This window comes from Arcicella rosea (genome assembly GCF_040543805.1).
GTDB classification, from domain to species: domain Bacteria; phylum Bacteroidota; class Bacteroidia; order Cytophagales; family Spirosomataceae; genus Arcicella; species Arcicella rosea.
Window position 1 is genome coordinate 1 of record NZ_JBEUMS010000008.1, and the last position, 57,671, is coordinate 57,671.

Sequence of the window (57,671 nt, forward strand, 5' to 3'; positions counted from 1 at the left end):
CGAAGAAACTAAAGTTGTATTAAAAGAAGATTCGCTCGATAAAGACATTGTGCTAAAGGTTAGCTAATACTGTCAAGCTTTTTTAGGATGAGACAGATTAAGGAAACGAGTAGTGTGATTTAGAAATCTTGCTTTGTAAGTTTGAGAATTGCTTTTGTAAGAGAGAGATTTAGGCGTTGATTTAAGGAATAAAATCTTTGTCGAGAATGATTCTGGTAGAATTTTAAAAAGATTAGCGATAAATCTAAGTAAGAATCTGCCCTTTATTCTTTAAAACCAGTAGAGTATTGGTATATTTGTCGCTCATAAAATTAATACATAAAAAACCTGCTGTTGTAAAGCAGTCGGAGTGAATAAGACAGAGATTTTCTCAAGTCTAAGTTCACTCAATCACTTAAATCATTATGAAAGTTTTAAAATTTGGAGGAACTTCTTGCGGTACTACTGAAAGTATCCAAGCAGTATTAGGGATTATCAAAGGCAAGCAAGCTAAAGGTGAGAAAATTGCAGCCGTGTTTTCTGCAATGGGTGGTGTAACCAACCAATTGTTAAAAGCGGGAGATTTAGCTTCTACGGGTGATACTACTTACTTCGACATTGTTAAGGGAATTGAAGACCGTCATTTCACAGTTGTACGTGCATTAATTGACGTTAAAGCCCAGTCGAAAGTATTTGCCAACATTCGTACCATCATTAATGAATTAGAAGATTTACTGAAAGGAGTTTCTTTGATTCGTGAAATCTCAGCTCGAACATCCGACTTAATTGTAAGTTTTGGAGAACGACTTTCAACGACATTAATTCATGAAATCCTACATGCACAAGGCGTAGATTGTCAGTTTTTAGATGCTAGAAAAGTAATCAGAACTGATGCTAACTTTGGGATGGCAGCCGTGAATTTTGAAGTGACCAATCGCCAGATTCAAGAGCATTTTGCTAAAACAAAATCGCTTCAGTTGATTACAGGCTTTATTGGTTCAACAGAAAAAGGAGAAACAACAACATTGGGTCGTGGAGGTTCTGATTATACAGGTTCGATTTTCGGAGCAGCATTGGATGCCGAAGAAATTGAAATCTGGACAGATGTAGATGGCATGATGACAGCCGACCCACGCAAAGTGAAAAATGCCTTTACCATTCCGACGATTACTTATGCGGAGGCGATGGAATTGACACACTTTGGGGCTAAAGTAATTTATCCGCCATCATTACAACCAGCTTTTACAAAAAATATCCCGATTAGGGTTCTCAATACATTTAATACAGATTTTGTAGGAACAGTCGTAAACCGCACTGCCGAAACATCTGAATACATTATCACAGGTATCAGTTCTATTGATAATTTGGCTTTGGTCAATTTACAGGGTTCGGGTATGATTGGTGTAGCTGGCGTTTCAGCGAAGTTATTTACGGTTTTAGCAAAACATAAAATTTCGGTGATTTTGATTTCTCAAGCATCATCCGAACACTCTATTTGTTTCGCAATTGAACCATCAGCTTCAGCATCTGTAAAAGCATTATTGGAAGAAGAATTCAAAGCTGAAATTGCCGATGGCGATGTAGAAGGCATTGATATTCAAGAAAACCTTTCGGTAATTGCCGTTGTGGGTGAAGGAATGCGCCATCATACAGGTGTAAGTGGTAAATTATTTTCTGTTTTAGGGAAAAACGGTATCAATATCGTTGCGACAGCCCAAGGTTCGTCTGAGTTGAATATTTCTGTAGTCATTGAAAAGAAAGATATTTCAAAAGCACTGAATGTTATTCATGATTCTTTCTTCTTCTCGCAAGCAAAAACCTTGAACCTTTTCTTAGTAGGAACAGGTTTGATAGGAAAAGCTCTTTTAGAACAATTACAAGGACAAGAAAATTATCTTTCAAAGTACAAAGCCTTGAAGATTAATTTGGTAGGAGTAATGAATTCTAAAAAAATGCTGATTGATGCGCAAGGAATTCCGATGGAAAATTGGGAAGAAGAGCGTGATGGAAAAGGAAAACCTGCTGAAATATGGGCATTTGTAGAAGAAGCTAAACGTTTAAATTTACCAAATTCTGTTTTTGCAGATTGTACAGCGAATAAAGAAATTCATAATTATTACTTAGGACTTTTTGAAGCGAATATTTCGGTAGTTACGCCAAATAAAGTAGCCAATTCAGGTCGGTACGAAGACTATGCTTTGTTACACAGAACAGCTTTGAAAAAAGGAGTGAAGTTCTTGTACGAAACCAACGTTGGTGCAGGTTTACCAGTCATTAATACTTTACAAGGCTTGATTTCATCGGGAGATAGATTTGAGAAAATTGAAGGAGTACTTTCAGGTACTTTATCTTATATCTTCAATAATTTCAAAGCAGGTGTAAAGTTTGCCGACATCGTTCGTGAAGCCAAAGTAAAAGGCTATACAGAACCAGATCCACGAGAAGATTTAAGTGGAATGGACGTAGCCAGAAAGATTTTGATTTTAGGACGTGAAATTGGTTTACGTCTTGAACCAGAAGATGTAGAAATCTTGAAATTATTGCCAGAAAATTGCGAGAAAGCACCAACCGTAGAAGATTTCTTCAAAGAATTAGAAGTATCAAATAGCTATTTTGAAGCGATGGTCAACGAAGCCGAAGCAAAAGGGGAAGTATTAAGATTTATTGCAACTTTAGAAAACAATAAAATTACGATTGGTGTAAGAAGTATCGGAAAAACGCATCCATTCTATATGATGGACGGAGCCGACAATGTAATTTCATTCACCACAAAACGTTATCACGACCGTCCATTGGTCATCAAAGGCCCAGGAGCAGGAGCAGAAGTAACGGCATCAGGTGTATTTGCAGATATTGTGGCGATGGGGAGTTATTTAGCTTAGTTACAGTTAAAACCTTACGATTATGAACCTTATTTTAGAAAATGTTCAGCCCAAACACATTTCGTTGATTCAAGAATTAGCGAAGACTTTGCACTTTCAAGTAAAGGAAGACAACAGTATTAAGAAGAGTAAAAAGAAACTTAGTACTCAGCAAAAAGAGTTTGTTGAAGACTTAAAAGAGGCATTGGCTCAAGTAGATTTGCATCAACAAGGAAAGATTGAGTTGCAGACTTTTGATGAGATGATGAATGAGCTTTAACATTATTCCTACTTCAAATTTCTTTAGAAAAGCCAAAAAGCTTTCTAAGAAATATGTTTCTTTCAAATCAGACTTAATGAATTTGAAAGAACAACTTTTGGAGAATCCTTTAGTGGGTACTTCGATTGGAAAGGATTGCTACAAAGTTAGAATGTCAATTGCAGCTAAAGGGAAAGGTAAATCAGGTGGTGCAAGAGTAATTACTTGCGTGAAAATTGTAAATGAAACTATCTATCTCTTGACAATTTATGATAAAAGCGAACAAGAGAAAATTAACGATAATGAATTGGATCAGCTTTTGAAACAAGCAGGTCTTTGATTATATGACAAATTCAATAAAAGTATTTGCCCCAGCTACGGTGGCTAATGTTGCTTGTGGTTTTGATATTTTCGGTTTTGCAGTTGATAATCCGGGCGACGAAATCATATTAAGAAAATCTGATACAAAAGGTGTCAAAATTTTGAAAATTGAAGGTGACGAAGGTCGTTTGCCTTTAGCAGCTGAAAAAAATACGGCTGGTATTGCTATCATCAAATTTTTAGAAGCTATTGGCGAAACTGGACAAGGTTTTGAGATGGAGCTTAAAAAACTAATGCCACTTGGCTCTGGTTTAGGTTCATCGGCAGCTTCGGCGGTGGCAGGTGTTTTTGCGGCGAATGAATTATTAGGAAAGCCTTTAGCTCAAAAAGATTTACTACCTTTTGCGATGGAAGGCGAGTTTATCGCTTGTGGTTCGGCTCATGCTGATAATGTTGGGCCAAGTTTGATGGGTGGTTTTGTGGTAATTCGTTCTTATGACCCGCTGGATATTATTCAGTTGCGTACTCCTAAAGAATTATATGCAACCATCGTTCATCCACATATTGAAGTAAATACCAAAGACGCTCGTAATATTTTAAAAAGAGAAATCTCTTTGAAAAATACGATTACTCAAATGGGAAATGTAGCGGGTTTAGTAGCAGGTTTTATGTTGCCCGACTATGATTTAATTTCAAGAAGCTTGGTTGATGTTATCATCGAACCAATTCGTTCGATTTTGATTCCTCAGTTTGATGATGTAAAAAATGCAGCTTTAGAAAACGGTGCTTTAGGCTGTTCTATCTCTGGTTCAGGACCTTCTATGTTTGCTTTGTCGAAAGATTTATTTACTGCCAATAGAGTTGGAAAAGCGATGCAAGATGGTTTTGCTAAAGTAGGAATCGGCTCAGAATGTTATGTTTCTGGTATTAATCAAGCAGGGCCAGTTGTATTAGGTTAGGCTTGTTATTTTCAGCATAAATCATTAATTTAGTTTATGAGTTTAAAGGTTAGAGTGTTTTATCTCGTTAACCTTATACTCATAAACTTTTTTGTTTTCAATCCATTTTATTTTCAACCTACGATGAGCGATTTAGTAGAAGTTTCAGCACGAATATATAGCGTTGAGGAGTATTTCGAAATCGAAAATCACTCAGAAATCCGTCATGAATTTGAAGACGGGATATTAATTCCTATGCCTGGAGAAACTTTAGATGCTAATGAAATTGCACAAAATTTCATTTCAACGCTTCAAAAAATCCTTAGGAAAAAAGGATTCAGAATGTTTGGACATGATGTTCGTACTATTGTTCGAGAAAGGAGAATTTACCGTTATCCAGATGTTGTAGTTTCTGCTTCTGATACGATTAAAGATATTCGTCATGTAACAGAACCTGTATTAATTGTTGAAGTACTTTCTGAAAGTACAGAGGAGGTTGATAGAAATAAGAAATTCCGGCAATATACTGCTCTTCCATCGCTTCAATACTATTTAATGGTTCATCAGGACACAGCTTTGGTAGAATTTTATCGACGAAAAGAAGCTACTTCAACTTTTGAATTTAATTTTATCGACGAACACAATGATAAAATTGAATTTCCTTTATTTGATACTTTTATTACTTTAGAAGATATTTATGAAGGTATTCAGTTTAATTCAGTCGAAGAAGAAGTAAAGGAGTAAATGATAAATTGAAATATAAAAAAGCCCTTTTCAGTCATTGAAAAGGGCTTTTCTGTTTATAAATTACAATTATTTACCAGTCATAAAGGTTACTTCTTTGAATGATTGATTACCCAAGTAATCCGTACCGGTAATTTTTACATGGTACTTTGTATTGGCTTTGAATCCATTAATTGTATTCAGATAGATTTTTGGAGCTTGTCCATTAATACTATAAGTAATTGATTTTAACCCCGCCATCACATCTGTTCCAGCTAAAGTAAAGCCTACACTTGATGGATAGATTTCTACGCCTTGTTTGGTTGTATTGATACTTCCCACAGTAAAGAAGTTGAAAAGTTCAGGTCCTTCAATATCACTTACGAATACAAACGAAGCAATATTTCTATTATTTACATTGTCATAACCAAAGTATTCAAATTTATGAATACCTTTTTCTGTCATTTTGATTGGTTTGGAATAATCATTTTCAATTAATTTTCCATCAAAACTATAAGTGATTTTTTGTAAACCAGATTCTGGGTCGGTTGCTTTTAATTGGATAAAGTTATTTGGTCCAAGTAACATTGTATCTCTTCTTGTTACGATATCACCAATGATTTCATGTTGAAGATTTGGACCCGTTAAGTCAACATAAACTTTACTTACATTATGTTTAAATTCTTCATAACCAACACCTGCTAAACTGGTAGTTTGGTTGTTTAAGTTATCAATAGAGTAATATCTGATGTTATGATTTCCCGAAATACTTGGTAAGTAAAAAGGATTAGTATAACTCACAAAAGGTTGATTGTCAATAGAGTATTTTACTTCTTTTACACCAACTTTATTGTCGATAGCCGTTAATTTAAGTTTTGTTTTTCCAGAAAAATAAATCGTATTATTAGCGATATATCTATCTCCAAGAATATCAGTTGCCATTAAAGGAGAACTTTTATCTAGGAAGAAATCAAATCTTTTTTCTTTTTCCTGATTATTTACATTATCTGTAGAATAGTAAAACAAAGTATGTTTTCCTTCTGGAAGAAATACAAAAGGAATACTTTTACCATCATAAGGTTGTAAAGTGCCGTCATCAAATTTATAAAAAGTGCCTTTTAATCCCGAAATGCTATCTTCTGTATTGAAATACAATTTACTAGTATAAGAAATTGCTTTATCGTCAGTAATTCCATTCACATTCAAATTGGTGAAAGGAGGCGTATTGTCAACAGTAAAGCTTTCTTGTTGCATCTGACTAGCGTTGCCTACATTATCGGTAGCATAATATTTCAACACATAGTCGCCTTGAGTTGACAATCTTTTTTCAGATTTATATACTTCAAAAGGACTGTTATTGATTGTGTAAAAAACAGTTTCAACACCACTGGTTTTATCGCTCGCCAACAAATTGAAATTTACAAAAGGGCCAAAGAATACTTTTCCTGAAGCATTCACATATTTTTTTGAACCATTGAATAAAGTAACACCTGTTTCGGGAGCAATGCCATCGGCATAAATCTCTAGTTTTACTTCTTGCGGAGGTTCAACCATTGCTTTAGTTTCAGGGTCAACGGCGTTTTTTGAACGAATGTAATTCACCCCTTCTGTATCTAAATAAAATGGCACAGAATACTTTTGGTTGGGTGATTTATTCAATAATTCCTCTGCATGGTCAGGGGTAGTAGAAACCCAAATATAAACTGGCAATTTTTTGTTCCAATACAATTTACCAGAAGTAGTGTCGGTATAATGTTTAGGTTTGCTGGTTTGTGCTGTGGTAGCGAAAGCCAAAACAGCCAAAATCATTGTTGTAAAAACGTTTTTAAGCATCATTTTTTTTATTCAAGGTTACGGTAATAGTGGTTCCTATATTTAATTCACTGGTTACTTTAAGTTTTCCTCCGCATATTCTGATGAAATCGTTGCAAAGTACTAAACCTAATCCTGTGCCTTTTTCATTGTTCGTTCCATAAGTTGATTTATTACTTTTTAAGTTAAATAAAGTATTTACTTTTTCTTCGCTCATGCCTACGCCACTGTCTATTACAACTACTTCTACTTTTTTATCATCTTCATTTGGATTGATTTGCACTTTAATAATTCCCTTTTTCTTGGTGAATTTAATGGCATTTTGTATCAGGTTTCTGAAAACAATTTTAGTCATTTCAAGGTCAGACGATACCGTTAAATCTGTAGGTATTTCATTCACAAGTATGATTTCTTTACCTTCTGCCAAACGCTGTAGCAACTTAATGTTTTCATCGACCAAATCAAAAATATTTACTTCCTGAATCTTAGGTGTTAACTCAGACATTTGTGTTTTTGCCCAGTTCAGTAAATTGTCCAAAATCGTTGAGATTTGGGCATTTCCGTTTTTAAGCTGACTCATAATATCTCTTAAATCTTCTGGAATGTCTTCGTAGTAATCTTCTTCAATAATTTCAAAAAAGCTTTGTAAGGAAGCAATTGGTCCACGTAAATCATGCGCAATGATTGAGAAAATTTTATTTTTCACATCATTTGAAACCGATAATTGTTCTTTTTGAGCAGCAATTGCAAGGTTTTGTTGATGTAGCTGTTGATTTTGAGCTTTAATTTTTCGGCTATTCAAATACACAATTGCCGCCACCATTAATACAAAAAAAGTAATGATTCCTGCAATGATATAAACGTAGTTTTTCTCTTTCTCTAATACTAAATTTTTAGCTTCAGCTACTTCTGCATTGGCTTTTTCGATGATTAAATCACGTTTTTGTAAGCCAACAATCATTTCAGCGTTGGTTAAATCCTGATAAAGATTGATGTTTTTTTGTTTTGCATTTTGAAGTTGTTGACCACTTTCTTTTAGCTTGATTTCGTTTTTTTCAAGCTCCAATTCTTTGGTTTTAGCGACAGATTCTGCCAATTGTTTTTTCAAACTTTCGGCTTCTAAATCACTGGCGAGTTTGTTTACCTCCTTTTTCTGTAACTGGTCATGAAAGGATTTATACAAACTAAAGTACTTCAAAGATTCGTCAACATTACCAGCTTTTTCATAGGTTTCACTCAGCATGGCATAAGTACTTGCCATTTGTTTGATATCGTTCAACTCACGAGCTAAATTCAAAGCTTCCTGTAAATCATTGATTGATAGGTTATATTTTTTGATATTGTTATAAACTACAGAACGATTGATTAAAGAAGAAATAATACTGAATGGTTCTTTTTGAGCTCTGCGAGCAGCTAAAGTTTGTGTAAAATGACTGAGCGCTTTATCATATTCTTCGGCATCAGCGTAGAGCATACCCAAATTATTATGAATCATGGCAATGCCATTACTGTTTTCGATATTTCCATTCAATTTCAAACTCTTTTCATAAAATGAAATGGCCCTTTTATATTGATTATAGTTCCAATATATATAACCAATTTCATTCATCATTCTTGATGCTTCCGTGAAATTGTTGGCATTCAGGTAATTTTCGTATTGTGATTGATATTGTAATACTCTACCCGAATCTGAGCGACTTAAAGGCAATACTTGTGCCTTCGATTGAAAGACAATAGAAAGGAGTATAAAAATGAAATATTTAAACTTTTTATTAAAGCGCATTTAGATAATAATCAATACTTGAAAACAAAACAAAAGTAAGATGTTCATTTTAATTGAAAACTTAATTAATGAAATTTACCATTTGTTAATTGTTTTGACGGTAATGGAGAGAATGTAACGAAAGATACTATTAATTGTGTAAATGTAATTTATTGAAAATCAACAAAATTCAATCACAATTTTATTTTAATTATAAATTCTTGATGAAAGAATCAGTTGTAATTTTACAAAGATAAGCGAAAAAAAGTCAAAACGGATAGATGTTTTGAATGTGTTTTAGCCTGATTTTTCCTGAAAGTATTTAAGCTAAATGAATGCAGAAAAGAGGAGAAAGGGGAGGAGAATGATAAATAAATACTTCTCTGAATTTATAGCATTTAAACACAGAGAAGTACTAAGAAAGATTATTTATTTTTCGAAAATTTCTAAAACAAGTGGATTGTTGGGAGCGATAGTAAGGTTACCATTTACTTCAAAAGTTTGATTGCTGATAATGTCTTTTGCGCTGAATTTTGCTTTTAAAATCTCTTTAAATTTGCCCATTTCTAAAGTTTTTGGTTCTTTGTTTTTATTCAGAATAACCATGATTTTTTGTTTGTCATTATATCTGAATTGTACGTAAAATCCATTTTCTGGTGCAAAATGTTTCAATTTTCCTGAATGAATTGCAGAAGTGTTTTTTCTCCATTTCAATAAAGTACTTACAAAGTTTTTGGCTTCCATTTCAGCCGAAGTCATATTTGTTTCGGTGAAAACATTTTTATTGTCGCCAATCCATCCGCCGGGCATGTCACTTCTGATTTCTCCGTGAGCATCACTTTTAGGGTTTGTCATTAAGATTTCTGTACCATAATAAATTTGTGGAATTCCTCTGGTTGTTAACAAAAACGCCATGCCATTTTTGAATTTTCCATAATCTTCATGAAGTTGGGTGAAGAAACGACTCATATCATGATTATCAGGAAAAATCATTAAATCGTTTGGATTTGCATAGATAAAATCGTTTGCAACGGTTTGATACAATTTTGTAAAACCTTGATTCCACACTTTTTCATCGGTGTTCAAGGCTTCAACCAAAGCTGCATTTACTGGGAAATCCATCAATGTTCTTAAATACGAAACATAGCCATTTTTGTTTACTTTCCCTTTTTGCCAAGCAGAAACAATACTTGGATTTAACGACCATTCTTCGCCTACAATATTAAAATTTGGATACTCTTGTTCCATTCTTTTACTCCAAACACTCATGAAATTCTTGTCTGGATAAGGCCAAGTATCCATTCTGATTCCGCCTAAATCGGCATATTCAACCCACCAAATAGAATTCTGAATGAGATAATTTGCCATGAATGGATTTCTCTGATTCAAATCTGGCATGGTAGAATCGAACCAGCCGTCGCTGTGCGAAGTAATATCATATTCAGCAGCGTAAGGGTCGTGAAGGCTTTCTCGACGGTGAGTAGAGTAAATCGTTTTTGGACTGTCCTGAAAATTTACCCAATCTTTTGCTGGGAAATCTTTCATCCACCAATGTTCTGAACCACAATGGTTCAGAACCATGTCCATCACTAATTTGATTCCGTGCTTTTTTGCCTCTTTCGATAATCTAAGATAGTCTTCATTCGTCCCAAATCTGGCATCTATTTTACTGAAATTGGTAATGGCATAACCATGATACGAAGTTTTGGGCTGATTGTTTTCCACCAAAGGATTTATCCAAAGAGCCGTCATTCCCAGATTTTGGATATAGTCTAAATGTTGAATAATTCCCTCAATATCACCTCCATGTCTGCCCGTTAAATCTTTACGATTGAGCGTATCTTTGAAAGAAGACACATTGTCATTTTGAGGATTTCCGTTGGCAAAACGGTCGGGAGTAACCATATACAACACATCGCTGCTGTTAAAACCGATTCTTTCAGCAGATTTATTTTGTCTTTTTAGTAAAGCATAATTGTAAGTAAATGTTTCTTTTTTACTGTTTTCAAAGATGATTTTCACTTCTCCAGCTTGTGTTTCTGGAGCAATCAAAATATCAATGAATAAGTAATTTGGATTTTCTACTTTATTTACTTTTTTGATTGAAACGCCTTTGTAATTGATTTTGGGAGTAAACGATGCAATGTTTTTTCCATGAACCAATAATTGTAATGTGGGTTTTTTCATGCCTACCCACCAATTTAAAGGTTCGATATGTTGAATTTTTTCTTGTGCAAAAACAGAAATTTGCATCAAGAAAAGACAGCTTAAAAGTTGAAATGTCTTTTTCATAGTATTTGTCTATTCAATAGTTAAAAAAAATCTGCATGAGCAAAGCTATGCAGATTTAAGAAATAAATTTATTATGAATTATTTTACTTTGGTTGCTTTATAAGTTGGGTTTGCAGCATCCTTTAAATTAAGTTCGAAATCATAAGTACCAGCCGTAGCGATAAAGTTTTCACCCCCTAATTTTAATGCGCCACTTGTACCAATTGCTTGTGCAGCGGCGGCTGTAGTGCCATAATTTGTTCCCCAATCATCATTCAAACGGAATTTGAATTGGTCTGCTTTAAGCACTACACCTTTTAAAACCCATGTTTCTGTACTTAAATCATACGTGAATTTTTGGTCTGGCTTGTCGCCCCAACCTGTCGCAGTAGCCGCACCAACAATTCCCCAAGGTGCATATTTTGTGATGGTATAAGTCAGCTTTTTGAAATCTACTGTGATAAGATACTTACCTTTTTTCACCGCAATGTTGTCGCCACCATCTTTCAAAATTCCACCAGAACCACCGTAATTTGTACCCCAATCGTTGTCTTTACGGATTTTAATTTCGCCATCAATTAAATCAACAACACCTGTCCAAAGGTCAACTGTTGGGTCATAACTTAAAGGTAAATCTGGTGTTGCACCCCAATTATTAGCCGCACTTCCCACAATTCCCCAAGCATATTTTTCGATTTTATAAGTCAAAGCAACAGGATTGAAAGTGATTTTGTAAGTACCTGCTTTTACGGCAATATTGTTTCCACCGCTACTTAAAGTACCATCACTTCCACCAAGATTTACTGTCCAATCGTTATTTTGGCGGAATTTAATTTCTCCGTCAATCAAAGTAACATAAGCTACCAAAACATTTACGACATCTGTTTTATAGAAAGGTAAATCTGGTGTTGCACCCCAGTTATTGGCTGCGCTTCCTACTACGCCCCAAGTAGTACTTAGGTCTAATTTTGCAGAATATGGCGTCGCTTTCAGAGTAGTCATTGTAGAACTTAAAACCGTTGAAGCTCCTAAAGAAGACTGTACTTTAATATCTAAATCATTTGCAGTTCCGGGCAAAAAGCCGAAACCTAATAAAATGGCATTTAATTCAGATGCTTTGAATACTTTTTTGAGTTCTGTTCCAGTAACTACATTCACCGCTTTTGTAAAATCTCCGCCTTTTTTATCAATTAAAATGGTGTAAGAAGGAGCCGCTGCGAAACCATAATTTGGTTTTTCCCAAGATACAGTAAGTACTTCTGTATTTGCTTTTTCTTTATCCAAGACAAGGTTGCTTGATGATAAAGTAACAACAGGAACAGCGTTGCCGTCTAGCATAGCTATTTCTTCGTCTTTTTTGCATCCCAAAGCCAGTACGAAAATAAGGCTTAATAGGAATATTTTTTGTATTGTTTTCATCGTTAGATTAATGTTATTTGTTAACGGTTATTCGTTATCCGTCAAACCGTTATTTTAGAAAAACTTAATAAGCTTTGCCGTTATCTACAATTGATTACTGATAACAATTAACAGATAACGGTTTCCTAAAAACTGACTAATATCCAGTATTTTGCTTTAAAGTTGGGTTAGCGATGATGTCGCCAGATGCCAATGGGAATAAAGTACGGAAAGCTTCTACATCTTTTCCTTCTTTTACGCCACCTTTCCAAGCCCAATTATAACTAGAAGTAAATTTGCCAAAACGGATTAAATCTGTACGACGATGTCCTTCCCAGAATAATTCACGACCTCTTTCATTCAATAAATCATTCAAAGTAAGGTTTGATAAATTTCCTGCACCAGCACGAGTACGAAGCTGATTAACCAAGTTTAAAGCCAAAGTATTATCGCCCGAACCACCACGAGTAACGGCTTCTGCATAAGTTAAATAAGCATCAGCCAAACGATATAATGGGAAATCTGTATCGGCAAATTGTGCATTTTTACCTTTTACGCCAGCACTTGTTAAGTTAGAAAACTTCGTTACGGCATAACCGTTTTCGAAAGTACTGAACTCATCAATTTCGATTTGCTGTCCATTTGTATAGAATAATGCTCTTTTATCGGCTTTGTCATCGAAAAGATTTACCAATTGTTTGGTTGTACGGAAACCTGCCCATTTTTGTTCAGTTCCGTAATCAGCAGGATTCATTGCTCCGCCAATTGAGCCATTAATTGCCAAGGTAGTTACTCCATAAGTTTGTGTTTCATTTCCATCGAAATTTATACTGAAAATGATTTCTTTAGAAGTATTATTATCTGCCAAGAAATTAGTTTTGTAATTGCTTGCCAATGTATAACCTGCATCAATTACTTTTTTGGCAGTTGCGGCTGCTTCTGTATATTTCTTTTGTCCGATATATACTTCTGCATTCAAATAAAGTTTCGCTAAAGTCATCCAAGCTACAGCTTTGTCTGCTCTGCCGTATTCGTTAGTTTTTGGTGCAGGCAATTCGCTATCTAAAGCCAATAATTCAGATTCTACGTAAGCAAATAGTTCTGCACGAGTAGCCTGTTTTGGCAAAGTAGCACCTACTTGTTCGTTTTCGGTAATTAATGGTACATTTCCGTATAAATCAATCGCATGTGCATAAGCTAATGCACGAAGAAAACGAGCTTCTGCACGATAATTTTTAATATCCTGAGAATTCGTAACTCCACGACTGCTCAATTTTGCATCAGTTGTTTCACGTAAAAATTCATTTGAAACCGCTACTTGGAACAAAATACGAGAATAAAAAGCTGCCGTAAATGAATTGGAAGCTGTCCAGTTCATAGCATGTAAATCTGGTACGCCTGGGTCATTCCATCTACAAACTAATTCGTCAGTTGTGAATTCTTGCAAGTACCAATAAGCACGCATATAACTTTGCGAACCACCGTCGTAGCCTTTTAAATCCACATCATTGTCGCCATTTTTCAAACCTGATGCCGCCAAACCTGCGTACATTTTGGCTAAGATAAGTTTATAGTTGGCGGGGTCTTTATAGACTAATTCTGATACTTCGCCTACATAAGGAACGGTATCTAAATCTTTGCATGAATTCAATGAAAAACAAAGAATCGCTGCGGTTAATACGTTTTTAAATATATGTTTCATTGTGATTTCCTGATTAAAAATTAACATTTAAGCCCAAAGAATAAGTACGTGGACGTGGATAAACTTGGTTGCCAATTCCGTCTCTTAATTCTGGATCTAATCCTTTGTAATTTGTGATAACAAATACATTTTGTACGATAAATGATAATTGTGCTCTTACATTTTTGATTTTGATTAAATCGCTCAGGTTATAGCCTAAATTGATATTATCCATTCTCAAGAATGAAGCGTTTTGTACATAATAATCTGACATACGAGTTTCTACCGTTCCAGTTTTGAAACCTGTTTCTAACACATTCGTAGATAAATTACTGTTGAAGCCAGAGTTGAATAAGTTAGAGTAAACTCCTCTGTTCGAGAAAATGTTGTTGTAAGCATAATTCCCAACATTCGAACGCAACACAAAACCGAAGCTTGCTTTTTTGTAAGTCATTTGTGAAGTAAAACCGATTAAATAATCTGGTGCTGCTCCTTTATAACGATAACGGTCTAAATCTGTGATTTTTCCATCGCCATTCAAATCTTCAAAAACGCCTTCTAAAGGTTTTCCGTTGGCATCATATACTTGTTTATATACAAAGAAAGCATTTGGAACGTAGCCAGTAGAATGTACTTGAATGCTGTTTCCAGTTCCGCCTTCAATGCCACCTACTTGTACACCTACATAAGTTGGATTATCAACTTTGGTTAAAGCTGTAATTTTACGTTGGTTATAAGTAAAGTTGGCACTTAAATCCCAATTGAAATTTTCTGTTAAAACAGGAGTGTAGTTGATAATTACTTCAACACCTTTTGTTTCTAATGAACCTACGTTGGTTACTACTTTATTACTAAAGTTTGTTCCAGCGGCTACGTCGATTTCGTTAATCAAATCAGAAGTAAGCTTTCTGTATAAATCAATACTTCCTGAAATACGAGATTTTTTTAAACCGAAGTCTAAACCAATATTGGTTGAAGCTGTTTGTTCCCATTTGATGTTAGGGTCGTAAGCATTCGGACGAAGTAGCGTATAAAAAGTATTCCCAATTTGGTATTTGATTCCTTGACTTGGCGTATAAGCATTTAAGTACGGATAGTCGCCAGAAGAAATATCTTGTTGACCAGTAATCCCCCAACCTAAACGAAGTTTTAAATCTGAAAAAGTCTGACTGTCTTTGAATTCATTGTTGATTTTCCAAGCTAAAGCAGCAGAAGGAAATGTTCCCCAACGGTTATTTTCTGCAAAACGTGAAGAACCATCACGACGAAGCGTAAATGTTGCTAAATATTTGTTGGCTAATGAATAATTCACACGACCAAAGTATGATAACAAAGCATAGTCAGTTTTGAAATATGATTTTGTACTTGGCACCGAAGGATTTCCGAAAGTTGTTCCATTCTCTTCTTCTCTTACAAAACCTTGGTTTTCAGCACCAGCCATTACATTGATGGTTTGGTTTGAAAACTCTTTTACATAATTCAAATAAAACTGATTTGTAAAATTGTTTCTACTTTGTGTATAATAACCATTTGAACCATTATTGGTAAATAAATTAGCTGAAATCAAGTTTGAAGCTGATTCTTTACCATCAGTACTTGAACGGTCGAGACCAAGATTCCAATTCGCTTTTAATTCTGGTAAGAATGGGAATTTGTAATCAAACTGAATATTTGCGATGATACGATTTACTGTGGCTTTATTACTTTTTAAATTCAATAAAGCCAATGGGTTTGATGGCGCCAATGACACAATGTTCCCACTACTTTCTAACCAATTAAAATAACCGCCATATTTCTGATTTTCTACGTAAACGGGCTGTGTTGGGTCAAAGCCGATGGCTGTACCAATTGCACCTTCGTCGGCGAAATTACTTTTTGTCGATGATGCTTTCACGTTAACATCAATTTTCAAACTGTTATTGAATAACATCGGGCTGATTCCGAATGAACCAGAAGTTCTTTCTAAACCTGATGTTAATAAAATGCCATTTTGATTGGTATGACCAACAGAAACACGATATGGGATGTCTTTCAACACACCAGTAATACTTAAATTATTATCGTTGCTTAATGCTGTACGGAAAATTTGGTCTTGCCAATTGGTGTTAGCTGTGCCTAATAAAGCCTTTTGCGATTCTGTTCCTCTTGCATTTACAACTTCTCTGAATTGGTCGCCAGTTAATACTTCAACATTTTTAGTTTTTACGCCAGCCGAGAACATCGAACTGAAATTCACATTGAATTTATCTTTCTTCGTTCCTTTTTTAGTAGTAATAATAATTACACCATTTGAAGCACGAGAACCATAAATAGCAGTGGCTGACGCATCTTTCAATACGTTAAACGATTCAATATCATTTGGGTTAATAAAACTCAATGGATTGGCTGAACCTTTTACTTCGGCATTATCTAAAGGTACTCCATCAATTACAATCAATGGGTCGTTACTTGCACTTAATGACGAACCTCCACGAATACGAATCTGACTAGCAGAACCGGGCGCACCACCGTTTGAAGTAATTTGTACACCGGCTAATTTACCAGTAATTAATTGTTCTGGGGTAGCAATATTTCCCTTTACAAAGTCAGCCGAAGTAATACTTGTGATGGCACCAGTCAAATCTTTTTTCTTCTGGCTACCATAACCAACCACAACTACTTCTGTCAAGGTTTTTAGGTCTTCTGCCAAAGTAATATTGATGGAAGTTTTATTACCAACAGTTATTTCTTGTGGAAGAAAACCAATAAAAGTAACTACTAAAACAGCTTTGTCATCACTAACGTTAATAGTGAATTCGCCATTTGTATTGGTTGTAACACCTTTTGTAGTGCCTTTAATGGCTACAGAAGCACCCGGAAGCGGACTCCCTTTATCATCCACTACTTTACCTGTAACGGTTTGTTCGGCGGTAGCAGATGCGTTTACTTCTGAAATTGAATTGTTTTCTTTGAAATCATTTCCTTCTGAACTAAAAGGTAGATTTTTTTCATTTGAAGTAACTTTTGACTGCGTACTGCCTTCTGACTTTTTTCCAACAATCAAGTAAGTGTTCTTACGAACTTTCTTGAATGTTAAGCCATTGGGTGCTAATAATACTTCAAGTGATTTCTCTAAACTTTTACTCGTGCGTACATTTTCTTGCAAAACAGAAATGCCTGATAAGGTTTTTTCTTCAAACAGAATATCAACATTGTATTGATTTTTCAGTGAAAGAATGGCATCTCGCAATTTCATGCTTGAAGAGGTTTCTGTACTTCTTTCAACTTTTGGCTTGTTTTGGGCATAAGCCAAAGCTTGCGCAGATAACGGATGGGGTAGGTAACTAAATGTAGTTACCATTCCTCCGATTATCACTAATCGAAATAATCGTTTTTTCATGTGTTTTTAAAAATGTTGGTTAATGGAAATTACTTTTGAAAGATTGTTTTTATTTAATTGTGATTTAGTGAGTTGTGATTTAGTGATTGTTCTGTTTAATTGTGATTGAGTGATTATTAATTTTCATTTCAAATCCTCAATCCTTGTATCTTCCGTCTTGCTTCTTTTGTCTAAAATCCCCTAGTCTTGTGTCTTCCATCTTGCCTCTTTTGTCTTAAAGTCCTAAAGTCCCCCAAAAACTACTCATAAACTTCAGAAAGAACCAGCGTTCCATCTTCATTTTTTTGATATTGTAAGCCAAGTAGTTCTTGTAAAATAGAAATCAAGTCGTCTGCTTTATCAGCGCTGAAAGTGCCAGTAACTGTACGATTCGCCAATTCTTCCGAATTAATCTTAATCTGTACGCCAAATGTTTCTGAAATTTGATAAGAAATCTCTTCCAACGAAGTATCATCAAAAACAAAGCGATGGGCTTTCCAAGCGGTATAAGATTTTACATTTTTTACAGCTTTGATTTCAGTTTTACCTGTTTTATCTAATGAAACCAAATCGCCTGGTTTCATCATTACTGAGCGTTTCGAAGTACCATTCAGGAAATTTACTTTTACTTTTCCTTTGCTTAATACTACTTTTGAACCACGATTTCTAGCAAAAACACTGAATTCTGTTCCTAATACTTCTACTTCTAATTTTTGTGAAGTTCTAACGATAAATCGCTGATTATCAGTTTTATGTTTTACTGAAAATTCTGCTTCCCCATCTAAAAATACTTCTCTTGTAGCTTCCTTTTCAAAATTGAAACGCTTGTGTTTTAAGGTAGAATTGGCATTTAAAGTAACTTTACTGCCATCAGGCAAATTTATAGATTGGGTTTCTCCATAAGCAGTATGATAATTTTGATAAATCAATTGGTCTTTCTGCAAATACAATGTCAAGCCAGAAACCATAAAAATTACAGCGGCACTTGTCCATTTAAACCAAGTTAATTGCCAAATACTTTTTTCTGGCGCTGATTCTTCTTCCAAAATTACTTCAAAGTCGGTGATGGTTTCCGAATGTATTTTTTGAAAAAAAAACGCTTTGGCACTTTCTTTATCAGCCATTATTTGTGGAAACTCATTTTCGTAGTCTTCCAACCATTTATAATACACTTCTTTATTTTCAGGATTTTGAAGCCAATCTGCAATCATTTTCTTTTGCAAAGGACTTGTTCTTCCTGCGAAGTGTTCAAATAAAATATTTTTACTCAGCGTTGTCATGTCGATAATTTTTAAAATAGTGTTTAGAGTCCGTTAAAGAAATAAGGTTAAAACCAAACTGAACAAGGAAGGATTATTCAGAACAACGTCTCTTAAATGCACTAATGCTTTGTTGATGTGTGCTTCAATGGTTTTTGTTGCCAATTGTAATTCGTCTGCAATTTCCTTGTACTTTTTCCCTTCAAAACGGTTCATTAAAAATACTTTCTGGCATTGCGGAGGTAATTGAGCGATGGCTTGTTCAATTTGTCTTTGCAAATCATCATAAAACAACATTTGGTCGGGCGAAACATTTGATTCAGGAAATTGTAAATCAGTATTTTCGAAAGATTGACTATGATTGCCTTGTTCTTGTTGTAAATACAAAAAGCAACGATTTCGAACCGAAGTAAATAAATACGCTCGGAAAGAAGAATTGATGTTTAAATAAACTTGGTTTTTCCAGATGTTATAGAAAATCTCTCCGATAATGTCTTCAGCCACATCTTTGGCATAAACAAATCTTACAGCATGGCTACAAAGAGGTTTGTAATAACGATTATAAAGTAATTCAAATCCCTTTTTAGGATCTTCTGTGAAAGCCTGTTTGATAAAGAATTCATCATCCATAACTTTTCCAGACTCAGGCGTTTGAAATGCCTGAGTTTTAGGGAAGCTATTTGTTGATTGAGATGATATATTTTCTAACATAATTTTTAATGATAAATTCTTGAGATTGTTGATGAAGTGTATTTTAATTGTATAATTAACTATTAAAATAATTCAATTAAGAGCATAGACAAAAAAAAGGTTTCGCACCCTTAGTTAAGTTCAAGAAAAAGTAAATATTTTGCAAATTAATTATTTTTTTGGAATTAATTTGCTGAAAATCAGCCAAATAAAATATCCAATAATTCCGCCAATTCCATCGGCTACTGTATCGTACCAATCAAAACTTCGGTGAAAATCTTCCGGTAAAATACCTTGCCAGAATTCTATGGCAATGCCATAAAGTATTCCGATTAAAATAACTTTCCAAGCTTGTGAAGTATGGAATAACCAGAAAAAAGTAAAACCTGCGAAAGCGATGAAATGGTTCGCTTTGTCGTTCATTTTTTCGCCTTGCGGAATATGTTCGCTGGGAATGGTGCAAAGCACGAAAATCAGAATGGTCCAGAAAATCGCTGGAAATTTGAAGTTGAGGAGTGTTGTGATAGCTTTCATACACAAATTTACAAAAACTATCGTTTGCATAGTTTTAAAATTAGTTTGTAAAATACTATCAAAAACCATTAAAAATTTTGCAAATCGGAAATATATTGCATTTTAGTAAAAATAATTTTGATTTTACCCTACAGAAAATTTTATGATTGACTTTTTTTACTTTACTTTTGACCCATCTGTAATACTTTACTATTATCCATAATAAATAAACCATGAAAAAGCTATTTGTTTGTTTATCGTTGTTGATTGGGTCATTTGCTAGTTTTGCCCAAAATCAATACAACATTATTCCTCTGCCTCAAAAACTTACGCCACAGTCAGGCGAATTTGTAGTAGGGAAAAACACTGTTATTGTTTCAACTTCCGAATTTAAAGATGTTGCTAATTTCTTGAATGAACAATTGAATTTAGTAACTGGCTCAAGCAAAAAAGTAAGTATCAAAGAAAAAGGTTTAGCAAATTCTTCTATCCAATTTGTAAAAAATGAATCTTTAGGAGACGAAGCTTATACCTTAAAAGCAAGCTCAAAACAAGTAGTTATTACTGCCAAAACTGCCAAAGGTGCGTTTTATGGCGTACAAACTTTGTTACAATTATTGCCAACACAAGTATTCAGTGAAGCGAAAGTAGAAGGCTTAAAACTATCTGTGCCAAATTGTATCATTGAAGATGCTCCACGTTATGTGTATCGTGGTTTGCATTTAGATGTAGGTCGTCATTTCTTCCCAGTTACTTTCGTAAAGAAGTATATTGATTTAATAGCTTTGCACAAATTCAATACTTTTCACTGGCATTTAACAGAAGACCAAGGTTGGAGAATTGAAATCAAAAAGTATCCAAAATTGACTGAAATTGGTTCTGTAAGAAAAGAAACTTTAGTCGGTCGTTACGGTTCTGGAAAATATGATGGAAAACCTTATGGCGGTTTTTACACGCAAGACGAAGTAAAAGATGTGGTAGCTTATGCAAAAAAGAAGTTTGTCACAATCATTCCTGAAATTGAAATGCCGGGTCATGCGCAAGCAGCTTTGGCGGCTTATCCAGAATTAGGTTGTAATCCAGATAAAATTTACCAAGTACATACAACTTGGGGAGTTTCAGATGATGTTTTTGCTCCGAGAGAAGAAACGTTCACTTTCTTAGAAAACGTATTGACAGAAGTAATGGCATTATTTCCGGGACAATACATTCACATTGGTGGAGATGAATGTCCAAAAACACAATGGAAATCAAGTCGCTTTTGTCAGGATTTAATGAAACGTGAAGGCTTAAAAGATGAACATGAATTGCAAAGTTATTTCATCCGTAGAATTGATAAATTCATTACTTCAAAAGGTAGAAAAATGATTGGTTGGGATGAAATCTTAGAAGGTGGTTTATCGCCAAATGCAACGGTAATGTCATGGAGAGGTGAAGAAGGAGGAATTGCTGCTGCCAAAGAAGGTCATGATGTAATTATGACACCGGGTTCGCATTTGTACTTAGACCATTACCAAGCTGACCCAAAAACTGAACCTTTGGCAATTGGTGGATTCTTAACTTTAGAAAAAGTTTATAGCTACGAACCTGCTCCAAAAGAATTAACAGCAGACCAAAAGAAATTTATTCTTGGACTTCAAGCAAACGTTTGGACGGAATATATGCAAACGAGCGATTACGTAGAATACATGGTTTTCCCAAGAGCTTGTGCCGTTTCAGAAGTAGCTTGGTCGCCAATTTCAACAAGAAATTATGCTGATTTCACAAAACGTTTGAAAACACATGTTGAGCGTTTAGGAAATTTGAAAGTAAATTATGCGAAGGGCTTTTTGAGTGCGAAATAGCTTTTAGCTGTGAGCTATGAGCTTTGAGTTTTCTTAAATTCTGGTAAACAAAAGTTCATAGCTATTGATAATTTTAAAATCCGATTGCGAAAGTTCATACTTAGCAATCGGATTTTTTGTTTCAAAACTGATGGCTCAATGCTGAAAGCTCATAGCTCCAAGCTGAAATCTGATAAAAATCCGACCTATTTTTATAACTTTGCGGACTTAATGAATAAATATAGATGTTTATTGTAAGATTCTTTTTTAAGAATCTATAAACTAACAATTTATATTAATCTGGCGTAAGCAAATTTCGAAATTCCGCTGTTTGAGCGAAGCGAGTTTCGGAATTTCTTGACTTTCTTTTGTTACTTTTCTTGTGTCAAGACAAGAAAAGTAAGGTCTTCCCAAAGGGAAAAACTATTTATGATATAAGTTATTTTTGCTGTTACTCTTATTTAAAGTTTTATAATTTTATGAAACGTCAATGAACGTTTTCGTTCAATCGATACAAATTTTATGAGCAAACCATTCAAAAGAACCACCGTTACGGCAGCGTTGATTTATGCCAACGGCCCTATTCATATCGGACATATCGCAGGCTGTTATCTGCCAGCAGATATTTATGTGCGTTATTTACGTGCTACTGGACAAGATGTAAAGTTTATTTCTGGAACAGATGAACACGGTGTACCTATTACCATCAAAGCCAAAAAAGAAGGCGTTACTCCACAAGAAGTAGTTGATAAATACTATGGAATCATCAAAGATTCTTTCGAAGAATTTGGGATTTCTTTTGATATTTATTCAAGAACTTCAAACAAAGTTCACCATGATATGTCGCAAGATATTTTTAAAAATATCTACGATAAAGGTCAATTTGTGGAAGAAACTACCGAACAGTATTATGATGAAAAAGCTCAGACTTTCTTAGCAGACCGTTATATCATCGGTACTTGTCCGAAATGTGGTAACGAAGGAGCTTATGGCGACCAATGTGAGCGTTGTGGTTCAACACTTTCGCCAACGGAATTAATCAATCCACGTTCGGCTTTGAGTGGTGAAAAACCAGTAATGAAAGAAACCAAAAACTGGTATTTGCCTTTAGATGTGATGCAACCAGCTTTGGAAAAATACGTTGAAAGTCACCCGGAATGGAAAACCAACGTAATGGGACAAGTAAAGTCTTGGCTAAACGACGGACTAAAACCACGTGCGATGACTCGTGATTTGGATTGGGGAATCAAAGTTCCTTTGCCAGATACCGAAGGAAAAGTAATGTACGTTTGGTTCGATGCTCCAATCGGTTATATTTCTATGACCAAGGAATTGACCGAAGATTGGGAGAAATATTGGAAAGACGAAGAGACACGATTGGTGCATTTTATCGGAAAAGATAATATCGTTTTCCACTGTTTGATTTTCCCTGCGATGTGTATGGCTGACGGTAGATTCATTTTAGCGGATAATGTGCCAGCGAATGAATTTATGAATTTAGAAGGCGACAAAATCTCTACTTCAAGAAACTGGGCAGTTTGGTTGCACGAGTACTTGCGTGAATTTGAAGGTAAACAAGATATTTTACGTTATGTATTGGCGGCTTCCGCACCAGAAACTAAAGATTCAGATTTTACTTGGAGTGATTTCCAAGTGCGTAACAATTCTGAATTGGTAGGTATTTTTGGGAATTTCGTCAATCGTGCAGTAATTCTTACAGAAAAGAATTTTGAAAGTAAAGTACCTCAATTAGGCGAACTGAACGATTACGATAAACAAGTATTGGCTACTTTGTCTGAAATGCCAGCTAAAATTGGAGATTCAATTGCCAATTATCGTTTCCGTGAAGCTTTGGCTTTGATGATGGACGTAGCTCGTTTGGGGAATAAATATTTGGCAGAAACTGAGCCTTGGAAAGTAATCAAAACTGACAGAGAACGCACAGCAACGATTTTGAATATCGGTTTACAGATTGCGGCAAATCTTTCTATTTTGGCTGAACCTTTCTTGCCATTTACGGCGGAGAAAATTCGTCGAATTTTAAATGTAGAAGCTTTTGCTTGGAGTGAAGCTGGTCGTGCAGATTTGTTATCAGAAGGACAAGCAGTAACGAACATCGGGCTTTTATTTGAAAAAGTAGAAGATGCTACGGTTGCCGCTCAAGTACAAAAATTAGAAGATGCCAAAATGCAAAATCTTTTAGCTGGGAAAGAAGTACCAGCTTTAAAAGAAGAAATTCAATATGATGATTTTGCGAAAATGGATATTCGTATAGGTACAATCATCGAAGCGGAGAAAGTAGCGAAAAGTAAAAAGTTATTGAAATTGAAAATTGAAGACGGTATTAAACAAAGAACAATTTTGAGTGGTATCGGCGAACACTTTCAGCCTGAAAATATCATTGGTCAGCAAGTAAGTTTCTTAGCGAATCTTGCTCCAAGAAAAATGATGGGAATGGAATCTGAAGGAATGATTTTGATGGCAGAAGATAAAGATGGTTCTTTAGCTTTTGTTCAACCAAGTAAAAATGTTTGGAACGGTGGAACGGTAGCTTAACAAAAAAATCCTAAATATAAAAATAAAGCCCCGGTTCTTGAATCGGGGCTTTATTTTTTGAAGGTCGTTCTAGTATAGCAAAACTATAGAGAAATATACTCAATCAAATTCTACTAAAATCTAAATAAATTTAAGAAATACTTATAAATGAAATAAGGACAGGAGAAACCCCCGCCCTTATCTGTTTAACCTCTAAACCTATTTAACTATGAAAATTAATACAAATATAAGCTAAATTCTGGTTATTTAAACATTAAATGTCCCATGAATTTTTACTATTTTTTGACGAAATGGCATTTTAAGTGATAAAACTTGAAAATAGATGTACATACAGACATTTTATAAATTTTGTAAACAATTTATTAATGTATCAAAATGATAATTCTGTTTTCAAGCCCCTCGATTGATGACAGTTGCTGATGCTTGTGCCACTGGAAACAAGGTAATATCTGCCATGACAACATGAGCAGGACGACTAACTGCAAAAGCGATAATTTCTGCAATGTCTTCTGCCTTCAAGGGTTCAAACCCTTTATAAATTGCATCTGCCTTTTCTTCGTCTCCTTTGAAACGAACTAATGAAAATTCGGTTTCAACAGCTCCCGGAGCTACGTTGGTTACTTTAATGCCGAATGGATTTAAGTCTAAACGCATTCCTTCTGAAATTGCTTCAACTGCTGCTTTCGAGGCACAATATACATTTCCATTTGGATAGGTACTTTTGCCAGCAATTGAACTTAGATTAACAATGTGTCCTTGCTTTCTAGCTTTCATCCAAGGCATAATTACTTTTGAAACATAAAGTAATCCTTTTACATTGCCATCAATCATAGCATCCCAATCGTCGGTTGAGCCATCTTGAATGGGACCCATACCATGCGCATTGCCAGCATTATTGACTAAGATGTCTATATTCTTTTCTGAATCAGAAAGCGAATTCAGTGCATTTTCTACTTGTTCTTTATTTCTTACATCAAAAGTAAGTATTTGCACATTTACTTTCTTAGAAAGACTTTCTTTTAAAGCATCAAGTTTTTCGATTCGTCTTCCGCACAAAATTAAATTGATTCCTAAATCTGCAAAGGCTTCAGCGGTAGCTTTTCCGATTCCAGAGCTTGCACCAGTAATAAGAGCTAATTTGGGCATTTTTTTCTATTTTAATGAAGTAAGGCGTTGAATTATTTCAATGGCGAAAATTCAACTGGATACATATATTCTGATGTTACTTTTACTGTTAATGAACTTCCTGCTTTTTCTTCAGAAGCTTTTCTTACAGCTTGCCACTCTGGGTCAGCACCGAATGTTTTGAATGAAGCCAAACCTGCTTCTTTGGTTTTGTGTGCTAAGAAATAGATTAAAGTATTTTCTGAGCCTTGTTCTTTATCAGTAGGTGTACAATAAATAATATTACTCATGCCATGTCTTTCAAATAATTTCAAGGTATGATTTCTAAAACGGTCTAACAATCCTGAAAGATTATTTGGCGTAGCAATATAAGTTCTTAATTCAAAAACTCTGTCGCCAACACTTTTTAAATTATTAGGCGAAAAATCAGTTGTTTTCAAGAAAGTACTCTCTACTTTAGCCACAATTTCGCCATTTGCTGTAGTTTCTTTCATCACTTTTACCCAACCTTTGTCGCTCATAAAGTTTTTCCAAGATTTTTCACGAGCTTCACGAGAAGGATATGATAACACATAAACCATTTTATTGTCTTTGTTATCTAAAGGCAACCAAAATCCTTCTAAACGCATTTTATGTTTCTTGAAATAATGAAGAGTATGTTCTTTAAAACGATTCATCAATACATCAAATTTGCCATCACTAGCATAATAAACTCTTAATTCATATACACGGCTATTGGCATCATCAGCTTTGGCTTGCATCGAAAAGCTTGTCAATAAACATAAAAGGAAGACAACGATTTGGTTTTTCATGGTTTTTGGAAATGATTGATTTTGAATCAGTGAAAATAATTGTTTTGTTATTTGAAATACTTATCCAAAACTTATAAAACAGTCAATTCTACTCTTCTGTTTTTCTTTTTGTTCTCTTCCGAATTATTAGGCAAAAGTGGTTTGTTACTTCCGTAGCCTTTGTAATGTAATCTATTTTCATTGATTCCTTTGCTGACGAAATAATTAAAAACAACTCTAGCTCTATTCTCCGAAAGGGCAAAATTTAGTCTTGTATCTCCAATATTATCTGTATGTCCACTAATTTCAATCTTGACCTGTGGGGCATTTTTCAGAAGCTCCACCATTTTATCTAGCTCTTCGTATGAAACCGATTGCAATATAAAGCTACTTTGTTCAAAATAAACATTATCAAGTGTAATAGATTGCCCATGTTCAATCTGAACAAAATCTTTTACTTTAGAGCTCTCGATGGGTGCTTTTGTCTTAGGAACATCTACAGTAGCTACACTTTTGCTACTGTTTACAGCAGGTTTTCTTTTCAACAAAACGGTATAAAAAACAGCTTTTTTAGAAGACGCATATTGTACTTGTTCTACTTTTAGTTCGTAATCTTTTGCAAAAGATTCTATTTGATAATTGTCTTTTTCTGTCAAAGCCAAATGATATTCCGTTACATCATTAGAAGTATTTACTGTAAAAGCTTTCTTTGTTTTATTTCCAGTGATTTTAAAGGTAGCAGGTAAAATTTTACCACTTGTTGAATCAATCGCAGATAATACCAAACCTTTTATTTTTTGCTTAGGAGTCAAAAAACAATCTAATTCGGCTTGTTTTAGCTTTACAAATTCTTGCTGATACTTTTCAAAACCATTGGTGTTGATTTCAAGATGATACTTGTCTTCAGGAATTAAACTTATCAAAACATCACCGTTTTTCAACTTTTCGATTTTGGGTTGATTGGCTTTATTACTGAGATTGACAAGCTCAATTTTATCCGCAATAATGGGTTCACCATTAAGTTTATTTTTTGTTTTTATTGTTAAATGATGAAGGTTTCTTTCAAGACGGATAGTATAAACGTACTTTTTGGTAGGATTAAAATCTGCCATATTAAAAGTACTTTGTTTGGTAATATAATGTTCCGCAGCAGTTTCAACGGTAAAAATCTCTTGACTGCTCACTCTTACACTAGCTTTTACTTCATTTTTAAAAACGATATTTCTTTTCAGATGCTCCAATTTAACATTAATAAAAGCTTTAATTGGTTTTTCTGTTTCAGCATCAATTACTTCAAAATGTACTGGAAGACTATTTTTGTAGAGCATAAAATTGACTGAATTGCCTTGAGGTGCTTTCAGTACTTTTTCTTTGAGCTCTATATAATCTTCGGCATTGATGATGAATTCATATTTACTTGAAAGTTTCAAATTCGCACTATAATCATCAGAATTCGGTTTTTTTGACGCATTTTTAATTTCAGAAGCATTCAAATCAACCACTTTTACTTGGGCATTTTTGATAGATTCTTTAGTGTCGGCATCTAATACTTTGATTGATAAAGGATAGCGTTCAAAAACCAATGGAATGGCAAATTCATGATGATTAGTATTGACAAAATCTTTGATGGAAATCGTTGAATTGCCATCTGCAAAACCATCTGCTCTTACCGATACTTTCAAATTATCTTGTTGTGATAATTGAATAGAAAAAAAAGTATTTTTTGAAGAAGTACTTCCTTTGAAAATCTCTCCAGTTCTTTCTGACGTAATTATAAAATCGGCTAAAACACTTTCATTATTGGCTTTATTAATGGCAGTGAAATTGACGGTAACAATCTTATTTTGAACTCCCGATTTTGTAGTTGAAGTAATTGTATTGCTTGCTTTTGTTGAAGTGTTTTTTAGGGAATCAAGAATGTTTTTTTCTGAAAAAGGCACTGAAGCAAAAGACTCGGCACGATTTTTATAGTTTATTGAAGTAAGTAAATCATTTTTTGAATTGAAACTATTGAACTCTACAGTGTTGAGGTCAGTAAGATTACCCCAATTAAATTGGGCTTCTGTAGTGCTTTGATTTTTTGAAAAGGCTGATTCCTTCATCAAGCACAACGTTAATGCGAGTAGGGCTGGGCTGATTTTAATAGTAGCTTTGTTTTTCATGGGTGGATAAATACTATACAAAATTACTTAATTTTGACGACTCATTCATGAAAAAAAGAATACAAAGTTAATTTCAAATATTTAATACAAAATGAAATACCTGATTGTTGGTCTTGGAAATATTGGTCCAGAATACTTGCTTACTAGGCATAATGTTGGTTTTATGGTGTTGGATCGTCTGGCGAGTAATTTCGAAGTGAAGTTCTCAATGGGTCGTTTAGCTTATCATGTAGAAATTAAACATAAAGGAAAACAAATTCATTTAATTAAACCAACCACTTACATGAACTTGAGTGGAAAGGCGGTTAATTATTGGATGAAAGAATTGAAGATTGAAAAGGAGAATACTTTAGTCATTACGGATGATATTGCACTCCCTTTTGGCAAGCTTAGAACCAAAGTGAAAGGTTCGCATGGGGGACACAATGGTTTACGAAATATTGAGGAAGTATTGGGTTCGTCAGCTTATCCTCGTTTGAGATTTGGAGTAGGGGATGATTTTGGTAAAGGAAGACAAGTAGAATACGTTTTAGGAAACTTTGAAGGAGCACAATTAGATGAATTACCAGAACATCTCGATCGTGCCATAGACATTATTTTGAGTTTTTGTTTACAAGGTGTCGATAAGACAATGAATGCTTTTAATCAATAATTGGATTATTCAAAGAATTTTAAAATTATTAAAAATAATTTATAACAAAACATTTGCAATGTTTTTGTTATGCAAGCAGAATAATATTTCGATTGTAATTGTTTTTGTTTCGTAATTAAGTGTTTTTCTGTTGATTTTTAGGTAGTTACTACTATAAAATTGGAAAGACTTAACACAAATCATTTGCATATTTATATAATATTGCACAACTTTGCATCGTTAATCATGTAAATGAATCTTTGTACAAAACCACGAATTATTTTTTTATTAATTTTAAAAAATAACTAAAAAAATAAACTTTTTTCAAATAAAAATTGTAGTATTGTCATAGAGGAACGATGAAGGAATTAATTGATAGTCGTTTAATAAAGTAGAAAATTATACATCGTTTATGAGGTCTGAATAGATTCATCCACCAGCGACGATTTGTTTATATAATTTAAGAATTTTCATAGTTAAATAGGTTTAGAGGTAAGATGGAAAGGGCGTTTCTTTTGGAGACGCCACTTTTTAAAAATTAAAGCTAAGTTTTGTGAATTTGGAATTGCGTTGGAAAAACTTAGTTTCTTGAATTGAATAGTTATTTTTCATAGTTAAATAGGTTTAGAGGTAAGACGGGAAAGGGCGTTTCTTTTAGAGACGCCTCTTTTTAAAAACAATTAGAGAATCTGGATGTGTTAAAGAGTTGAGTTTATTCTTCTAATTTTTGAATAGAAAAGGTGCAGTTATTTTTCATAGTTAAATAGGTTTAGAGGTAAGATAATAAAGGACATAGCCATTGGTTATGTCCTTTTTTTATGCAGTAAATACAAAAAGCCCTCCGTATCCGTTACGAAGGGCTTTCTAATTATAGTTTTCTTGATTTTAAACTAATCGTTTACGAACTACTTCATAAAGGATTACTCCCGTCGCTACTGATACGTTTAATGAACCAACACGACCAACTAAAGGAATTGTCGCTAATTCATCAACAGAACGCATCAAATCATCCGAAATTCCGTCTTCTTCAGAACCCATGATAATGGCTGTTGGGATTGAAAAATCAACATCGTAAATATTTTTAGAAACTTTTTCAGAACAAGCTACAACTTGAATTCCTGAGTTTTGTAAAAATCTCACAGTATGAAATAAGTTTTCTTCACGACAAACTGGTAAAAAGTTTAAGGCTCCAGAAGAAGTTTTCATGGCATCAGCATTGATTTGTGCAGCTCCTTTTGTTGGAATTACAATGGCATGAACACCAGTACATTCGGCAGTACGAGCAATTGCACCAAAATTACGCACATCGGTAATTCTATCTAATACTAAAATTAAGGGTACTTCACCTTTTTCATATACATCAGCCACAATGTTCTCTAGTTTAGCATAATTGATAGCCGAAACGAAAGCAATAACACCTTGGTGATTTTTACGAGTAATTCTATCTAACTTTTCAACTGGTACTTTTTGAACTGGTACTCCTTTCAAACGAGCAAATTCTAAAACTTCTAAACTGCCAAGTTCTCTTTGAACAAGTAATTTGTCGATTTCTTTGCCAGAGCGAAGTGTTTCTAAAACTGATTGAATACCAAATACTATATCTTTATTTTCTGGTTTTGCTTGGTTAAAATATTTGAAAGGCTTCTTTGGTCCTTCAGAATGGTTTTCCATTGTTGTTGTATTTAATTGATTATTTTATTCATCTTCAAAATATTGTCAAAGCAATATTTTTGTAAAGTTCGGAAACTTTTTACTCTGTTTTTAATTTTTGATGAAGAAAGGCAATAAGAGTGTCTTTTTTACGTAAATAAGAAGGTTTTTTAAGTCATTATTTTAAGTTTTACTAAGAAAAAATGGGTGTTTACAAGTGATTAGAGGCATGAAGTAGCACCGCTTATTTATTAAACGGTTGTATTTTACAAAAAAAATGTTTTATCTTTGTGTCGTACTCTGTGGAAATGTACAAATCGTTCTTTGAATTCACATTAATATAATCCTTTCTTTAATTACTGTTTTTCAGTAGCTTACTTTTTATTATTTCATTCTCCTGAACAATCTCAGGAAACAAATTCCACAGAATAATCCTAATTACTAAATTTTCAAACATTGTTTTTTTTCTGTTAAGGTTTCGTCTTGCTTATCGAGTGATTCTTTAATTATTGTTCACGTAAACCAAAAGAGGTTTACCTAAATCCCAAATCAAGGATATGAAAAAATTGATTAAATTGACAGCAACCATGCTTATACTTGGTTCTGTAGTTTACGCTTGTAAGGTTAAACAACAACAAACTAACCTTTCTTCCGAGATTAAACAAGCTATACTACCAAACAAAAGTGATGCTTTGATTACTGAAATGTTAGCCAAAAGTTGGGTGATTAATGTAGTGAATTATCAAGCTGATACTCGTAAAAATGTTTTGTACGAACGTGGCGTAGCAGCCAATTTGCATGATTATTCGAAGGAGTCTTTTAGACTGACAACTGAAGAGCGTGTTGATTATACTGATGGAGCAGGAAAAACCCATCACGGTACATGGACTTTGAAAGAAGATAATACTAAATTACTAATGGATTTTGAGGATGGTCAAGAAATAACATGGGATATTATTAATACCGATAAAAACCATTTAGACTTACATCTTGCTATTGATGCTAAAAAAGTAAAATGGGATATTCATGATTTGAATCATATTGATATCCCGACTGCGGTAGTTTTTGCAGGTTTTTATGCAGGAATTGTAGATGAAGATACCCAGAAAGTAAATGTGACGTATCGAATGATGCCAAGAAGCTAAATAAAAAGCCATTTGTCGTTGAGGCAAATGGCTTTTTGATTTTATAATAATTCTTTTGTTGGCGACCAGAAAAGCTCTTTAAAGTTTTGAATCTTGTCGTTTTTAACAATAATTCCTTCGTTTTCAAGTAATTCTTGCATTCTGTTTCCACCAAAAAAGGCTTTGCCAGTTAGTACTCCATTACGATTCACTACTCTATGTGCAGGAATCGTATCATCATTGTGTGAGGCATTCATTGCCCAACCGACCATTCTAGCGCCACCTTTTCCACCCAAATATTCAGCAATTGCTCCGTAAGAGCTTACTCTTCCATGAGGAATCAACCGAACTACTTCGTAAATATCATCAAAGGCATTTTTCATTTTATAATTGTTCTCTGTCTCTGGCTTCGTTCAACAATTCTTGATACCAAGCTTCTCCGTATTTTCTAATCAAAGGTTCTTTCAAGAATTTGTACAGTTCAACACCCAATTGTTCTCCATGCGTACAAGCATCTGAACAAATATGCCAGCGGTCATAATTGAGGGCTTCATAATGTTCGTACTTGGTAATTCGGATAGGATAGAGGTGGCAAGAAATCGGTTTTCTCCAAGATATTTTACCATCAAAGAAAGCCTGTTCAATTCCACATTTCAGAATGTTTCTATCATCATAAATAGCATAAGCACATTCTCTGCCTTTGATGACTGGCGTAGAAAAATCGCCTTCCCAATCTTTCACATAAATGCCTTCTTCTTCAATTGCTTTGATACCTTCTTGTGAAAGATATGGTTTTACATCTTGATAGATTTGTTCCATAATAGGAAGCTCGTCATCGTTCAATGGAGCACCCAAATCGCCTTCCACACAACAAGCACCTTTACATTTTATGAGGTCACAAACGAAGAATTTCTCAATAATATCATCGCTGATGACGGTGTCTTCTATCAAAATCATATTCAATTTTTATTTTTATGTACATCTTGGCATGCTTTTTTAGCAAGAAGAGAAAGCAAAATTACTTAAAATTTTATCGAATACCTGCAATCATCATAATTTGACTTGTGTCTTTTTGAAATTTCAGGCAAGGTTTTTGGTAATTACGCAATAAAGATATTTAACTATTGAAGCTTTAATTGTACTTTAGGTATTTATTTGAGTGTACTGATAAACTATTTTTCGATGAAGAGAGTATCTTTTCATATTAATTCCTAAGAATTTCTAAATTATGAACAAGTACATTTTGTTATTGATTATTGTATTTTCTCCTTTTGTTTCTTCTCACGCACAGTCTTTACCTCGTAGTATCAAGGTTGGTTCTGTTAATGTAAAATATGATAGCTATGCACGAAACATCATTGAAAAAGAAATACAAAGTTTAAATAATAATCGTAAATATTTAGATGTACTTGTGGACAAAATGGTCATTCACTTTCCAGTGATTGAACGAATTTTAGCCGATGCGGGCGTTCCAGACGAAATAAAGTATTTATGTGTACAAGAAAGTGTATTTGACCCAGAGGCTATTTCTATTTCAGGAGCGGTTGGTTATTGGCAATTTAAAACTGAAACAGCCAGAGAAGTAGGTTTGAGAGTCGATGGGTTTGTTGATGAAAGAAAACACTTGGCGGCATCTACCAAAGCTGCTGCGATATATTTAAATAGGAATAATCAACTTTTAAAAAATTGGATGACAACCCTGCTTTCCTATCGTATCGGGCAAGGTGCTATTAAAAATCATCCTGCTACAGATTGGGTTGGTAAAAAAGAAATCACCGTTACTAACACTACAGATTGGTATTTACTTCGTTTTTTGGCACATAGATTTTTTTTAGAAAGTGAATACAACAAAGCCAAAAACAGCTCGAATAATGATTTCTTGTATGAATACAGTAACAGTAAAGGCAAAAGTGTTAATGAAATTGCCAATGAATTAGCTGTTAGTCCAGCATTTATTGCTCAAAATAATGCTTGGCTGAAAGGAACTACTGTTCCTAAAGATAAAGACTATGTGGTTTACGTACCGATGAGTAACCAAAAGTATAGAGACCTCAGCCAAAATAATTTAAGTCCAAAGCCAACAGTTAATCCAAGTACTCAGGTGCAAGATTTAGGTTTTCCAGTACTCGTGAGGCTTACTCAAGGGAACAGTAAAACTGAGCCAATTTTTTATGAAATAAACGGAAAAAGAGGAATCCTTTCAATTGATGGCGATACTCCTGCAAGCATTGCCAATCGTGGCGATATTAGCCTGAGTAAATTCTTGAAATTTAATGATTTGGATGCTGATAGTAGAATCATTCCTAATGAAGTTTATTATTTGAGGAAAAAAGACCACCGTGCGGTAGTGGCTTATCATACCGTAGAAAGTAATGAAACACTTTGGTCAATCTCTCAAATATATGGGATTCATTTAGAGGATTTAATGGCTAAAAATAGAATTCCCCAAATGCAACGCTTACAAAAAGGAAGACTTTTATGGTTAATTGAAACCAGACCAGATACACCGATTCAAATTGTAGATTCAAAGAAAGATACTCCTAAAATAAGTAACACTACTGAAAAAACAGTGGTTGTAACCAATACTCCAAAAGAAACAGAGGATAAACCGGTTATCATTACAGAAAAGCCAAAAGAGGAAAAGAAAGCTGAAATAGACACCAAGGAATTGAAGCCAGTGAATCCTGTTGTTGTAGAGACAAAAGAAAAAGTAATTGCGAAAGAACCAATTCCTACAACTGATAAAGTAAAAACAACAGTGGCTTCTCCAGAGCCTTCTAATATACCTAAAGTGGAGGATAAAGTATTAACTAGAGAAATAAAGGCTCATGTTGTTTCTGCCAAAGATACTTATTTTGGCATTGCCCAATTTTACGATATGAAAGTAGGCGAAGTATTGAGTTTAAATAATATTAAGCTTGATGAAAAATTGCAAATCGGGCAAGTAATTAAAGTTTATAAACCAGCTACTTCATTAGTTTCTGGAGCGAGAGAAAACGAAAAAACTCCAGAAGTAAAGATTGTTGAAAGCAAAACGAAAGATAAAAATATTACCACTAAGCCTGAGCAGATTGTAAAGGTAATTCCAGAAGTAAAACCGAGTACAAAAACCAACGTTTCGACAAAAGAAATAAAAGATGCTGTTGAAAAACCATCAGTAGGCAATCCTAGTACAAGTAAAATATTTACAAAAGAGGAGAAAGATATTCCTAAGCCAGAAGCGTCTAAAGTAATTGCCAAAGAAGAAACAGCGAAACCTAGTTTAAAAAATACGCATACCGTTAAAGCCAAAGAAACGCTTTATAGTATTTCAAAAATGTATGGAATTACAGTGGCTGAAATCAGAAAATGGAACAAACTAAATAGCAATATTGTAGAAATTGATCAAGAATTACTGGTATCGAACAGTACAATTATGCCTTCTGTGAAATTAGTAGAAGAACCAGATTCAGAAAAAGTTGCTCCGAAAGTAATTAAAGAAACTGTTCAAACGAATGGCAACAATGTATATCATGTTGTAAAAGCTGGAGAAACTGTTTTCAGAGTATCCAAAATTCATGGTGTTACCGTTGACCAAGTGGTAAAATGGAATAATCTGAAGAATTTTTCAGTAAGTGTTGGACAAAAGTTGTTGATTAAGAAGTGAGAGCTAAGATGTTGGAAGCAAGACACAAGATTTGAGATTCAAGACTCAAGTTAAAAGAATTTTACCTCTTATATCTTGTGTCTTGCTACTTGTCTCTAGCTTCTTATGCCTAAAGTTTTCTACTAATCATCAAGCCATCTCTCAAAGGCATCAAAATATTTTCGGTTCTTGGGTCTTCGTGACACATCTTATTGAAATTCAGCAGGTTTTGTGTGTCTTTGTCTATTTTTTTGCCTTGCTCAATATTGGCTACTTTTCCACTCCAAAGTACATTGTCAGAAATAATGTAACCACCTTTTCTTACTTTATCAAAAATTAAATCATAGTATTTTGCATAACTCATTTTATCTGCATCAATAAAAACGATGTCGAATACTTCATCCAAAGTCGGAATTATTTCGGCGGCATCTCCAATTCTGTAATCAATTTTATCTGCATATTCAGAATCATCAAAGAATTGTTTGGTAAAACTTTCTAATTCTTCATTGACATCAATCGTGATAATTTTTCCTCCTTCTACCAATCCTTCTGCCAAACATAAAGCAGAATAACCTGTATAAGTACCAATTTCCAAAATACTTTTGGCCTGCATCATGTGCGAGAACATCGCCAATACTCTTCCTTGCAAATGCCCTGAAAGCATTCTTGATTGTAATATCTTTGCATGAGTTTCTCTGTTGAGTTTTGCTAATAAATCACTTTCTGGAGAAGTATGGTTTTCAGAATAATCGTTGATATTTTGAGGTAAAAAGTCCATTTTTGATATTGAGATTTTAATAAGATGATGCTAAAGTATTCTGATAAATATTGACCAATTGTTTGGCAATATTTTCGGCTGAAAATTGTGCGATATGTTGTTTCCCGTCTAAAACCATTTGTTTTCGTAAAGATTTATTCGACAAAACTTGTAGGATTTTACTTGATAAATCATTCAAATCGTCAGGATTAGCATATAAAGCGCCTTTTCCTCCAGCTTCTTCCAAACATGAACCTGTAGCCGCAATCACTGGAATGCCTGAATGCAAAGCTTCTAAAATAGGAATGCCAAAACCTTCAAAAAATGAAGGATACACAAATAAAGAACTACCTTGATACAAAGCTGGTAAATCTGAAAAAGGCACTTTATTGAATATTTTGATATTGCTAAGTGAGTGTTCCTGAATATAACTTTCAATTTGTTTTTGATAATCGGATTTTCCACCAACTAATATCAATTCATAATCTGCCAAATGTAATTTATGAAAGGCTTTTACCAACATTAATTGGTTTTTTCGTTCGGCGATGGTGGCGACACAAAGCAAGTATTTTTTATGAATATCGTACTTTACTTTTATCGAATCTATTTGTTCTTCCTCAAGTTTTGTTTTGAAAATAGCATCAGAATCTTGATAAATAACTTCAATTTTTTCTGGATTTATCTGATAGAAATTTACAATATCTCTTTTGGTTTGTTCGCTAATGGCTACAATTACATCGGCATGTTGACAAGCTTTTTTAAATTTAATTTGATAAATGAAGCGGTCGAAAGCTGGATATAAATTGGGATAACGCTCAAAAATCAAATCATGAATGGTGACGATTGATTTGATTTTTTTCCTTTTCAATCCAATAGGCAATTCATTACTTAATCCATGAAAAATTTGAATTTCATCTCTTTTTAAATCCTTACCGATTAAAAAACTTCTCCAAAAAGATTTTAACTTTTTCGATTTAGGCAGTTTAATCTTGAAGTTGACTAAGGCTTCGTTTATGTATTTTTCAGTGAAAGGAGCTTTATTGATTTTTGGCGTGTAGGCAAAATAATTGTTTTCTGGAGCGTACTTTAACAATGCGTCAATGATAAACCGACTATAATTTCCCAAGCCTGTATTGTTATTAAAAGCTCTTTTGGCATCAAAACCGATTTTCATTTTTATTGATTAATGAGTGAAATAATGGGTGATTTTAGCAATATGAAAATTAATTTCAAATATTACTGCACAAAATTACCCTGAATTGGGTTAAATAAAAACGAGTAAGCCTTCTTTCCTGATGATAAATGTTAATTCAGAGAATGATTTCCTGTTTTTGCAGGCGATTCAATGTGATTACTCTTTTGTTTTATGGCATACTAGCCTTAAAGTAATAACTTTGTATTTAATTAGATTAAATTTTTATAAAGTATTCAATTCATCAATTTCAGCTTTGAATACAAATTAATACCGCATGTTAGATATACAAGAATATAGATTACCGAATGGAATCAGAGTAGTGCATCGTCAAGTAACACATACTGCTATTTCACATATCGGAATCATGTTAGATATGGGTAGTCGTGATGAAAAAGCGCACCAGCAAGGTTTGGCTCATTTTTGGGAGCATATGGCCTTTAAAGGAACTAAAAAACGTACTTCATTACAGATTATCAATCGTTTAGAAATTGTTGGAGGAGAATTAAACGCCTATACTACCAAAGAAAAAATCTGTTTTCATGCTTCTGTTCTTACGCCACATTACGAACGTGCCTTGGAATTGTTGGCTGATATTACTTTCAATTCTAACTTCCCTGATAAGCAAGTAGAGCGTGAAAGAGGTGTGATTTTGGAGGAAATGGCGATGTACTACGATTCGCCTGAAGATGCTATTCAAGATGATTTTGATGAAATCGTTTTTGCAAATCATCAATTAGGGAAAAACACATTAGGTAATCAAGAAAGTGTTTCTAGATTTAGCAGACAAGATTTATTAGATTTTATCGCTGAAAATTTAGATACTGGAAGAGTAATTTTTTCATCCATTGGTAATATTCCTTTCAAAAAAGTAATTCATTATGTAGAGAAATTTTTAAAAGATATTCCTGCTAAATCTTCTAATTTGGTGCGTGTAGCACCTGTAGATTACAAACCCCAGAATATTAGCATTACTAGAAGTATTACCCAAGCGCATGTGGCTATTGGTAGAAATGCTTATGCTTTGGCTGATGACAAACGTTTGCCGTTTTTTATGTTGGTTAATTTGTTAGGTGGTTTTGGGATGAATTCAAGATTAAACCTTGCTGTGCGTGAACGCAATGGCTTGGTTTATGCCATTGATGCAGGTTATACTCCTTTTATTGATACAGGTTATTGGGGAATTTATTTCGCCACAGAAGCAAAGCGATTGAATAAAGTAAACACGCTAATTTTAAAAGAACTCAAAAAACTAAGAGATATTTCGCTGACTAAAACGCAATTGATTAATACCAAAGAGCAATTGATGGGACAAATGGCGATGTCTGAAGAAGGCAATATGAGTTTTATGTTGATGATGGCGAAAAGTCTTTTAGATATTGATAGAATTGATACTTTGGATGAATTATTCGAGCAAATCAAAAACGTTTCGGCGACTCAATTACAAGATTTGGCCAACGAAATGTTTCAAGAAGAAGATTTAAGTTATTTAACATTCCTACCAGAGTAATTTTAATTTGAAAATTTAAACCGATTTGAAAATTTGAAAATGAAAGCTTGGGAATAATTAATATCATTTTCAAATCTGCTTATTTTCAAATTTTCAAATTATTTTCTCTTTGCATTTATACATCCACATTCCCTTTTGCCGACAGGCTTGCCATTATTGTGATTTTCATTTTAGTACTTCTCTGAAAGTAAAGGATGAAATGGTAAATGCTATTTGTCAAGAAATTAGGCTTCAAAACAAATATCTTCAAGATAAAAATTTAAGCACCATTTACTTCGGAGGGGGAACGCCATCTTTATTAGAAGAAAAAGATTTAGCATTGATTTTTGAAACTATTCATCGGCATTATCAAGTAATAGATGGCGCTGAAATTACTTTAGAAGCTAATCCGGATGATTTGAATTTAGAAAAATTGCGTTCTTTTAAACGTTTTGGAATCAATCGTTTAAGTATTGGAATTCAGTCTTTTAACGAGAATCATTTGAAAAAAATCAATAGAATTCATACCGCTCAAGAGGCTGAAACTTGTGTAAAACTGTCGCAAGACCTAGGAATTCATAATTTGACGATTGATTTGATTTACGCCATTCCGTCGGATAGTCATGCGATTTTTGAAAATGATTTGGCAAAAGCAACCGCTTTAAACTTGAATCATATTTCTGCCTATTGTTTGACAATCGAACCAAAAACTGTTTTTGGAAAATGGCTTAAACAAGGTAAAATAGAAGTAATTAATGACGAATTTGCCAGTCAACAATTTGAAATGTTAGTTAATCATTTAGCTTCAAATGGTTTTGAGCAATATGAAATTTCGAATTTTGCTCACAATAACCAATATGCTAGGCATAATACCAGTTATTGGAAACAAGAAGAGTATTTAGGCATTGGACCTTCAGCGCACAGTTTCAACCATTTAAGCCGACAATATAATGTTGCTAATAATGCTAAGTATTTAAATGCTTTATCAACGGAACAAATTCCAGCAACGATAGAAATTCTGACGAAAGAAGATAGAATAAACGAGTACTTATTGACTGGATTAAGAACTAAATGGGGTTGCGAGTTGAAAAAACTCAATCAATTATTAGAAAATGATTTCCTTGAATTCAACCAAGATATTTTGAAAAATCAGTTTTCAGAAGGTTTTTTATGGATTGAAAATGATACTTTATTGATTACCGAAAAAGGGAAATTATTTGTAGATAGAATCGCCTCAGATTTGTTTTTTTAGCCTTGAAATGTATTTATGAATTTCAAAGGTGCTTTTCTTTTCAGTGAATTCTTCGTTTTTTTGTATTTATGTTAACCGATAACCATCTTATACATGGCTAAAAATACATTCAGAACTCCTCCACAAGAAGAGAAAACTAACAAGAAGCGTACTGTTCAATCTTCATTGAATGATGATATCGACGTATCCAACAAACGCCATCCAATAGTACAACTTGTTATTTCTTATTGTATTAAGTTTTTAATTTACTTCTTTTCCATTTCATTAGCTTGGGTATTGGTTTTGAAATTTGTACCAATTTGGGTTACTCCAACAATGATTGACCGTAAAGTTACAGCCATTTTTGAAGGTAGAGATTCTGAAATTCACTCTGATTGGGAACCTTACGAAAATATTTCAAAAGAGGCAGCTTTGGCAGTTGTTGCTTCAGAAGACCAACTTTTCCCTCAGCATTTGGGCTTTGATTTTAATGCCATGTGGGGAGCTTTTCGTCATAATTTAAAAGGAAAAAAAATAAAAGGAGCAAGTACTATTTCTCAGCAAGTAGCCAAAAACGTATTTCTTTGGCAAGGAAGAAGCTATGTTAGGAAAGTATTAGAAGTATATTTTACTTTTTTGATTGAAGTAATTTGGGGTAAAGAAAGAATCCTAGAAGTATATTTGAATGTAGCAGAAATGGGGAAAATGACCTTTGGTGTAGAAGCTGCCGCTTTGCGTTATTACGGACACAGTGCCAAATTAATCAACAGAGCAGAAGCTGCTAGAATTGCTGCCGTTTTACCAAGTCCCAATAGATTTTCAATTGCCAATCCATCTAAATATGTTCAAAAAAGAACAAATTTCATCATGAGACAAATGAGAGGATTAGGAGGAAAAGCTTATATCGCTGATTTATAAAACATAAACTATGAAGTTGAATTAGCAATTTTCAAGATAATTTCATTGAATAAAAAGGCAAAATTAAATCAGTTTTAGGGAACTTGTCTCATCCTAAAAAAGCTTGACAGTATTAGCTAACCTTTAGCACAATGTCTTTATCGAGCGAATCTTCTTTTTATACAACTTTAGTTTCTTCATCTTTCGAGCAACAGGATGAGGATTTCACTTATGAAGTGGCTTTTCGTCGCTGGTTAGTTCGAGAAATAGAGGAGCAGCGATTAACGCCTGCTCAAGCTATCGAACGTTTCAATTTTCATCCTAATAATGGTTATACCTTAATTCATAAATGGCGCTTGAAATATGCTCAGGAAATGGTATTATCTTTACCAGAAATGACCTTTCAAGAGAAACAAGATTTAGCCCTTCTTCAAGCCAGAACCAAGGAGCTTGAAAAACAATTAGAGCAAGCCAAAATGTACAACATTGCCTTGAATACCTTGATTGATGTAGCCGAGGAGAAGCTCAAGATTAATATCCGAAAAAAGCCTGGAGCCAGACAGTAATCCTGCTTATGCAGTGGTATGCTCATGCTTATAGCCTTGGCTATTTCTGCAAACTGTTTGGCAAAAGCCGTCAGGCTTTTTATGAGCAAAAGACTGTTGTCCATTCAAAACCTCTTGAGGAATCAATGGTGTTGAAATGGGTATTGGAGATACGTAAAGACTTACCTCGTTGTGGTACTTCTAAGCTTTACGAGAGCCTAAAACCTCGTTTGGTAGAGCATCATATCAAGTTAGGGCGAGATGCTTTATACACTTTACTTGACAATTATGGTCTCTTAATTCGTCAGCGTAAATCAAGAGCGATTACCACCAATTCCAATCATCCATACCGTAAATATGGGAATCTAATCAGGGAATTAGTCTTAGATCAGGCAGGGGAATTATGGGTTAGCGATATTACTTATATTCGTACAGCAAAGGGATTCAGCTATTTAAGTATCATCACCGATGCTTATAGTCATAAGATTGTGGGATACAAACTTCATCCTACTTTAGAAGCTAAGGGAGCCATTGATGCTTTGCTGATGGCCAGTAAAGACCTCAAGAGGACGGATAAACTCATTCATCATAGCGACCGTGGCATTCAGTATTGTTGTCAAGATTATGTTAATACAACAGATCACTTAGGCATTCAATTATCGATGACAGAAAACGGAGACCCTTACGAAAATGCGATGGCGGAAAGAGTGAATGGAATCCTCAAACATGAGTTCCTGTTAAATCAAGTTTTTGAGAGCCATCAAACAGCTCAAGTAGCCGTCGATAGAGCCATCAAAAGCTATAATGAATTAAGGACGCACGATAGTTGTGACAGACTTACTCCAGTGGTAGCTCATGAACAAAAAGGAGTATTAATCAAGCGATGGAAGAAGCGTAATATTCAGCAGAAAGAGACCAAAAGCTCAGTAGAGAAAGTCTCTGATGAAGTGATAAAAATGCAAGAAAAGTCGCAAGGAAAGCAGGTAAAACCCCATGTCATTCATAAGCGTTTTAGCCCAATCAAACCGAGTAATCTTTAGGAATAAATTCAGTAAGAGTAAGTAAAATCAGGAATAAGAATCAATATTAAATATCAAGTAGGAATAAGCCAAAACACAAAGAAATGAACAGGAATAGAAGCCCAACTTAGCACAAAAACCAGTATTAACACAAAAGATTAAAATACATTTAGAAATAAAAAATAAATGGTGTAATCTTGGTAATACAATAAAAAAAACTTGACAATCAATTCAGTTTTTAACCCCTAATACTGTCAAGCTTTTTTAGGATGAGACAACTGATTCACATGAAATATCACTTTCCATTACTCATTACTCATTACTCATTACTCATTACTCATTACTCATTACTCATTAGGACTAATCATATTGAATCAGATTATACTTATCTACTAATTTCATAATTCTATCAGCATAATATTTGCCACCTTTGTGTGAATAGCCTTTTTCTCCAATTGCATATACAAATGTATAAGCGGCAGAATATTTATCCACTCCTTCAGCTATTTGTCCTTGATAGAATCTTGGAATATCGCTGTAATCACGTTTCCACAAACCTGTTTTGTGTAAAAAGATTTCTTCTACCAAAAAAGTCATGCAATCTGCACGAGAATTAAAACGCTTGTACCAATTATCTGGTCGGTTATCTTCATCGTAAATATATTGACCTTCTTCTGTAATTTTCAGAATTTGTACTTTCCCTCCATGTTCATCAGGTTGACCTTTTAGTTGATAAGCATTTGAATTGTTACCTTTCCATTGTTTAATTCCTAAAAAGTTGTTGGCATAAACTGCATTTCTACTAAAACCATAGCCGCTTTCTAAGGCTGCCATCGCAATGACAATACTTGCTGGAATTTGATATTTTCTTGACAAAAACTGAGCATCTTGACTAATGTCGGCAATAAAACCTTTAGCTTCATCGGCTGTAGGATGACCAATTGCTGTAGCATAGACATTTTGGTTTTTTCCAAAAGGGTCTTCGTTGGGAGTAGGAGGGAATCTAAGCGAAGTATTGACTCTGTTGGGGAATAAATACTCACCAAGAGCATCTTTGGGCAAGTTTCCATCATTATATGCCATTACGTTATTATCTTTTTGAGCGTTTTTTCGCTCATAAGTAATGACATCATTCTGAAAAATTTTTCCAGTAATAACTATTTCTCCATAAGATACATTGACAGTATCGTTGTTGGAAGAAATACCAATAAATTTTAATTGTTTTACACCAGAATAGCTAAACAGAAAAGGAAAAATAGCTTTGTTAGATGCTACGAAAGCAGTACCTAAGCTTCTATTGTCAGAATAGACTTTTACTCTTTGAACATTATCACCAACGTGAAAGACGAATTTTACTTCATCGCCTACTTGCGCTTTAGCAACATATTCAACATTAAAAGTAAAGCGGTTAAGTTTTTGTGATGAAAATGCAAAAAATACCAAACCCAGCAATAAGATACTTATTACTTGGTTGTTAAATACTGTTTTTATCATTAGTGATGTTTTGTTAGATTTTGATTTTAACTCAGCGGCGGATAAGATGAAACCTTTTGTTAATCTTAACAAAAAAGAATGTGCTTAACTTTTTATAGGTTAAGCACATTGCAATATATAATTTTTTTTACAATTATTACTTCGTTGCAATATAAAAAAAATCAAAACATTCTTCAGCATCGTCTGAAAGGAAGTAGTCTTGATAAGTAATGCCAGTGACCAATTTGTTGTCTGAACGTTGAATAATGTTTCTACTCATTCTGTTTGCGATATCATAAGGAATTTGTAACATCCATCTTGGCAAACGATATTGCAAATTAAAAATATCGAAACGAGTGATTTTTTCAACCGAACGTTTATTTTCTTCATAGTAATTCATCACCTTTTCATTCCCATGAACTCCTTGCGTTTGGATTGAAGAAAAATGCTTCAAGATGAGATTTTTAAGTTCTGTTGCTAAATATTCTCTTACATGCCAAGGGTTTCTTGAAAGAGAATATTTCTTGTTGACAGTTGTTAAAATTAATTTTCCTCCAGGTTTTAATACTCTGTGCGCTTCTTTAATAAATTCATTATCATCTTCAATGTGTTCTATTACTTGGAAAGTAACGATATAATCAAAGGTATTATCTGCCAAGCCTTTTAAAGGAGGCAAAAACATATCAATGAATTTGAAAGAGGGATATTGTGCGCTTAGTTGCGTCATTAAAGGCTCATTTTTATCGACACCAGTATAATTAGCAACTGAAGGAGCTAAAACAGCTACACCACGCCCTGTACCACAGCCAATTTCGAGCAAGTTTCCAGAAACGATTTTAGCAGCTTCAATATATGGGAATAGTAATCTTTGATGAACAGGATTATCTGAAATGATTTCTGAGGAAGCAATCTCGGTTGTTTTGTACATGATATCAGGTAAAAAAGGAAATAATTTTTAATTTTATCCCAAATTTAGGGCATTTGCTTGACATCAGGAAAATACTTATTAAATTGAATTCGTTATCATCTCAAATTATCTTGTCGAATTTGTAATAATTGACATATTTATATTTGTTAATTTTCTAATATAAACGCTTAGAGCTTGAGGCTTACAGCTATTCTTTCAACTGATGAAAAAAATACTTCTATTCGTTCCAATCATTTTGTTTTTGGCAAGTTGTAGCTCAACTTCACCTAAAAAAGCCAAAGAACAAGGCGAAAGTAAAGTGCTTTTACAAAGATTTCTGAGTAAAAGCCGCTTCCTAGATAATGGCTCTTCTGTACGAATTTTTTTAAGTATTGATATTGACAGAACTTTTACGTTAGCCGAGGCAAGTAAAGATTTTGTGATTTCATACAATCTTTATCCAGATTACAGTGCGAAGCAAAATAGTTTAAGTACTGGAAATGTCGCTATCAATGCTGAGAATTCAACACAGGAAGGAGGATTATTGACCGTTTGGTTTGACATTCCTAAACCAAAAGATTTGTTAACAGGCTTGGCGTTTACAGAAATTAAAGATTTGAGAACAGGAAATAAAATTTTTAATGATTGTTTTCTAAGATTTCAATCTGGTAAAGTAAGCGATTACTTTATGTTTTATGATAAAACAGGAAAAACACCATTAGCTAGAAACTATTTTACGGTTCAAGATACTGTTGTTCTCAAAAGTCTTTCTGATAAACAAGAAACGTTTAAAGTTTTCAAATATCGTTATGATTTTGAGGCGGCTATTTCACCAATGTCAACTACGCCAAGAGCAGCTTCAAAAAGTTTGTTTGTAGATTCTTCTTTTACAGTTACCAGTAATAAGCCTTTTGTATTAAAAAGTGATGCGCTTTATTATTTTACAAGAGATACAACAGAATCTTATGGAATAGGAATGGTAGTTGCAGATAAGCGATTTCCTAAAATGACTCGCCCTGAAAAATTAGTGAGACCATTGATTTATGTAAGCACAAATGCAGAAACAAGCGATTTGTATAATTCCAAAGACCCAAAACGCTCTTTAGATAATTATTGGTTAAATATCATGCAAGGAAATCAAGGTACAGCTAAGAGGACGATTAAATCATATTATCAAAGAGTAGAGCAAGCAAACAGATTGTTTACAACGTATAAAGAAGGGTGGAAGACAGACAAAGGAATGGTTTACATCGTTATGGGTGACCCGACGAGAATCACCAGAACAAAAGATAAAGAAGTTTGGACATATACTCGAAATAGTCAGTATTCAGAAGTAAACTTTACTTTTACCAGAAGAGCTAATCAATTTGCTGACGATCATTACGAACTTCAACGCTATGCAGAATATCAATCCATTTGGTTCCCAACCGTAGAGCAGTGGAGGAATGGGGATAAGATTTAATGTAAACAGGGATTAAAAAGATAAGACCTTTTTAATCCCTGTTTTTTTGCTACTGATATGAGTAACACCTGTATCAACCCACTATTAACCCCCTTTTAGACTACTTTCAGCCTCCTTTCAACCCAACTTAACCTTTGAATAATTGCATATTCTCTGTATTATTTTGGTTGAATTAAGATAGTATTTAATGAAATGTTAACTTTCAATTCTTCAATTAATCCATTATTTCAATAATTTTTGATTTCTTCATAATTCTTTAATAAATACAATTTTAAAATAGTATAGCTTTAGTACTTGCTTTTCAAGAGTTAATATGAATGGGAATAATCGTTAAGTTAATCTCGATGGTACTAAGAAAAGTTTAATTGTGTACAGAATTAAAAGAACTGTTTGAAGACTTATAGGTAGTTAAAATTAATGTTTTATGTTTAATGATGGATTATAAATTTTGTTTTATCTTATAATTAGCAAATATTATTTTGAATATTGATTTTTAACCAATTTAAAGATAAAGCAATATTACTATTTTGATAAAGAATAACAAATTTCAGATAAAATATACCGTTTAATAATTTTTTTATTTGAAAATCGAAAATTGTTCTTACTTTTGACTTAGAAGAATGCAAAAATTCTAAGTTTTATCATAGTACTTGAAATTTTAATTCTTTATGCAGTCTAAACGCTATCTAACTTTCATACTATTTATTATGGCATTTTACTTATGCCCTGATAATGATGTTTGTGCGACAGCCGACTCAACAAACGTTCATAAACATAATGTATCAATCGGTGTCTCTTTGGGAACAAATGGATTAGGCTTAGAATTAGCTAAAACATCCCCTTACAAAAAAATATTTTGGCGAGTAGGAACTACCTACCTTCAGTATCATAGATTGTTTGATGTCAATCTAAATACTAAGTCAACTATCAATATTGAATCTGATTTAAAATTCAACCAGATTTTTTTAGCGACTCAATTTTACCCTTTCAAGAAAGTATCTTTTCACTTAATAGGTGGAGTTAGTTATTTATATAATTTCAATGTTTCCGCATTTGTTGACACAAATACTGGAATAAGCTTTGAAGGAGTAGAAGTAAACGCTGAGGATTTTGGAGAAATTAGTGTGAAAGTTGATTGGAATAAATTTGTTCCTTTTGTTGGATTTGGATTTGGTAGAGTCATACCTAAAAGAAGACTAAGTTTTAACGGAGAGATTGGTTGCTATTACATGGGTAGTCCTAAAATTATAAGTGAATATTTTGGTATTTTAGATACTACGAATGCAGATGAACTAATTCCGATTATTGAAAGAAATATAAAAGATTACTCATATTTACCTTTCATTAATTTTAAAGTTAGATATAGAATTGGAAATTAATGCTAAATGCGAAGTGAGTAATACGTAATGATTAATTTTCTATTGTTAAGTTGTCTCTAAATTTTACTTTAGTCCAATCAGTCAAAAAAATGAAATACCTTGGTTACTCCATATTATTGATTTTTTTTGTAAGCTTATTTGATGCTTGTAACAATCCTTTAGAGGATGTAACCATCAAAATAAAAGATGCTCTGACTGAATCAGCAATTAATTTAACTTACAGGAATGCAGTATCAAGTGATACAACAATGATTCCCAAAAGTATAAAATTTGCTTTTTTAGGGGAAGATGCAGAAGGAATAGTAAGTTCGGTAGGTAATAAAAAGATAAATATTAGTAGAGAAGGATTATTAGGAATTGCGATTGCACCAGATTATACAAAAAGACCAGCTAATATTAAAGTAGTAGCACAATTAGAGGGATATTTGACAGATATTAATTTAGTGACTGTACAAGCTAAAACTAATATCAATAGAACGATACGAATGTTTAAAATCAATAATTTGCCCTCTGGTATGAGTGTTGATTTAAAAAACATAGATGATAAAGATATAGCAAGCCAAGGAGTAAATCTAACTACAAATGGACAAAAAGAGAAAGTTAGTTTAGTCTCAAATAGTGGCATAAACGTTTTAGACAAATCAGGTACTGTTTTAACAGGAAAATTAGAATTACTTTTAAGTCATTTCGAAAATAAAGCTAGAGAATTTGTTCCTTCAAATTATACAGTATATCAAGCAATAGGTTTAGATAATAAAATTTTGCCACCCTTTGAGTTTCAATCTTATGGTTTCTTTTCAATTAAAATAATTAATGATAAGTTTGAAGAAGCTAATAATCTTTCTAAACCATGTTCCGTGAATATAGAGATTAATGAAGATAGTTATCATACGAATGGAACAAGATTAAAAGAAGGAGAGAGCATTCCATTTTGGGTATATGCAAATAATACGTGGAAAATGTTGGCTAATCCTGTTTTAAAAAGAAATACAAACGGTAAATTATCAATTTCAACAAGTATTTCATCGCTTAGTTATTATGCCTTAGGTGAAATGTTTCCAGTTTGTGAAAAAGGACCAGTGTTAGTTGTAAATAGTGCAAATAAAGGATTAGATATTTATCATTACAGTAGATTGATTGAAAAAAGTTCTGGGAAAAGTGTGGGAGATGTGTACTTAAGTTTGAATAATGGGGCAAGATATTCCCTTGCAGGTAGAAGAAAAAATACAGTTTATTTACAAGTATTCAATTTCAATAACCAATATGGCGGAGATTTAACAAAACCAATATTTCAAACTGAAGCATTTGATTTATGTGAGGAGAAAACAATACCAGTTAATATTGCAACTCCTTCACCTCAACCTATTAATGTTGAATTAATCATAGAATGTGCTAAAGGGCAAGTAGTAAATAATGCGACAGTACCAGCCAAAGTTGATATACAATTTCAACCAAAAGGAGCTAGTGATTGGAGGGATTTAATGACACTCACAAGGAATCAATTGAAAGGAAGTACTTATAAATTAAAATATGGAAGTACATATTCAATAAGAGCATCACCTAATCCAGCACAAGGTTGGTTGTTTTACAAAAGAGATACATTAATTAACACAACGAATTATCGCTTTTACATAGAAAATAAAGATTATTGTAAGTGAAGTTTCTTGAGTGCTGCATTGTGAGTTTTGAATGAGGAGTTTTTTTGAGTGACGAATTTTGAAAAAGGTTTTGGAATTATTAATAAGGTCTTGTGAAAGGAAATATTGTTTTTTGATACAAACAAAATACAAATATTCTCAAGAGTTTTAATTGTTAAATAACGTCGTTTGTTATACCTAACTTAATTATTTTAATTAGCTTTAAAGCTTAATATTGAAGATTACATTAAACAATCCGATTTGATGAGAAAATTTACTAAACTGTTTACTTTTTTATTGCTATCATCATTAAGCTTACTCGCTTTTCAAGTAAAAGCGCAAGTAGTGTATGAAGCTAGCTATAAGACAGTTTATCCTTATCTTTCAAGGCTGGCTCAAAAAGGAGTAATAGATTTAAATGATATAGCATTACCCTTATCCAGAAATTATATCCTCTCTAAATTAGATACGCTAAATAGTCATCAAGAAAAGTTGACTTCTCTTGAAAAAGAAGAATTAGCATTTTATCTAAAAGAATATACTATTGAGAAAAATCTAAGCAAAGATTTAACAGCTGAAAAGCCTTTTCAAAGTATTTTACAGGCAAAAGCTAATGATAGAATTAGATTTGTCGCTTATCAAGACAAACAATTTTCTTTTAACCTACAACCCATTGTAGGCTACCAAATTGAAAATAATGACAATACAACAATAAATCAACGTTGGATTGGTGCTTGGATTTATGGCTACCTAGGTAAAAACATTGGTTACAGCGTAGATTTCAGAAACAGTCAACTTAATAATCTTTACCCGAGCTATGATTACAAACAAAACTTTAGCCCTGAACAAGGTAGAATTGGTGATTTGTTGTTAGGAGGGAAAAGATTTGACTATAGCTTGATAAATGCTACAATTACTGCTCAATGGAAATGGGGTCATGCTACCTTTGGGAAAAATTCTTTACCATTTGGTTATGGTGCTGGTGGAAAGGTTATTCTATCAGACAAAGCTCCTGGATTTCCTCAAGTTCGTTTAGATATTAATCCAGTAAAATGGTTGTCTTTTACTTATGCCCATGCTTGGCTTAACTCTAATATTATTGATTCAACATCCATCTACAGCACATCAGTTCCTGGAAGAAACCAGTTTTCTTACAGAGAAAAATATTTAGCTTTTCATGCACTAACCTTAAAGCCATTCAAAGGGTTTAGTTTTTCTGTAGGCGAGTCAGTAATCTATAATGATAATCTCAAAATTGCTTATATGATTCCTATTGCATTGTTTTCTGGCTTGAATCATTATTTAGGAGAGGCAAGTACAAGTCAGAATGCAACTAATACAATAGCAAACTCACAAATATTTTTACAGCTAAGTTCAAGGAATCATATTCCTAAAACACACATATATGCTAGTTTATTTATTGACGAATTAGAGTTTTCGTTAACAGGTGGAAGTGCCAGTGAAAGAAATGCTAGAAATCATACTGCTTATCAAATTGGAGCAAGTATTGCTGATTTTCCAATAAACAATTTACACTTGACCTTAGAATATTCTAAGATTCAACCTTTTAATTATGTACACTTTATTCCTGTACAGACTTTTCAAAGTAATAATTTCAACTTAGGTCATTGGATTGGACCTAACGCTGACCAGTTATTTGCTCAGTTACATTATAGAGTATTGAGAGGGTTGGATGTTAAACTAATTTATAATTATATTAGAAAAGGTACTGTAGGAACTGGAGTTCAGCAAGCTGACTTCAAAGATATTTATCCATTTTTATGGGGAGATTTAAAAAAGTATAGCTATTTCCAGACCCTTTTGCAGTATGAATTTATTCATGATTTATTTTTTAAAGTAAGCTATCAAAATAATCAAGAAGAAAATAAAGGAGTAAGCAAGAATAATAGAAATCTTTCTATGGCGATTAATTACAGTTTTTAATTCAAATAATAAAGTAAATCTCAAAAATCATCTTCAAATCAAATTGTATGAAGAATTTATTTAGTAAAAAAAGTATTTCAAAAGATATAAAGCTATTACTGATGATGGCTTTGTCATTATCTTTTTTCACATCTTGTGTTTCAACAAAAAATGTAACTTATTTTCAGGGGGCAGACCCTTTAGATACAGTACGCTATTCAACCTTAAAAACTGTAACACCACTTATTCCTAAAATACAACCTGATGATATTTTAGCTGTGACAGTAAGTTCATTAAGTGCTGAATCAAACGAAGTATTTAATTTTCAGAATGTAACACCTTTGATTACCTCTAATTTCCCTGGAATTTCTAGTAATGGTATGGCAAGAACACAACCTCTTGGATATCTCGTAGATCCTGCTGGTAATGTTGAAATGCCTTTGATTGGGAAAGTTCATGTGGCTGATTTAGCTATTGAAGAAGCAGGAGATAAAATAAAGTATGAACTTGTCAAATATTTAAAAGAACCCACTGTTAATGTTAGATATCTTAATCAAAAATTTACAATTTTAGGGGAAGTTAATAAACCTGGGATTTATAACTTACTTGACAATCATACATCTCTACCCGAAGTATTAGGTATTGCTGGCGATTTGACTATTTTTGGACGTAGAGATAATGTAATGTTAATGCGTACTACTGATGGTAAAAGAGAAATAATAAAAATTAATCTAAATTCAAGAGAAGTTTTAGAATCTCCATATTATTTTATACGAAGCGGAGATGTAATTTATGTTGAAGCCACTAAAGGAAAAATAACATCTTCTGATAGAACGCTACAATTAATTCCAATTGCTACTGGAGTAACAACTTCACTTGTTTTGTTGCTAAATCTTTTGTTTAAATAGTTAAGTAAAAAATATACAATTATGGCAGATAATTCCTTTGAATTTTTAGATAATAGTGAAAATAGTTTTGATGTAAGAAAAATATTTCTTTCTTATATTAGGTATTGGTATTGGTTTTTTTTATCAATAATTGTTTCTATTGCTGGAGCATATTTTTATCTCAGATATACAACTCCTGTTTATAACGTTAGTGCTGTACTACTAATAAAAGATGAAAAAAAAGGCATCGGTGGTAATGAAATGTTAAAGGAGTTAGAAATGTTTTCTGGTAATAAAATTGTTGAAAATGAAATGGAGGTATTAAAATCTAGAACTTTAGTTGAAAAGGTTGTAGATGACTTAAACCTCACTGTAGCATACTATCAAAAAGGAAAAATAAGAGCTTACGACGAGATTTTTAAGGAATCTCCAATTTGGGTGCAACATGGTAACTTGAATCTAAGTGCTTACAATGAGCCAATTTTTATAAAAATAATAAATAAACAAAAGTTTGAACTATTAAATAAGAATGGAGAAGCTTTAGGGGAGTTTGGATATGGGCAAAATATAAGAAGTAAATATGGAGCATTTAGGGTTTTTATTAATGATTCACTATATAGAAACGATAATGATTTAATTCAAATTCGTTTTTTTGAAAAAAACTCTTTAGTAGAAAGTTTTCAAAATTCTATTAAGGTTGAACTTTTAAATCAGAAAAGTACAGTATTAAAATTGTCTCTTGAAATTAGGTTACCTAATAAAGGTAAAAGTATCTTGGCTAAGTTAATAGAAGTTTATACTTTTTCAGCTTTAGCAGATAAAAATATGGAGGCGACTGCTACACTTCAATTTATAGATCAACGTCTTAGATTAATTACAGGTGAATTAGGTGATGTTGAGAAAGATGTAGAAACTTATAAAAGTTCACAAGGAATTACAGATTTAAGTGTAGAAGCAAATCTTTTTTTAGAAAAGGTAAAGGAAAATGATACTAAATTAAATGAAGTTGATATTCAATTAAAAGTATTAGACGGAGTTGAGAATTATTTAAGAAGTAGCCAAAGTGGTGTAGCTCCTGCTACATTAATGGTAAACGATCCTGTTTTAATCAGTTTACTATCTAAGCTCAATGAATTAGAAATACAGAGAGAAAAATACGCTAGAACTACCGAAGCAGCCAATCCACTATTAGGGACTATCAACACACAAATTGCAAATACTAAAGCAGCTATTCGAGAAAGTATTGCTAATCAAAAGCAAGGGTTGCAGGTCACAAGAAATAGTTTAAAAGGTTTAAATAATCGTTTTGAATCATCTATTCGTACAATTCCCAAAAAAGAAAGAGAGTTTGTTACCATAAAACGTCAGCAAGGTATTAAAGAAAGTCTCTTTTTGATGTTATTACAGAAAAAGGAAGAAACAGCTATTTCTTATGCTTCAACTGTTACAGATAGCCGTTTAGTCGATGAACCTTATAGTAATCCTAATCCTGTAAAACCTAAAAGGACTATTGTATATATTATTGCTATGTTGATAGCTATTATCATACCAGCTGGGGTAATTAATCTTAAAGAATCATTTAACGATAAAATCCAATCTAAAACTGAGATTGAAAATGTTACTGGTATTTCTGTATTTGGTGAAATTGGTAAAAAGCCAAAAGAGATGAAAGATAATATTGTTGATATGAAAAGTACTAGTTTCTTAGCTGAACAGTTTAGAACCTTGCGGACTAATTTACAATATGCTGCTGGAGGTGTAAATGTTGATGGAAGAGGAAAAGCTATCCTGTTAACTTCTTCTATAGGAGGCGAAGGCAAATCATTTGTGAGTATTAACTTAACAGCAAGCATTGCTCTTTTAAATAAAAAAGTTGTTGTTCTTGAATTGGATTTACGTAAACCAAAAGTGTCTGAATATTTAGGTGTATCTCGTGAAATTGGTATATCTAACTATTTAATTGGTCAAGCAGGACTTGAGGATATTATTAAGCAAAGTACATTAAATTCTAATATGTATGTTTTACCTTCTGGCCCTATTCCTCCTAATCCATCAGAATTATTATCCAATGGTAAAATGGGCATTCTAATTGAAGAGCTAAGAAAACAATTTGATTACGTAGTTTTAGATACTCCTCCAGTAGGTTTGGTAACAGATTCTACGATTTTAGGGCAATATGTAGATGCTGTCTTTTATTTGATGCGTTACGAACATACCCCTAAATCTTATTTAAAGGTGGTTAAAGACTTAAAAGATAAGAATAAATTTAATTCTTTAAATATTATATTCAATGGGGTTGATTATAAAAACTCTAAAGAATACGGTTATGGTTATGGTTATGGCTATGGTTATGGCTATGGTTATGGCTATGGTTATCATGGAGATACTAAGAAGCCCGGATTGTTTCAAAAAATAAAAAATTTGTTTAGTTAATTTAAAACTTCTTTATAAACATTAAATAATCATTAACACAAATGTTTGAATTATGGCTAAGATATTAGATTGCACACTCAGAGACGGTGGTTATTATACAAATTGGGATTTTGATAAATCTTTAGTAAATGAATATTTACAATGTGCTAATAAATTGCCTATTGATTATCTTGAAGTTGGCTACAGAAGTATTCCAATGAAAGGATATTTAGGAAAATACTTTTATTGTCCAGTATATGAGTTAGAAGATTTAAAGAATAAGTCTAATAAAAAATTAGTGATTATTCTTAATGAAAAAGATATTAGAATAAACCATTTAGATGAACTATTGACACCTATTATAGGTCTAGTAACGATGATAAGAATCGCTATTGACCCAGAACATCTTGGCAGAGCTTTAATATTAGCTGAAGGAATTAAAAAGATGGGATTTGAAGTAGGTTTTAATGTAATGTATATGTCTAAATGGAATCAATATGGTGATTTTGTCAAAGAGCTAAAAAATGTAGATGGGATTGCTGATTATTTCTACATGGTGGATTCTTATGGTGGCGTATATCCTCAAGACGTTATCAATACCATTGATTTAGTGAAATCTAATACTAATTGTAAATTAGGTTTTCATGGACATAATAATCTTGAATTAGCTTTAATCAATACCTTGACTGCTATTGAACAAGGTGTTGAGATTGTTGATGCTACTATTCAAGGTATGGGAAGAGGAGCTGGTAATATCAAAACAGAATTATTATTGACAGCACTGAATGCGAAACAAGGTTTAGAAGTTGATTTCAATGCTTTAGGAACTGTTGTCAATGCCTTTGATGGTTTATTAGCTAAATATCAATGGGGAACAAATCTCCCTTACATGATTTCAGGCTCTAATTCTCTTCCTCAAAAAGATGTGATGGATTGGGTAACTACTCGTTTTTACTCATTTAACAGTATTATTAGAGCACTTCAAAATCAGAAAGATAAAGTCCAAGATAATGAGCGTTTACCAGAATTGATTGTTGAAGCAACTGCCGAAGAAGTACTTATTATTGGAGGTGGTAAATCTGCTGTTGAACATGCTGAAGGGATTGTTGAATTTATTAAAAGCAAACCTGAATTAACGGTTATTCATGCTAGTTCTAAAAATGCTTTTTTATATAAGGGACTTTCTAATAAGCAAATATTTTGTTTGGTGGGTAGTGAAGGGCATCGTCTAGAGAAAGTATTTGATGATTTAGGTGATTTTGAAGGATTATGTGTTTTACCTCCTTTTCCTAGGAAAATGGGTACTTACATTCCTTCTGCAGTGAGAGATAAAAGTTTTGAATTATCTTCCGTAGAGTTTACTGATAGCTATAAAGATTCGCATAGTGCTTTAGCTTTACAAACTGCCATTCAGCTTCAAGCTAAGAATATTTATGTAGTTGGATATGATGGTTATCAAGATGGGCATGTTACATCAAAAGAAAGAGATTTAACGGAAGAAAATGAATTTTTGTTCCAACAGTTTAGTGAGAAAATTGCTCATCTTACTTCTTTAACTACTAGTGCATATAAGAAATTAAAATATAATTCAATCTACTCATTTATTTATGGAAAATAAGGTTTCTTTTTTCCTTCCTACTCGAAAAGGTAGTGAACGTGTCATTAATAAGAATACAAGAGATTTTGCAGGAGTTTCTGGTGGAATATTAAGAGTAAAATTAGAACAATTATTACAAGTTGAAGAAGTAGAAGATATTATTGTTTCTACTAATGATTCTGAAACGATTAATGTTGCTAATAGCTTTAAGTCTGATAAAATTAAGATTATTGAAAGACCTGAACACTTGTGTTTGTCTTCAACTAATATTGAAGATTTTATCAATTATATACCTTCAATAATTGAAACAGAACATATTTTTTGGGTACATGCAACGGCTCCCTTTGTAACAGCAGATGATTATGCTGACGCTCTCATTCAGTATTGGGATATATTGAAAAAAGGAGAATTTGATAGTTTAATAAGTGTAACTAAAATACAACAGTTCTTATGGGACGCAGAGACTAAGTCATTCATTAACCATGATCGTTCTGTTTTGAAGTGGCCTAGAACCCAAGATTTAAAACCTATTTATGAAATTAATCATGCGTTCTACATTAATAGTAAAGCTAACTATGTAAAAAATAGTGACAGAATAGGTGTTAATCCTGATTTGTTTGTTTTAGATAAAGTTAAGTCATTTGATATTGATTGGGAAGATGATTTTAAAATTGCAGAGATAATGTATGAAAAATATTACGGATTATAAAATTATTTTATGGGATTTTGACGGAGTAATAATGGATTCAATGCCTATTAGAGGTAAAGGATTTGAAGAAGTCTTAAAAGAATTTCCTAGAGAACAAGTTGAAGAATTATTGGCTTTTCATGAACATAATGGAGGTTTATCTCGTTATGTAAAGTTTAAGTATTTTTTTGAAAAAATTAGAGGAGAGGTTATCACAGATAGCCAAATTTTAGAAATGGCAGAAAATTTTTCAAAAATTATGTTGGATTTACTAATTGATGAGAAACTATTAATTCAAGATAGTGTCAATTTTATCCAAAAGAATGTGAAAAATTATGAAATGCATATCGTTTCTGGTTCTGATGGTAAAGAGTTAAATTTGATATGTCAAAGCCTTGATTTAGCTAGGTACTTCAAAACTATAAATGGTTCTCCATCGCCCAAGAATGAACTTGTAAGAAGAATAATTCAAGAAAATATTTATGATTTAGAAGACTATGTATTGATTGGTGATTCTATTAACGATGTAGAAGCAGCTGAAGTAAATAGAATTTCCTTTATAGGATATAACAATATGAATATACGGTCAAAAGACAGACTGTATGTTGATTCTTTTTCTTCAATAGGTTAAATAATAAGTAAAAAAAGTAAGTATTAAAATTTATACGAACTGTCAAATTGCCTTTTTAATATACTAACCGCTTTTAAAAATAATGAAACGTTATTCTTTGTTCACTTTGATTTTTTTTATTCCATTAACTTCCGTATGTTTTTCAAGTTGTCAAGGTGAAGCCCTTGTAGATACATTTTTGTTAGATGAAAATATTAGTTTACCCCAAGCTATTTTACACGGTAATACATTAA

44 protein-coding genes (1 of these 44 running past the window's edge) are annotated in these 57,671 nt (G+C 33.2%); 25 read left to right on the plus strand and 19 right to left on the minus strand.

What is annotated here, in order from left to right; translation table 11 throughout:
• Window positions 1-404: 404 nt before the first annotated feature.
• The 5 genes from thrA (at window position 405) to ABID42_RS11860 (ending at window position 5,102) form a co-directional block, all read left to right on the plus strand.
• On the plus strand, window positions 405-2,861 hold the full coding sequence (gene thrA, locus ABID42_RS11840; protein ID WP_367283828.1) for a bifunctional aspartate kinase/homoserine dehydrogenase I: 2,457 nt from the start codon (window positions 405-407) through the stop codon (window positions 2,859-2,861).
• Between the two features lie 22 nt (window positions 2,862-2,883).
• Window positions 2,884-3,120 (plus strand): hypothetical protein, encoded by a 237-nt coding sequence (locus tag ABID42_RS11845; RefSeq protein WP_367283829.1) that lies wholly within the window; start codon window positions 2,884-2,886, stop codon window positions 3,118-3,120.
• Window positions 3,110-3,439, plus strand: a complete 330-nt coding sequence (locus tag ABID42_RS11850) for a type II toxin-antitoxin system RelE/ParE family toxin (protein ID WP_367283830.1) — start codon at window positions 3,110-3,112, stop codon at window positions 3,437-3,439. The genes ABID42_RS11845 and ABID42_RS11850 overlap by 11 nt, the downstream gene beginning before the upstream one ends.
• A 4-nt stretch (window positions 3,440-3,443) precedes the next feature.
• On the plus strand, window positions 3,444-4,379 hold the full coding sequence (locus tag ABID42_RS11855; protein ID WP_323296154.1) for a homoserine kinase: 936 nt from the start codon (window positions 3,444-3,446) through the stop codon (window positions 4,377-4,379).
• A 123-nt stretch (window positions 4,380-4,502) separates the two neighbouring features.
• On the plus strand, window positions 4,503-5,102 hold the full coding sequence (locus ABID42_RS11860) for a Uma2 family endonuclease (protein ID WP_367283831.1): 600 nt from the start codon (window positions 4,503-4,505) through the stop codon (window positions 5,100-5,102).
• Between the two features lie 69 nt (window positions 5,103-5,171).
• Here ABID42_RS11860 and ABID42_RS11865 read toward each other — a convergent pair whose 3' ends face one another.
• From ABID42_RS11865 to ABID42_RS11905, 9 genes are all read right to left on the minus strand, one after another.
• Entirely contained in the window at window positions 5,172-6,917 is a 1,746-nt protein-coding gene (locus ABID42_RS11865; RefSeq protein ID WP_367283832.1) for an OmpL47-type beta-barrel domain-containing protein, read from the minus strand.
• Window positions 6,907-8,676 carry a tetratricopeptide repeat-containing sensor histidine kinase gene (locus ABID42_RS11870; RefSeq protein ID WP_367283833.1) on the minus strand — a complete coding sequence of 590 codons (1,770 nt, stop codon included), beginning with the start codon at window positions 8,674-8,676 and terminating at the stop codon, window positions 6,907-6,909. Before ABID42_RS11870 ends, ABID42_RS11865 begins: the two co-directional genes overlap by 11 nt.
• 408 nt (window positions 8,677-9,084) lie before the next feature.
• On the minus strand, window positions 9,085-10,947 hold the full coding sequence (locus tag ABID42_RS11875; protein ID WP_367283834.1) for a glycoside hydrolase family 13 protein: 1,863 nt from the start codon (window positions 10,945-10,947) through the stop codon (window positions 9,085-9,087).
• A gap of 78 nt (window positions 10,948-11,025) precedes the next feature.
• Window positions 11,026-12,345 (minus strand): SusE domain-containing protein, encoded by a 1,320-nt coding sequence (locus ABID42_RS11880; RefSeq protein ID WP_367283835.1) that lies wholly within the window; start codon window positions 12,343-12,345, stop codon window positions 11,026-11,028.
• Between the two features lie 136 nt (window positions 12,346-12,481).
• Window positions 12,482-14,026 carry a RagB/SusD family nutrient uptake outer membrane protein gene (locus ABID42_RS11885; RefSeq protein ID WP_367283836.1) on the minus strand — a complete coding sequence of 515 codons (1,545 nt, stop codon included), beginning with the start codon at window positions 14,024-14,026 and terminating at the stop codon, window positions 12,482-12,484.
• Between the two features lie 13 nt (window positions 14,027-14,039).
• On the minus strand, window positions 14,040-17,384 hold the full coding sequence (locus ABID42_RS11890; RefSeq protein ID WP_367283837.1) for a SusC/RagA family TonB-linked outer membrane protein: 3,345 nt from the start codon (window positions 17,382-17,384) through the stop codon (window positions 14,040-14,042).
• A gap of 239 nt (window positions 17,385-17,623) precedes the next feature.
• Window positions 17,624-18,643: a FecR family protein gene (locus ABID42_RS11895; protein ID WP_367283838.1), complete on the minus strand. Its 1,020-nt coding sequence runs from the start codon at window positions 18,641-18,643 to the stop codon at window positions 17,624-17,626.
• Between the two features lie 33 nt (window positions 18,644-18,676).
• On the minus strand, window positions 18,677-19,333 hold the full coding sequence (locus ABID42_RS11900) for an RNA polymerase sigma-70 factor (protein ID WP_367283839.1): 657 nt from the start codon (window positions 19,331-19,333) through the stop codon (window positions 18,677-18,679).
• Window positions 19,334-19,483: 150 nt separating this feature from the next.
• Complete coding sequence (locus ABID42_RS11905; protein WP_367283840.1) at window positions 19,484-19,876, minus strand: VanZ family protein; 393 nt, start codon at window positions 19,874-19,876, stop codon at window positions 19,484-19,486.
• 182 nt (window positions 19,877-20,058) lie between these two features.
• On the opposite strand from ABID42_RS11905, the gene ABID42_RS11910 reads away from it, so the two are divergent.
• Together ABID42_RS11910 and metG are read left to right on the plus strand one after the other, a co-directional pair.
• Entirely contained in the window at window positions 20,059-21,669 is a 1,611-nt protein-coding gene (locus ABID42_RS11910; RefSeq protein WP_367283841.1) for a beta-N-acetylhexosaminidase, read from the plus strand.
• Between the two features lie 501 nt (window positions 21,670-22,170).
• Window positions 22,171-24,204 carry a methionine--tRNA ligase gene (metG, locus tag ABID42_RS11915; protein WP_367283842.1) on the plus strand — a complete coding sequence of 678 codons (2,034 nt, stop codon included), beginning with the start codon at window positions 22,171-22,173 and terminating at the stop codon, window positions 24,202-24,204.
• 390 nt (window positions 24,205-24,594) lie between these two features.
• Here metG and ABID42_RS11920 read toward each other — a convergent pair whose 3' ends face one another.
• The 3 genes from ABID42_RS11920 to ABID42_RS11930 form a co-directional block, all read right to left on the minus strand.
• The gene (locus ABID42_RS11920; RefSeq protein WP_323689081.1) at window positions 24,595-25,350 is read right to left on the minus strand and encodes an SDR family NAD(P)-dependent oxidoreductase; all 756 of its coding nucleotides are present in this window, start codon (window positions 25,348-25,350) and stop codon (window positions 24,595-24,597) included.
• A gap of 32 nt (window positions 25,351-25,382) precedes the next feature.
• Window positions 25,383-26,141 (minus strand): NIPSNAP family protein, encoded by a 759-nt coding sequence (locus tag ABID42_RS11925; protein WP_367283843.1) that lies wholly within the window; start codon window positions 26,139-26,141, stop codon window positions 25,383-25,385.
• Between the two features lie 71 nt (window positions 26,142-26,212).
• Window positions 26,213-28,282 carry an OmpA family protein gene (locus tag ABID42_RS11930; protein ID WP_367283844.1) on the minus strand — a complete coding sequence of 690 codons (2,070 nt, stop codon included), beginning with the start codon at window positions 28,280-28,282 and terminating at the stop codon, window positions 26,213-26,215.
• Between the two features lie 91 nt (window positions 28,283-28,373).
• On the opposite strand from ABID42_RS11930, the gene pth reads away from it, so the two are divergent.
• Window positions 28,374-28,934 carry an aminoacyl-tRNA hydrolase gene (gene pth, locus ABID42_RS11935; protein WP_367283845.1) on the plus strand — a complete coding sequence of 187 codons (561 nt, stop codon included), beginning with the start codon at window positions 28,374-28,376 and terminating at the stop codon, window positions 28,932-28,934.
• 864 nt (window positions 28,935-29,798) lie between these two features.
• Here the strand turns inward: pth and rlmB are convergent.
• A complete protein-coding gene (rlmB, locus tag ABID42_RS11940) occupies window positions 29,799-30,584 on the minus strand; it encodes a 23S rRNA (guanosine(2251)-2'-O)-methyltransferase RlmB (protein WP_323689085.1) in 786 nt (261 codons plus the stop codon).
• 536 nt (window positions 30,585-31,120) lie between these two features.
• On the opposite strand from rlmB, the gene ABID42_RS11945 reads away from it, so the two are divergent.
• Window positions 31,121-31,708, plus strand: coding sequence for a lipocalin family protein (locus tag ABID42_RS11945; RefSeq protein WP_367283846.1), 588 nt, complete (start codon window positions 31,121-31,123; stop codon window positions 31,706-31,708).
• A 41-nt stretch (window positions 31,709-31,749) separates the two neighbouring features.
• Here ABID42_RS11945 and ABID42_RS11950 read toward each other — a convergent pair whose 3' ends face one another.
• A complete protein-coding gene (locus tag ABID42_RS11950) occupies window positions 31,750-32,070 on the minus strand; it encodes an MGMT family protein (RefSeq protein ID WP_367283847.1) in 321 nt (106 codons plus the stop codon).
• A 1-nt stretch (window position 32,071) separates the two neighbouring features.
• The gene (locus ABID42_RS11955) at window positions 32,072-32,644 is read right to left on the minus strand and encodes a DUF3109 family protein (protein ID WP_323689088.1); all 573 of its coding nucleotides are present in this window, start codon (window positions 32,642-32,644) and stop codon (window positions 32,072-32,074) included.
• A 271-nt stretch (window positions 32,645-32,915) separates the two neighbouring features.
• Here ABID42_RS11955 and ABID42_RS11960 point away from each other — a divergent pair, with 271 nt between their 5' ends.
• Window positions 32,916-35,333: a LysM peptidoglycan-binding domain-containing protein gene (locus ABID42_RS11960; protein WP_367283848.1), complete on the plus strand. Its 2,418-nt coding sequence runs from the start codon at window positions 32,916-32,918 to the stop codon at window positions 35,331-35,333.
• 109 nt (window positions 35,334-35,442) lie between these two features.
• Here the strand turns inward: ABID42_RS11960 and ABID42_RS11965 are convergent, their stop codons facing one another.
• Window positions 35,443-36,090 carry an O-methyltransferase gene (locus ABID42_RS11965; RefSeq protein ID WP_367283849.1) on the minus strand — a complete coding sequence of 216 codons (648 nt, stop codon included), beginning with the start codon at window positions 36,088-36,090 and terminating at the stop codon, window positions 35,443-35,445.
• Between the two features lie 16 nt (window positions 36,091-36,106).
• Complete coding sequence (locus ABID42_RS11970; protein WP_367283850.1) at window positions 36,107-37,243, minus strand: glycosyltransferase family 4 protein; 1,137 nt, start codon at window positions 37,241-37,243, stop codon at window positions 36,107-36,109.
• Between the two features lie 295 nt (window positions 37,244-37,538).
• Here ABID42_RS11970 and ABID42_RS11975 point away from each other — a divergent pair, with 295 nt between their 5' ends.
• The 5 genes from ABID42_RS11975 (at window position 37,539) to ABID42_RS11995 (ending at window position 42,463) form a co-directional block, all read left to right on the plus strand.
• Complete coding sequence (locus ABID42_RS11975; protein WP_367283851.1) at window positions 37,539-38,771, plus strand: M16 family metallopeptidase; 1,233 nt, start codon at window positions 37,539-37,541, stop codon at window positions 38,769-38,771.
• A 109-nt stretch (window positions 38,772-38,880) separates the two neighbouring features.
• A complete protein-coding gene (hemW, locus tag ABID42_RS11980; RefSeq protein ID WP_367283852.1) occupies window positions 38,881-40,002 on the plus strand; it encodes a radical SAM family heme chaperone HemW in 1,122 nt (373 codons plus the stop codon).
• A gap of 93 nt (window positions 40,003-40,095) precedes the next feature.
• Window positions 40,096-40,899, plus strand: a complete 804-nt coding sequence (gene mtgA, locus ABID42_RS11985) for a monofunctional biosynthetic peptidoglycan transglycosylase (protein ID WP_323689094.1) — start codon at window positions 40,096-40,098, stop codon at window positions 40,897-40,899.
• Window positions 40,900-41,030: 131 nt separating this feature from the next.
• A complete protein-coding gene (locus ABID42_RS11990) occupies window positions 41,031-41,444 on the plus strand; it encodes a hypothetical protein (RefSeq protein ID WP_367283853.1) in 414 nt (137 codons plus the stop codon).
• An 8-nt stretch (window positions 41,445-41,452) separates the two neighbouring features.
• Window positions 41,453-42,463 carry an IS3 family transposase gene (locus ABID42_RS11995; RefSeq protein WP_367283854.1) on the plus strand — a complete coding sequence of 337 codons (1,011 nt, stop codon included), beginning with the start codon at window positions 41,453-41,455 and terminating at the stop codon, window positions 42,461-42,463.
• A 339-nt stretch (window positions 42,464-42,802) separates the two neighbouring features.
• Here ABID42_RS11995 and ABID42_RS12000 read toward each other — a convergent pair whose 3' ends face one another.
• On the minus strand, window positions 42,803-43,936 hold the full coding sequence (locus ABID42_RS12000) for a glucosaminidase domain-containing protein (RefSeq protein WP_367283855.1): 1,134 nt from the start codon (window positions 43,934-43,936) through the stop codon (window positions 42,803-42,805).
• A gap of 136 nt (window positions 43,937-44,072) precedes the next feature.
• On the minus strand, window positions 44,073-44,843 hold the full coding sequence (locus tag ABID42_RS12005) for a class I SAM-dependent methyltransferase (RefSeq protein WP_367283856.1): 771 nt from the start codon (window positions 44,841-44,843) through the stop codon (window positions 44,073-44,075).
• 202 nt (window positions 44,844-45,045) lie between these two features.
• Between ABID42_RS12005 and ABID42_RS12010 the strand changes: the two genes are divergently transcribed.
• The 10 genes from ABID42_RS12010 to ABID42_RS12055 form a co-directional block, all read left to right on the plus strand.
• The gene (locus tag ABID42_RS12010; protein ID WP_367283857.1) at window positions 45,046-46,284 is read left to right on the plus strand and encodes a GWxTD domain-containing protein; all 1,239 of its coding nucleotides are present in this window, start codon (window positions 45,046-45,048) and stop codon (window positions 46,282-46,284) included.
• A gap of 707 nt (window positions 46,285-46,991) precedes the next feature.
• Window positions 46,992-47,663: a hypothetical protein gene (locus ABID42_RS12015; protein WP_367283858.1), complete on the plus strand. Its 672-nt coding sequence runs from the start codon at window positions 46,992-46,994 to the stop codon at window positions 47,661-47,663.
• Between the two features lie 89 nt (window positions 47,664-47,752).
• Window positions 47,753-49,321, plus strand: coding sequence for a hypothetical protein (locus tag ABID42_RS12020; RefSeq protein WP_367283859.1), 1,569 nt, complete (start codon window positions 47,753-47,755; stop codon window positions 49,319-49,321).
• Between the two features lie 243 nt (window positions 49,322-49,564).
• A complete protein-coding gene (locus ABID42_RS12025; RefSeq protein WP_367283860.1) occupies window positions 49,565-51,244 on the plus strand; it encodes a capsule assembly Wzi family protein in 1,680 nt (559 codons plus the stop codon).
• Window positions 51,245-51,291: 47 nt separating this feature from the next.
• Window positions 51,292-52,131, plus strand: coding sequence for a polysaccharide biosynthesis/export family protein (locus ABID42_RS12030; protein WP_367283861.1), 840 nt, complete (start codon window positions 51,292-51,294; stop codon window positions 52,129-52,131).
• Window positions 52,132-52,152: 21 nt separating this feature from the next.
• The gene (locus ABID42_RS12035) at window positions 52,153-54,543 is read left to right on the plus strand and encodes a GumC family protein (protein WP_367283862.1); all 2,391 of its coding nucleotides are present in this window, start codon (window positions 52,153-52,155) and stop codon (window positions 54,541-54,543) included.
• 52 nt (window positions 54,544-54,595) lie between these two features.
• Window positions 54,596-56,140: an aldolase catalytic domain-containing protein gene (locus ABID42_RS12040; protein ID WP_367283863.1), complete on the plus strand. Its 1,545-nt coding sequence runs from the start codon at window positions 54,596-54,598 to the stop codon at window positions 56,138-56,140.
• Window positions 56,130-56,828 carry an acylneuraminate cytidylyltransferase family protein gene (locus tag ABID42_RS12045; RefSeq protein ID WP_367283864.1) on the plus strand — a complete coding sequence of 233 codons (699 nt, stop codon included), beginning with the start codon at window positions 56,130-56,132 and terminating at the stop codon, window positions 56,826-56,828. Before ABID42_RS12040 ends, ABID42_RS12045 begins: the two co-directional genes overlap by 11 nt.
• A complete protein-coding gene (locus tag ABID42_RS12050; RefSeq protein ID WP_367283865.1) occupies window positions 56,806-57,438 on the plus strand; it encodes an HAD family hydrolase in 633 nt (210 codons plus the stop codon). Before ABID42_RS12045 ends, ABID42_RS12050 begins: the two co-directional genes overlap by 23 nt.
• Before the next feature lie 82 nt (window positions 57,439-57,520).
• Window positions 57,521-57,671, plus strand: the beginning of a protein-coding gene (locus ABID42_RS12055; protein ID WP_367283866.1) for a hypothetical protein. It continues 1,130 nt past the right edge of the window; only the first 151 of its 1,281 coding nucleotides appear in the window; the start codon lies at window positions 57,521-57,523; its stop codon lies off the right edge, out of view.

Bases quoted from the DNA above. Each gene is read 5' to 3' on its own strand.
- thrA (WP_367283828.1), top strand. From the start codon at position 405: ATGAAAGTTTTAAAATTTGGAGGAACTTCTTGCGGTACTACTGAAAGT.
- ABID42_RS11845 (WP_367283829.1), top strand. From the start codon at position 2,884: ATGAACCTTATTTTAGAAAATGTTCAGCCCAAACACATTTCGTTGATT.
- ABID42_RS11850 (WP_367283830.1), top strand. From the start codon at position 3,110: ATGAGCTTTAACATTATTCCTACTTCAAATTTCTTTAGAAAAGCCAAA.
- ABID42_RS11855 (WP_323296154.1), top strand. From the start codon at position 3,444: ATGACAAATTCAATAAAAGTATTTGCCCCAGCTACGGTGGCTAATGTT.
- ABID42_RS11860 (WP_367283831.1), top strand. From the start codon at position 4,503: ATGAGCGATTTAGTAGAAGTTTCAGCACGAATATATAGCGTTGAGGAG.
- ABID42_RS11865 (WP_367283832.1), bottom strand. From the start codon at position 6,917: ATGATGCTTAAAAACGTTTTTACAACAATGATTTTGGCTGTTTTGGCT.
- ABID42_RS11870 (WP_367283833.1), bottom strand. From the start codon at position 8,676: ATGCGCTTTAATAAAAAGTTTAAATATTTCATTTTTATACTCCTTTCT.
- ABID42_RS11875 (WP_367283834.1), bottom strand. From the start codon at position 10,947: ATGAAAAAGACATTTCAACTTTTAAGCTGTCTTTTCTTGATGCAAATT.
- ABID42_RS11880 (WP_367283835.1), bottom strand. From the start codon at position 12,345: ATGAAAACAATACAAAAAATATTCCTATTAAGCCTTATTTTCGTACTG.
- ABID42_RS11885 (WP_367283836.1), bottom strand. From the start codon at position 14,026: ATGAAACATATATTTAAAAACGTATTAACCGCAGCGATTCTTTGTTTT.
- ABID42_RS11890 (WP_367283837.1), bottom strand. From the start codon at position 17,384: ATGAAAAAACGATTATTTCGATTAGTGATAATCGGAGGAATGGTAACT.
- ABID42_RS11895 (WP_367283838.1), bottom strand. From the start codon at position 18,643: ATGACAACGCTGAGTAAAAATATTTTATTTGAACACTTCGCAGGAAGA.
- ABID42_RS11900 (WP_367283839.1), bottom strand. From the start codon at position 19,333: ATGTTAGAAAATATATCATCTCAATCAACAAATAGCTTCCCTAAAACT.
- ABID42_RS11905 (WP_367283840.1), bottom strand. From the start codon at position 19,876: ATGCAAACGATAGTTTTTGTAAATTTGTGTATGAAAGCTATCACAACA.
- ABID42_RS11910 (WP_367283841.1), top strand. From the start codon at position 20,059: ATGAAAAAGCTATTTGTTTGTTTATCGTTGTTGATTGGGTCATTTGCT.
- metG (WP_367283842.1), top strand. From the start codon at position 22,171: ATGAGCAAACCATTCAAAAGAACCACCGTTACGGCAGCGTTGATTTAT.
- ABID42_RS11920 (WP_323689081.1), bottom strand. From the start codon at position 25,350: ATGCCCAAATTAGCTCTTATTACTGGTGCAAGCTCTGGAATCGGAAAA.
- ABID42_RS11925 (WP_367283843.1), bottom strand. From the start codon at position 26,141: ATGAAAAACCAAATCGTTGTCTTCCTTTTATGTTTATTGACAAGCTTT.
- ABID42_RS11930 (WP_367283844.1), bottom strand. From the start codon at position 28,282: ATGAAAAACAAAGCTACTATTAAAATCAGCCCAGCCCTACTCGCATTA.
- pth (WP_367283845.1), top strand. From the start codon at position 28,374: ATGAAATACCTGATTGTTGGTCTTGGAAATATTGGTCCAGAATACTTG.
- rlmB (WP_323689085.1), bottom strand. From the start codon at position 30,584: ATGGAAAACCATTCTGAAGGACCAAAGAAGCCTTTCAAATATTTTAAC.
- ABID42_RS11945 (WP_367283846.1), top strand. From the start codon at position 31,121: ATGAAAAAATTGATTAAATTGACAGCAACCATGCTTATACTTGGTTCT.
- ABID42_RS11950 (WP_367283847.1), bottom strand. From the start codon at position 32,070: ATGAAAAATGCCTTTGATGATATTTACGAAGTAGTTCGGTTGATTCCT.
- ABID42_RS11955 (WP_323689088.1), bottom strand. From the start codon at position 32,644: ATGATTTTGATAGAAGACACCGTCATCAGCGATGATATTATTGAGAAA.
- ABID42_RS11960 (WP_367283848.1), top strand. From the start codon at position 32,916: ATGAACAAGTACATTTTGTTATTGATTATTGTATTTTCTCCTTTTGTT.
- ABID42_RS11965 (WP_367283849.1), bottom strand. From the start codon at position 36,090: ATGGACTTTTTACCTCAAAATATCAACGATTATTCTGAAAACCATACT.
- ABID42_RS11970 (WP_367283850.1), bottom strand. From the start codon at position 37,243: ATGAAAATCGGTTTTGATGCCAAAAGAGCTTTTAATAACAATACAGGC.
- ABID42_RS11975 (WP_367283851.1), top strand. From the start codon at position 37,539: ATGTTAGATATACAAGAATATAGATTACCGAATGGAATCAGAGTAGTG.
- mtgA (WP_323689094.1), top strand. From the start codon at position 40,096: ATGGCTAAAAATACATTCAGAACTCCTCCACAAGAAGAGAAAACTAAC.
- ABID42_RS11990 (WP_367283853.1), top strand. From the start codon at position 41,031: ATGTCTTTATCGAGCGAATCTTCTTTTTATACAACTTTAGTTTCTTCA.
- ABID42_RS11995 (WP_367283854.1), top strand. From the start codon at position 41,453: ATGCAGTGGTATGCTCATGCTTATAGCCTTGGCTATTTCTGCAAACTG.
- ABID42_RS12000 (WP_367283855.1), bottom strand. From the start codon at position 43,936: ATGATAAAAACAGTATTTAACAACCAAGTAATAAGTATCTTATTGCTG.
- ABID42_RS12005 (WP_367283856.1), bottom strand. From the start codon at position 44,843: ATGTACAAAACAACCGAGATTGCTTCCTCAGAAATCATTTCAGATAAT.
- ABID42_RS12010 (WP_367283857.1), top strand. From the start codon at position 45,046: ATGAAAAAAATACTTCTATTCGTTCCAATCATTTTGTTTTTGGCAAGT.
- ABID42_RS12015 (WP_367283858.1), top strand. From the start codon at position 46,992: ATGGCATTTTACTTATGCCCTGATAATGATGTTTGTGCGACAGCCGAC.
- ABID42_RS12020 (WP_367283859.1), top strand. From the start codon at position 47,753: ATGAAATACCTTGGTTACTCCATATTATTGATTTTTTTTGTAAGCTTA.
- ABID42_RS12025 (WP_367283860.1), top strand. From the start codon at position 49,565: ATGAGAAAATTTACTAAACTGTTTACTTTTTTATTGCTATCATCATTA.
- ABID42_RS12030 (WP_367283861.1), top strand. From the start codon at position 51,292: ATGAAGAATTTATTTAGTAAAAAAAGTATTTCAAAAGATATAAAGCTA.
- ABID42_RS12035 (WP_367283862.1), top strand. From the start codon at position 52,153: ATGGCAGATAATTCCTTTGAATTTTTAGATAATAGTGAAAATAGTTTT.
- ABID42_RS12040 (WP_367283863.1), top strand. From the start codon at position 54,596: ATGGCTAAGATATTAGATTGCACACTCAGAGACGGTGGTTATTATACA.
- ABID42_RS12045 (WP_367283864.1), top strand. From the start codon at position 56,130: ATGGAAAATAAGGTTTCTTTTTTCCTTCCTACTCGAAAAGGTAGTGAA.
- ABID42_RS12050 (WP_367283865.1), top strand. From the start codon at position 56,806: ATGAAAAATATTACGGATTATAAAATTATTTTATGGGATTTTGACGGA.